The 48863-nt window shown below is 68.4% G+C and carries 47 protein-coding genes and 2 pseudogenes; 23 read left to right on the top strand and 26 right to left on the bottom strand.

Going from position 1 to position 48863, the window contains the following annotated elements:
- Window positions 1–723 precede the first annotated feature (723 nt).
- Complete coding sequence (locus tag ABZ345_RS44710; RefSeq protein WP_359861395.1) at window positions 724–1227, bottom strand: hypothetical protein; 504 nt, start codon at window positions 1225–1227, stop codon at window positions 724–726.
- Between the two features lie 216 nt (window positions 1228–1443).
- Here ABZ345_RS44710 and ABZ345_RS44705 point away from each other — a divergent pair, with 216 nt between their 5' ends.
- The 4 genes and pseudogenes from ABZ345_RS44705 to ABZ345_RS44690 all read left to right on the top strand — a co-directional run bounded on the left by ABZ345_RS44705 (window position 1444) and on the right by ABZ345_RS44690 (window position 5668).
- Window positions 1444–4257, top strand: coding sequence for a BTAD domain-containing putative transcriptional regulator (locus ABZ345_RS44705; RefSeq protein WP_359861393.1), 2814 nt, complete (start codon window positions 1444–1446; stop codon window positions 4255–4257).
- A 472-nt stretch (window positions 4258–4729) separates the two neighbouring features.
- Window positions 4730–4915: pseudogene (locus tag ABZ345_RS44700) on the top strand (cold-shock protein); the annotation flags it as partial.
- Window positions 4916–4957: 42 nt separating this feature from the next.
- Window positions 4958–5137 (top strand): annotated as a pseudogene (locus ABZ345_RS44695) (cold shock domain-containing protein); the annotation flags it as partial.
- Between the two features lie 9 nt (window positions 5138–5146).
- On the top strand, window positions 5147–5668 hold the full coding sequence (locus ABZ345_RS44690) for a cold shock domain-containing protein (protein ID WP_359861400.1): 522 nt from the start codon (window positions 5147–5149) through the stop codon (window positions 5666–5668).
- Window positions 5669–5683: 15 nt separating this feature from the next.
- On the opposite strand, the gene ABZ345_RS44685 is transcribed toward ABZ345_RS44690, so the two are convergent.
- From ABZ345_RS44685 to ABZ345_RS44665, 5 genes are all read right to left on the bottom strand, one after another.
- The gene (locus ABZ345_RS44685; RefSeq protein WP_359861391.1) at window positions 5684–5830 is read right to left on the bottom strand and encodes a hypothetical protein; all 147 of its coding nucleotides are present in this window, start codon (window positions 5828–5830) and stop codon (window positions 5684–5686) included.
- A 589-nt stretch (window positions 5831–6419) separates the two neighbouring features.
- Window positions 6420–7118 carry a hypothetical protein gene (locus ABZ345_RS44680; RefSeq protein WP_359861389.1) on the bottom strand — a complete coding sequence of 233 codons (699 nt, stop codon included), beginning with the start codon at window positions 7116–7118 and terminating at the stop codon, window positions 6420–6422.
- 882 nt (window positions 7119–8000) lie between these two features.
- Window positions 8001–8882 carry a ricin-type beta-trefoil lectin domain protein gene (locus tag ABZ345_RS44675; RefSeq protein ID WP_359861398.1) on the bottom strand — a complete coding sequence of 294 codons (882 nt, stop codon included), beginning with the start codon at window positions 8880–8882 and terminating at the stop codon, window positions 8001–8003.
- Between the two features lie 23 nt (window positions 8883–8905).
- Entirely contained in the window at window positions 8906–9634 is a 729-nt protein-coding gene (locus ABZ345_RS44670) for a sulfite exporter TauE/SafE family protein (RefSeq protein WP_359861387.1), read from the bottom strand.
- A 120-nt stretch (window positions 9635–9754) separates the two neighbouring features.
- Window positions 9755–10399: a class I SAM-dependent methyltransferase gene (locus tag ABZ345_RS44665; RefSeq protein WP_359861385.1), complete on the bottom strand. Its 645-nt coding sequence runs from the start codon at window positions 10397–10399 to the stop codon at window positions 9755–9757.
- Window positions 10400–10454: 55 nt separating this feature from the next.
- Here ABZ345_RS44665 and ABZ345_RS44660 point away from each other — a divergent pair, with 55 nt between their 5' ends.
- Entirely contained in the window at window positions 10455–11027 is a 573-nt protein-coding gene (locus ABZ345_RS44660; protein WP_359861383.1) for a TetR/AcrR family transcriptional regulator, read from the top strand.
- 33 nt (window positions 11028–11060) lie between these two features.
- Here the strand turns inward: ABZ345_RS44660 and ABZ345_RS44655 are convergent, their stop codons facing one another.
- On the bottom strand, window positions 11061–13856 hold the full coding sequence (locus ABZ345_RS44655) for a BTAD domain-containing putative transcriptional regulator (protein WP_359861382.1): 2796 nt from the start codon (window positions 13854–13856) through the stop codon (window positions 11061–11063).
- A gap of 183 nt (window positions 13857–14039) precedes the next feature.
- Between ABZ345_RS44655 and ABZ345_RS44650 the strand changes: the two genes are divergently transcribed.
- Together ABZ345_RS44650 and ABZ345_RS44645 are read left to right on the top strand one after the other, a co-directional pair.
- Window positions 14040–14402: a hypothetical protein gene (locus tag ABZ345_RS44650; RefSeq protein WP_359861380.1), complete on the top strand. Its 363-nt coding sequence runs from the start codon at window positions 14040–14042 to the stop codon at window positions 14400–14402.
- 82 nt (window positions 14403–14484) lie between these two features.
- Window positions 14485–15216 carry a helix-turn-helix domain-containing protein gene (locus ABZ345_RS44645; protein ID WP_359861378.1) on the top strand — a complete coding sequence of 244 codons (732 nt, stop codon included), beginning with the start codon at window positions 14485–14487 and terminating at the stop codon, window positions 15214–15216.
- Between the two features lie 77 nt (window positions 15217–15293).
- Here ABZ345_RS44645 and ABZ345_RS44640 read toward each other — a convergent pair whose 3' ends face one another.
- A complete protein-coding gene (locus ABZ345_RS44640) occupies window positions 15294–15836 on the bottom strand; it encodes a hypothetical protein (protein WP_359861377.1) in 543 nt (180 codons plus the stop codon).
- Complete coding sequence (locus ABZ345_RS44635) at window positions 15833–16825, bottom strand: LacI family DNA-binding transcriptional regulator (RefSeq protein WP_359861375.1); 993 nt, start codon at window positions 16823–16825, stop codon at window positions 15833–15835. Before ABZ345_RS44635 ends, ABZ345_RS44640 begins: the two co-directional genes overlap by 4 nt.
- A 133-nt stretch (window positions 16826–16958) precedes the next feature.
- Between ABZ345_RS44635 and ABZ345_RS44630 the strand changes: the two genes are divergently transcribed.
- The 7 genes from ABZ345_RS44630 to ABZ345_RS44600 are packed head-to-tail and all read left to right on the top strand — an operon-like array spanning window position 16959 to window position 25750.
- Window positions 16959–17996 carry an ABC transporter substrate-binding protein gene (locus tag ABZ345_RS44630; RefSeq protein ID WP_359861373.1) on the top strand — a complete coding sequence of 346 codons (1038 nt, stop codon included), beginning with the start codon at window positions 16959–16961 and terminating at the stop codon, window positions 17994–17996.
- Entirely contained in the window at window positions 17986–19500 is a 1515-nt protein-coding gene (locus ABZ345_RS44625) for a sugar ABC transporter ATP-binding protein (protein WP_359861372.1), read from the top strand. The genes ABZ345_RS44630 and ABZ345_RS44625 overlap by 11 nt, the downstream gene beginning before the upstream one ends.
- Entirely contained in the window at window positions 19469–20413 is a 945-nt protein-coding gene (locus tag ABZ345_RS44620) for an ABC transporter permease (protein WP_359861370.1), read from the top strand. Before ABZ345_RS44625 ends, ABZ345_RS44620 begins: the two co-directional genes overlap by 32 nt.
- On the top strand, window positions 20410–21360 hold the full coding sequence (locus ABZ345_RS44615) for an ABC transporter permease (RefSeq protein WP_359861368.1): 951 nt from the start codon (window positions 20410–20412) through the stop codon (window positions 21358–21360). Before ABZ345_RS44620 ends, ABZ345_RS44615 begins: the two co-directional genes overlap by 4 nt.
- Before the next feature lie 7 nt (window positions 21361–21367).
- Window positions 21368–24082, top strand: a complete 2715-nt coding sequence (locus tag ABZ345_RS44610) for an AbfB domain-containing protein (protein WP_359861366.1) — start codon at window positions 21368–21370, stop codon at window positions 24080–24082.
- An 8-nt stretch (window positions 24083–24090) separates the two neighbouring features.
- Window positions 24091–25164: a S1 family peptidase gene (locus ABZ345_RS44605; protein WP_359861364.1), complete on the top strand. Its 1074-nt coding sequence runs from the start codon at window positions 24091–24093 to the stop codon at window positions 25162–25164.
- A 40-nt stretch (window positions 25165–25204) separates the two neighbouring features.
- Window positions 25205–25750: an SRPBCC domain-containing protein gene (locus ABZ345_RS44600; protein ID WP_359861362.1), complete on the top strand. Its 546-nt coding sequence runs from the start codon at window positions 25205–25207 to the stop codon at window positions 25748–25750.
- Here ABZ345_RS44600 and ABZ345_RS44595 read toward each other — a convergent pair.
- The gene (locus tag ABZ345_RS44595) at window positions 25747–26778 is read right to left on the bottom strand and encodes an NAD(P)/FAD-dependent oxidoreductase (RefSeq protein WP_359861360.1); all 1032 of its coding nucleotides are present in this window, start codon (window positions 26776–26778) and stop codon (window positions 25747–25749) included. The genes ABZ345_RS44600 and ABZ345_RS44595 overlap by 4 nt on opposite strands.
- 168 nt (window positions 26779–26946) lie before the next feature.
- Between ABZ345_RS44595 and ABZ345_RS44590 the strand changes: the two genes are divergently transcribed.
- From ABZ345_RS44590 to ABZ345_RS44580, 3 genes are read left to right on the top strand one after another with little or no spacing between them, the layout of a single operon-like run.
- Entirely contained in the window at window positions 26947–27726 is a 780-nt protein-coding gene (locus ABZ345_RS44590) for a heparin lyase I family protein (RefSeq protein WP_359861359.1), read from the top strand.
- A gap of 40 nt (window positions 27727–27766) precedes the next feature.
- Complete coding sequence (locus ABZ345_RS44585) at window positions 27767–28132, top strand: hypothetical protein (RefSeq protein WP_359861357.1); 366 nt, start codon at window positions 27767–27769, stop codon at window positions 28130–28132.
- Window positions 28129–28563: a hypothetical protein gene (locus ABZ345_RS44580; protein ID WP_359861355.1), complete on the top strand. Its 435-nt coding sequence runs from the start codon at window positions 28129–28131 to the stop codon at window positions 28561–28563. The genes ABZ345_RS44585 and ABZ345_RS44580 overlap by 4 nt, the downstream gene beginning before the upstream one ends.
- Before the next feature lie 3 nt (window positions 28564–28566).
- Here ABZ345_RS44580 and ABZ345_RS44575 read toward each other — a convergent pair whose 3' ends face one another.
- Both ABZ345_RS44575 and ABZ345_RS44570 read right to left on the bottom strand, forming a co-directional pair.
- A complete protein-coding gene (locus ABZ345_RS44575) occupies window positions 28567–28983 on the bottom strand; it encodes a hypothetical protein (RefSeq protein ID WP_359861354.1) in 417 nt (138 codons plus the stop codon).
- A 54-nt stretch (window positions 28984–29037) separates the two neighbouring features.
- Complete coding sequence (locus tag ABZ345_RS44570) at window positions 29038–29424, bottom strand: RidA family protein (protein WP_359861352.1); 387 nt, start codon at window positions 29422–29424, stop codon at window positions 29038–29040.
- A 91-nt stretch (window positions 29425–29515) separates the two neighbouring features.
- Between ABZ345_RS44570 and ABZ345_RS44565 the strand changes: the two genes are divergently transcribed.
- The 3 genes from ABZ345_RS44565 to ABZ345_RS44555 all read left to right on the top strand — a co-directional run bounded on the left by ABZ345_RS44565 (window position 29516) and on the right by ABZ345_RS44555 (window position 33625).
- Window positions 29516–29887, top strand: a complete 372-nt coding sequence (locus tag ABZ345_RS44565; protein WP_359861350.1) for a helix-turn-helix domain-containing protein — start codon at window positions 29516–29518, stop codon at window positions 29885–29887.
- Window positions 29888–29968: 81 nt separating this feature from the next.
- Entirely contained in the window at window positions 29969–31261 is a 1293-nt protein-coding gene (locus ABZ345_RS44560) for an MFS transporter (RefSeq protein WP_359861348.1), read from the top strand.
- A gap of 30 nt (window positions 31262–31291) precedes the next feature.
- The gene (locus ABZ345_RS44555; RefSeq protein WP_359861346.1) at window positions 31292–33625 is read left to right on the top strand and encodes a LuxR C-terminal-related transcriptional regulator; all 2334 of its coding nucleotides are present in this window, start codon (window positions 31292–31294) and stop codon (window positions 33623–33625) included.
- A gap of 37 nt (window positions 33626–33662) precedes the next feature.
- On the opposite strand, the gene ABZ345_RS44550 is transcribed toward ABZ345_RS44555, so the two are convergent.
- Complete coding sequence (locus ABZ345_RS44550; protein WP_359861344.1) at window positions 33663–34880, bottom strand: MFS transporter; 1218 nt, start codon at window positions 34878–34880, stop codon at window positions 33663–33665.
- Window positions 34881–34979: 99 nt separating this feature from the next.
- Between ABZ345_RS44550 and ABZ345_RS44545 the strand changes: the two genes are divergently transcribed.
- Both ABZ345_RS44545 and ABZ345_RS44540 read left to right on the top strand, forming a co-directional pair.
- Complete coding sequence (locus ABZ345_RS44545) at window positions 34980–36065, top strand: helix-turn-helix domain-containing protein (protein ID WP_359861342.1); 1086 nt, start codon at window positions 34980–34982, stop codon at window positions 36063–36065.
- A 77-nt stretch (window positions 36066–36142) separates the two neighbouring features.
- The gene (locus ABZ345_RS44540) at window positions 36143–37081 is read left to right on the top strand and encodes an NmrA/HSCARG family protein (RefSeq protein ID WP_359861340.1); all 939 of its coding nucleotides are present in this window, start codon (window positions 36143–36145) and stop codon (window positions 37079–37081) included.
- A 20-nt stretch (window positions 37082–37101) separates the two neighbouring features.
- Here ABZ345_RS44540 and ABZ345_RS44535 read toward each other — a convergent pair whose 3' ends face one another.
- From ABZ345_RS44535 to ABZ345_RS44480, 12 genes are all read right to left on the bottom strand, one after another.
- Complete coding sequence (locus tag ABZ345_RS44535) at window positions 37102–37515, bottom strand: MarR family transcriptional regulator (RefSeq protein WP_359861338.1); 414 nt, start codon at window positions 37513–37515, stop codon at window positions 37102–37104.
- Between the two features lie 25 nt (window positions 37516–37540).
- Window positions 37541–38206 carry a DUF4328 domain-containing protein gene (locus ABZ345_RS44530; protein WP_359861336.1) on the bottom strand — a complete coding sequence of 222 codons (666 nt, stop codon included), beginning with the start codon at window positions 38204–38206 and terminating at the stop codon, window positions 37541–37543.
- 92 nt (window positions 38207–38298) lie between these two features.
- Window positions 38299–38634 carry a VOC family protein gene (locus tag ABZ345_RS44525; protein WP_359861334.1) on the bottom strand — a complete coding sequence of 112 codons (336 nt, stop codon included), beginning with the start codon at window positions 38632–38634 and terminating at the stop codon, window positions 38299–38301.
- A 65-nt stretch (window positions 38635–38699) separates the two neighbouring features.
- The gene (locus ABZ345_RS44520; protein ID WP_359861332.1) at window positions 38700–39479 is read right to left on the bottom strand and encodes a hypothetical protein; all 780 of its coding nucleotides are present in this window, start codon (window positions 39477–39479) and stop codon (window positions 38700–38702) included.
- The gene (locus tag ABZ345_RS44515; RefSeq protein WP_359861330.1) at window positions 39479–40672 is read right to left on the bottom strand and encodes a sigma-70 family RNA polymerase sigma factor; all 1194 of its coding nucleotides are present in this window, start codon (window positions 40670–40672) and stop codon (window positions 39479–39481) included. The genes ABZ345_RS44520 and ABZ345_RS44515 overlap by 1 nt, the downstream gene beginning before the upstream one ends.
- On the bottom strand, window positions 40669–41040 hold the full coding sequence (locus tag ABZ345_RS44510; protein WP_359861328.1) for a YciI family protein: 372 nt from the start codon (window positions 41038–41040) through the stop codon (window positions 40669–40671). The genes ABZ345_RS44515 and ABZ345_RS44510 overlap by 4 nt, the downstream gene beginning before the upstream one ends.
- 74 nt (window positions 41041–41114) lie before the next feature.
- A complete protein-coding gene (locus ABZ345_RS44505) occupies window positions 41115–42293 on the bottom strand; it encodes an ABC transporter permease (RefSeq protein ID WP_359861326.1) in 1179 nt (392 codons plus the stop codon).
- Entirely contained in the window at window positions 42290–42964 is a 675-nt protein-coding gene (locus ABZ345_RS44500) for an ABC transporter ATP-binding protein (RefSeq protein ID WP_359861324.1), read from the bottom strand. Before ABZ345_RS44500 ends, ABZ345_RS44505 begins: the two co-directional genes overlap by 4 nt.
- Entirely contained in the window at window positions 42961–43986 is a 1026-nt protein-coding gene (locus ABZ345_RS44495; protein WP_359861322.1) for a peptidoglycan-binding protein, read from the bottom strand. The genes ABZ345_RS44500 and ABZ345_RS44495 overlap by 4 nt, the downstream gene beginning before the upstream one ends.
- Window positions 43983–44510 (bottom strand): hypothetical protein, encoded by a 528-nt coding sequence (locus tag ABZ345_RS44490; protein WP_359861320.1) that lies wholly within the window; start codon window positions 44508–44510, stop codon window positions 43983–43985. The genes ABZ345_RS44495 and ABZ345_RS44490 overlap by 4 nt, the downstream gene beginning before the upstream one ends.
- A gap of 40 nt (window positions 44511–44550) precedes the next feature.
- Window positions 44551–46242, bottom strand: a complete 1692-nt coding sequence (locus ABZ345_RS44485; RefSeq protein ID WP_359861318.1) for a HAMP domain-containing sensor histidine kinase — start codon at window positions 46240–46242, stop codon at window positions 44551–44553.
- Window positions 46235–46918 carry a response regulator transcription factor gene (locus ABZ345_RS44480; protein WP_359861397.1) on the bottom strand — a complete coding sequence of 228 codons (684 nt, stop codon included), beginning with the start codon at window positions 46916–46918 and terminating at the stop codon, window positions 46235–46237. The genes ABZ345_RS44485 and ABZ345_RS44480 overlap by 8 nt, the downstream gene beginning before the upstream one ends.
- A 96-nt stretch (window positions 46919–47014) precedes the next feature.
- Between ABZ345_RS44480 and ABZ345_RS44475 the strand changes: the two genes are divergently transcribed.
- Window positions 47015–47878: a hypothetical protein gene (locus tag ABZ345_RS44475; protein ID WP_359861316.1), complete on the top strand. Its 864-nt coding sequence runs from the start codon at window positions 47015–47017 to the stop codon at window positions 47876–47878.
- On the opposite strand, the gene ABZ345_RS44470 is transcribed toward ABZ345_RS44475, so the two are convergent.
- Window positions 47841–48758: an LLM class flavin-dependent oxidoreductase gene (locus ABZ345_RS44470; RefSeq protein WP_359861314.1), complete on the bottom strand. Its 918-nt coding sequence runs from the start codon at window positions 48756–48758 to the stop codon at window positions 47841–47843. The two genes, ABZ345_RS44475 and ABZ345_RS44470, sit on opposite strands and share 38 nt — an antisense overlap.
- Window positions 48759–48863: the final 105 nt, after the last annotated feature.

Raw genomic sequence — 48863 nt, 5'->3', positions numbered from 1 at the left:
GTCGCGAGGGTGTCCACTTCATTCGTCACACAATGATCATGGACACCCTCGTCCCATGCCCGGATCTGGGCTACCCCTTGGAATCAACCATCTAGCGGCCCACGCGGGCGATCAAACGCAGCAGAATGCCGGCCAGACAAGAAACCAGTTACGCGCAGTCCGACTTCGTCCGCTCATCGGCAGAAGCGGAGGTGGCGCGCTCGGCGGCACGGGCGCACGTTGCAGACCTGGTCGATCAGAGCGATCGCGTAGCGGTTCAGATCAGTGCTCGGCTCAGTCTGTTCGGGCGAGCAGAAAAGGCCGACGCAGTAGAGCTTTGATGACCCATGGGTGCGCTCTGGTTGTCCATCGCGTTCGCTGTACTGGCGCCGCGATGACTGACCGATGTGCGTGAGCAGCGTACTGCGGAGCCAGTAGCGGAAGAGGTAGCCGGCTCGGTTGGGTCTGCACTCGGCCCGGCGCCCGCGGCCCGTTTCCGGGAGGGCAGCGGGCATCCTCGGCGCTCCGGAGAGTTTCGACCTGACAGCGCTCAGACGCGGCGCACCCAAGGGGGACAGGACAGGCCGGGCCGCGACTGCCAGCCACACCACGTCGTCCCGGCTGAGTTCTGGAACGTGTCGTCGATCAGTGTGGTTAGCGATCGCGTCCGGCACTACGGCCAGGTGGATTGATGACGACGGTTCGCCATCAATCCACCTCTGGTTCCGTCAGACGGGCCCTGCGTCAGGCGGGCAGCCCGAACCTGGCGTCCGTGCTCAAGGCCAGGCTGGGACAGGTGACGTACCTGGCTCCGACAGGAGGCCAGCCGAGTTTGGCGAACGCCTGCAGGCACCTGCCGTTGGGTGGATTGGCCACCAGCAACGCGACGGCGATGGAACCCAGCGTCGCGCAGTGCACCTTCAGCCAGCCCGGCGCGGAGGTTGCGCACAACGAGATCACCGCCGGAATGCCGCCGGCCAGGGCGGCGAGGTACCAGTTCTGGGTCTTCTCCTTCGAGAGGGTGTAGGTGAGCTCTTGCGGAGTCACGTCGTCGATGGTCACTGCGGTCAGTTGCAGCGATGTCCCCGTCGCGGACACCTCGGTGATCGACAGAGTGCCCGACGGGTGGAACTGCGCGTCACCGTTGACCGAGGCCGCCGCATGAGCGGACGAACTCACGCCGGTGATCAGGGCAACCGCGAGTGCGATGCCGACGGTCAGGCCCTGCCTTAAACGGAGTGATTTCACAGGTTCTCCTTTGTGTTCCTCTATCAGCTGCGAAATTTTCTTGCGCAGCTCCTGGTGCTGGAGTCAATGTCGTTTGATCACGTAGGGCGACCGGTCGAGATGATCTCCACCGGGTCGTCTTAATCGCCACGATGCTCGGCCGTTCGTGCGAATTACTGGTCAACTTTCTGTATGTCGCTGGTCAGCGCGCTATTCCTGGTCCTGGAGGGGGCAGGGATGTGGGTGAAGATCGCTTTACTGGGAGAGGTGACCGCACGGGTCGGCGAACGGCTGGTGGACCTCGGAACTCCGCGGCAACGGTGTGTGCTGGCCGCCTTGGCGGTGGACGCGGGCCGGCTGGTGCCAGCAGATCGGCTGATGAGCCGGGTCTGGGGTGTTGATGCGCCACGACGGGGGCGAGCGGCGTTGCACACCCATATCTCCCGGCTGCGCGGCGCGTTCTCCGGCGCGCTGGCGATCGTGCGCCGTTCCGACGGTTACACCCTGGAGATCGACCGGCCCGACCAGGCGGTCGATCTGCTCCGGTTCCGTGCCCTTCGTGGGAGAGTTCGAGGTGTGGCGGATGACCCGCACAAGGTTGCGCTGCTGACCGAGGCGCTGGCGTTGTGGCAGGGCCCGCCGTTGTGCGGCCTGAGCGGGGAATGGGTCAACAGCGAGCGCGATCGATGGCAGGAGGAGTACGAGGCGGCCGAGCGCGACCTGACCGACGCCAGGCTCGCCCTCGGCCTGGGTGAGGAACTGGTCCCGCCGCTGTCGGCGCGTGCCGTGCGGAACCCGTTGGACGAGCGTGTCGCTGGCCAGTACATGGTGGCCCTGCACCGCGCCGGGCGATCGGCGGACGCGCTGGACCATTACCGACAACTGCGGGGACGTCTGGTCGAGGAATTGGGCACCGATCCCGGTGAGGCTCTGCAGAACCTGCACCAGCAGATCCTGGTCGGCGACCCGCGGCTGATCTCCGCACACGCCGGGGTGGCGACCCAGGCGGTGGTGATCTCACGACAGCTGCCCGCCGCACCCGCCTCGTTCGTCGGGCGCCGAGAGGAGCTGGATCGGCTCGACGCGACCCTTTCTCTCAACTCCGCTGCGGACACTGCTCCCGCCGAGGTCGGGCCGCCTGGCAGAACGGTGCTGATCACCGCGATCGGTGGAGCCGGAGGGATCGGGAAGACCTGGCTCGCTCTGACGTGGGCACACCGTCACCTGGACCGGTTCCCGGACGGGCAGCTGTTCACCGACCTGCGCGGCTTCAGCCCCACAGAACAGGTGGTGACGCCCGACGCCGCGTTGTTCGGGTTCCTCACCGCGCTCGGTGTCGCCCCTCATCGCATCCCGGCCGACCCGGACGCCCAGGCGGCGCTTTACCGCAGCCTGGTGGCCGGAAAGCGGATGCTCGTGGTGTTGGACAACGCCGCTACCGCCGACCAGGTCGCGCCGCTGCTGCCAGGCAGCCCGACCTGCACCGTGCTGGTCACCGGCCGTGTCAAGCTCGCCTCGCTGATTGACCGGCACGGGGCACGTCATCTTCAACTGGACGTGCTGGACCGGGCCGAGGCACGAGCTCTGCTCGTCGCACGTTTGGGCATGGACCGCGTCGCCGCCGAACCCGACGCCGTTGACGAGCTGGTTGCGCTGTGCGGGGGTTACCCGTTGGCCCTGTCGATCACGGCCCGCAACGCCGCTTCCCACCCGGCCATCTCGTTGACCGAGATCGCGGCCGAGTTGCGAGAACTCGGCGTGGAGATGCTCGACCACGGCACGGACTCCAGCGCGAGTCTGCCAGCCGTGCTGTCTTGGTCTCTGCGCCGGCTCACCGACGAACAGCGCGCCGTGTTCGGACTGCTGGGCGTCGCTCCCGGACCCGACGTCGCCCTGCCCGCCGTGGCCGCACTCACCGGCCTGTCGCTGGCTGACTCGCGTCGTGCGCTATTGGCGCTCGAGGAGGCATCTCTGATCGGACGACGGGCGCACGGGCGGTACGCAATGCACGACCTGGTTCGCGCCTACGCGGCGACTACTGCTCGCGACCTGCCCGACAACATGCGGGAGACAGCCCTTAACCGAGTGTTGGATTTCTACCTGAACACCGCACACAACGCTGACCGCCTCATGGAACCCACTCGCCAGCTTCTGCCGCCCGACTCACCCGCGCCCGGCGTGCACCCGCACTCGCTGCCCGACGCCGCAGCCGCAACGGCATGGCTGGAGGTCGAGCACATTAATCTGCTGGCCGCCCAGCGTGTCGCGGTCTCCGTCCGACGCCACAACGTCGTCTGGCACCTCGCCTGGGCACTGAGCACCTTCTACTTCCGGCGGGCACATCGGCGAGACATGCTCGACATGTGGCGAGTCGCGGTGGACGCCGCTGCCTACCTGCCTGACCCGACCGCCCTCAGTCGTGCCCTCCGGAGCCTCGGCTTCGCCTGTGCTCGGCTGGACCTGTACGAGGAGGCCTCCCGGCACCTGAACCGCGCCCTTGACCTGGCAGTGCGCCACCACGACTCCGCCGAACAGGCAGACACCCACCTTGCGCTTGCATTCGTGTGGGAGCAGCAGGGAGACGACCCGCGAGCGCTGGACCACGCCCGCCACGCCCTCGACCTCCGCCGCGCCCTGGGCCAGCCGGTGCTGGAAGCCGTTGCGCTCAGCCAAGTCGGTTGGTACGCCGCGCGCACAAATGACTTCGACACAGCCCGTGATTACTGCCATGCCGCCCTCACCCTGCACCGGCGCCACGACAACCTGGACGGCGAAGCGGCCACCTTGGACAGCCTCGGGCTCATCGCTCACCGCGTCGGCGACTACCAGCAGGCCGTCGGCTACTACTACCAGGCCGTCGCGCTGTACCGAACACAGGGCAACGCCTACCACGTCGCGGACACCCTCGACAACGTAGGCCATCCTCACGCCGCACTCGGACAGTCAGATCGGGCGCGCGAGGCGTGGCGGGAGGCGCTGGAGCTGTACCGGGAGCAAGGACGCGACAACGATGCCGCGCGAATGCGACGGCAGCTCGACGATCTCGGATGACGTCTGCTAAGGACTGTCTCGGCGGTTCTACGTGCGGAGTTGCTCCCATTCTTTGCTCTTCCAAGGCTCATCGGCTCTGTCTCGTCTGAGGCCGGCGTGCACGCTCGGCGGCATGTGGAAGTGGGTCGGGCGCAGTGCGAGGCCCTCTGGCCGCGCCCACCGCTACAGGCCGCTTGAGCACCTCTGGCGTCGGGTGAGCTGGCTCCGCACGCCGTGACTTGCGGGGAGTCGGACCGTCACGACGAGGCCGCCGGACCGGCCGGGCCGGACGTCGAGGTCGCCGCCGCAATGTGTGCCTGCGCTGCCTGAACGTCTGCCCATTCGCAGCCGCAGCCGCGTGGGGTTGAGCCCGTCGCGCACGGGTAGCGGACGCGGCGGCACGCCGGTCACGGTAGCGGCGCACGGTGGCGCAGCGGGGATCCGGCGCCTGGGACACTGGACCTCCGACCACCCGCTAGACGAGGAGTGCACCGTGCAGCAGGGAACCGTCCGCTGGTACGACCTCGAGCGCGGCTTCGGCTTCCTCGCCCCCGACGACGGCAGCGCCGACATCTTCGTGCACGTCTCGCAGGTGCAGGGCGAGGGCGCGGCCCGGGCGCTGCGCGAGGGCCAGACGGTGGAGTTCGAGACCGGTGAGGGACCCCGCGGTCCGCAGGCGCTGCACGTCGCCGTCACCGGGGACGTCGCGCCCGACGCGGCCCTGGGTGTGCTCGCCACCGTCTCCTGGTACGAGCCGGCCAAGGGCTACGGGTTCGCCGCGCCGGACGGCGGGGGTGCGGAGGTGTTCGTGCACTCCTCCGCCATCGTCACCGGGGGCGTCCTCGCGGCCGGGCAGCGGGTGGCCTTCGTCGTCACCGCGGGGGAGAAGGGGCCGCAGGCCCAGCACCTGGTGCCGCTGAGCTTCGACGCCGGTGTCCGCCGAGCCCCTCTGGTCGCGCCCGGCGACGGCGCCGACGGCTCCGTCCTGTGGTTCGACGAGGAGAAGTCGTTCGGCTTCGTGGCCGCCGACGACGGGGCGGGTGACGTCTTCCTGCACGTGCGCGCCCTGGTCGACGACCTGTACCTGCCGGCCGAGGGCGACCGGGTCTCGTTCACCACGGTCACCGCGGACCAGGGTCGTCAGGCGCGCGAGGTGCGGTTCGTCGCGACCGGCGAGCCGGTGGAGGCCGCCGCGGCCCCCAGCCAGGCCCGTCCGGCCACCCGGCCCGCAGCCCGCGCGGGCGACGGCTCGGTGGCCCGTTACGACGCGGACCGGGGCTTCGGTTTCATCACTCCCGACGCGGGTGGGCCCGACCTCTTCGTGCATGTCTCGGTGGTCTCCGGCGAGCCTCTGGTGGCCGGCGAGCGGGTGCGCTTCCGCATCCGGCAGAGCGACCGGGGCCCGCAGGCCGACGCCGTCGAGCGCGCCTGACCGTCCGGGACGGTCCTACGACGCCTCGAAGCGGGCGACGTAGCGGCGCTGCCACGGCGCCTCGGCCGCCCGGTGGTCGTAGCGCGCCCGCACGCGCACGGAAGCAGCAGGCGTGTTCCGCCGTGCTGTAGAATCATCCGCTGCACCACGACGTTCGCTCATCGGTATGAACGTGAGTTCGGAGCAGGCAGATGCGGTCATGTCGTCTGCTCCCAGAAGTACTAAGTGCTCACCTGTGCCGTGATCGCCGTACGCGTCCGTTCAGGGCCGTTGACCTGCGGTTTAGGGCATTTGGGCGCAGTTCAGGTCGATCCGAGGACTCCTTCTGTGTGAACTATGGCACTGGGGTCGCGCTGACCTGCGGAAAAGGCTCCAGCAGGTCGGCGCGGTTCCGTTCGAAGCCGTTGAGGTCCGTTCTGGTCAATTCAGTGCGTAGCTCCGCTCCCAGTTTGCTCCCACTGCCTGCTCCCAAGCCGTTGAAGGTTGGAAGCCTTGGGGTGGCAGATCCGGCACTTAGTGTCCGGAGCCAGGACGATTGAAGGCACCGAAAAGTGAGGGCCGTCAGCCCCGCTTTGTCTCAGATGACGCGTAGGACACATTCGACTGCGGGACCGTGAGTGGTGGCGGAAATGGGAAGATCGAGTCGGACGTGGAGCCGAGCATTTCTGGCGAAGTTCGCCCCTTCTGTGCCTTGGCCGGCGTCCCTTGCAGGCTGTTGAACGGCCGGCCGCGGTCAAGGGTCTCTGCAGTCTCAGTGGTAATTCCGGGCCAGCGCCCTCATGGCGAAGATGATGCACAGCGCGATCGATCCGCCGACGCCGCCGACGACCCATGCCCGAATGGCGTCTGGTACCAGGATCAGCACGCCTCCAAGTGCCACGAGCACCAAGAAGAGTGCAAAGCCGAGGCTCAGCATCAGCCGGGAGGCCCTTCTGGTGCGTTCGTCGCTGGCCAGCACGTAGTGCGCGAGGTGGGTGAGCGTGGTGTTGCTCGTCCTGCGAGTGGACGCCAGCTTGCCCATGCGCAGGACGATGTCGTCGTTGGTGATTTCGGATCGCGGTGGCGTGGTTGCGGCGGGCAGCGGTTCGAGTGGTGATGAACTGACTGGGTCGTGGTGGCTGATCGCCACCGACGACTCGAGCACGGAGGTGTTCGGAGCCTGGTGCTGCTTGAGTTCGCGCAGGCGGTCCATGACGATGTCCGTGTGCATCGGCGAGAGGTTGCACGCCCTGAGAAATGCGATCACCTGGTCGGGTTTGCTCGGCAGGCCTGTGCGTTTGGGATCGACTAGCGCGTACGCCTGGCTGCGCGGGATGTTCGCCTTCACGGAGATCTGCCCGCAGCTCAGCCCAGCCTCTTTGCGGATGCGGTTGAGCACAGAGCGAAACTCGGTGGCCGAGTCCGCCCTGAGCATGGTCCGCTGCACGGTCAGGTATTTCTCTGCGGTCATCGCCGTTACCTGGTCGCCTCATTCATGATCGAATCGACAGGCGCTGGCGTCGATGCGCCGCCGATGGAGGCCAGCAGTGCAACGACCCGTCGAGCGCATCTCGGTGCCGACAACGCGGCTGTGAACAACCCGAGAGTTGTTGCGGACGTGATGACGGCCATCGGAACTGAATAGTTCTCGTAACGGGTTAAGTACCAGGCGGCGGCGAAGGCCATGCAGAGCGCCGGGACGTCGGCCCAAGCGAACCGGCCGCGCGATTGCTCGCGATGGTTGGGGGCGTACACGCGGAGCCCTTCTGTGAGACCGAGCAGTGCTGTTGCGCTGCAACAGCACTGACGGCTTCGTTGGTAGCGGTTGAGTCTTTGACTGAGGTGCCACTGAAGCGGCTGGAGACCGTTGGAACAGCGGCACCCGATCGGGTGATAGGCCGGATTTCACCACAGCGCGCGGGTGCTGACCAGATGCGCGATCACGCGGGTGTCCACCGGTGTCCACATGCACGAATGCCCCCGGATGGCGATGCGCCATCCGGGGCGCGACGTTCGTGGTGGAATCCGTCTCCAGCGGATTCCACCCAAACCCAGCGCTCAACCGCTACCAACAGCAGGGCCTGGGTGCTCCGGCCGATGTGTTCGGCCGCCGCAACGACCATCATAGGAGCGTCCCATGTGATCCAAGTCACATATAGATGCCTGATTGGAAAGTTGCCTTTGAGCTGCGCTATTCCATGAAGAATGTACTAGGTCGATGTGTATAGACGCGTCTCCGCGGCGAATGGACGCAAAGGCACCTGAAGGCCTCCATGGCCCACTGAATCGCTCGACTGGCGTCCATGGCACGTGGGCTGCTTGTCACCCGTGCTCTGGCCGGCTGCTCGGAGGTTCACGTCGTCACGATTGATGTTTGTTGCGCACACCGGATGCGCACATACGCAGCGGGCAGCTCGACGGTGTGCAACTCCGCCGACACGGCTCGAAGAGGGTCGTGCAAACCAGTCTCGCGGCCGCGCCCGACGATCCGGCGAAGCTGATCCGCGTGATGAAGCTGTTCGTGGACGGCGAGGCGAACCGGCCACTGGGAAGCGCCAGCCTTCGCCTGCTCACGTATGCGGCCGAGCCATGCGCGCTGCAGTGGTCCAAGGACGTGGTGTCCTTCCCCAACGTGATCGAGCTGACCGACGAGGAACGCGCGCGTCTCCTTGACGTCCGCATCGTCGACGGCGAAGTCGCGGGGCTGACGACCGAGGACGGCAGGCTGGCCGGCGTGCCGTTGCCCGGCCACCGACCACGGTGCGGTGGGCGCTGGCGCGGAGCCATGTTTCTTCCGCTGGAGCGAGGCTGTGCCGATCTCGTCGTCCTGGGCTTCTTCGGCACAGGAGCACCCAGGACGGACCTCACCACCGCGACGTTGCGCTGTCGACATCAGTGCGGAGACTGCTGGCAGGTTGTTGTGACCGACACGGGCTAGCTGACCTTGACCACCGTTGCATGTGGCTTCCCGGTCGCAGTCGGCGATCACGAGGTCGGTGCCGTTCGCGGTGTCGCCGAACAAGGCGTCCAGACAGCGGTTGGCCGACGCGTTCACGATGGTGCCGTCGTGCCGTGCGGTCCATTGTTGGGTGTCGTCACCGTTGCACGCCACGAAGATCACCGGTGTCAAGTTGTCGCCACCGTTGATGTCCAGGCACTTGTCGTGCACCCGCAACGTGCCGTCGCCGGGACTCGTCCACCGCTGACCGGCTGGACCTGAGCAGCACGAGGACACTGAAGCTGACAAAGCCCGTGTGGTCAGAATCCGATCAGGAACAGGACACCCGCGAGCAGCAGCCCGGCTTCGACGAGCACGACGAACACCCGGTCACTGATCCGGCCGACGACCTTCCTACCGATCCACGTGCCGACCAGGGTGGCGGGAGTGAGCGCGAGGCCATAGAGCACCACACGGCTGGTGAGCAGGTCTCCGACACCATAGGAGGCGATCTTGGTCAGGTGCAGGGTGAGCGCGCTGGCAGCTTCCGTGCCGATGTAGGCGGCACGGGTCAGCCCGGCAGCGAGGAAGAACGGCGCGGTCAGCGGACCGACCGACCCCAGCAACGCCGACCCGAGACCCGACGCCGCGCCCACCACGGCGAAAACCGGTTCCGTCGGCGGACGGCGCTGGGTGCGGGGGACACGTCGCCACACGACCACGCCGATCAGGAACGCCCCGAGCATGACCTTCAACGGAGCCAAGGGCGCCCGCGCCAGCAGCAGACCTCCCACGGCCGCGCACGGGATCGCGCCCAGTGCGAACCAGCCGATCACCGGCCAGCGCAGCTCACCGCGGTTCAACCACACGCGGGAACCGTTGCTGGACAGCTGAGTCAGCGTCAGCATCGGCACCGCCGCACGCAGCCCGAACAGCGCGGTGAACACCGGCAACAGCAGGACCCCACCGCCGAACCCGGCCACCGCGGACAGCACCGCCAGCCCGAACGCCGCCACCGACGCCAGCAGCACCTCCACCATCAGACCCATCACCCCTCGGAGAGCGGTGGCGTGCGGTTCAGGAAGTCCGGCACAAGATCGACGGGAAACGCCGGGTAGGCCATCAGCAAGCCCACCCGCACCCCGCGCGGCAAGTCGCGATCTCCCGGCTCAGGCCGTGACGGCTCGGCAGCTGATCTCCATGCCGTCCTCGACCGGGAAGTCGACCGTCACGTACCCGTTTGCCGGTTCGCGGACGTAGGCGAGGTAGTCGGCCATGGCGGGGAACGTGTTGTCGTCGGCGACCACCAGGGCCCCAGGCGTCAGCCGTGGTTCGAGTAGCCGGAGCACTGGGAGGCATAGGTCCTTCCACCCGTCCAGGAGCACGAGTCCGATCGGGCCGTCGATGTCCTGCAAGGTCTCCAGCGCGTCACCCTCGAGGAGAGTGACGTGGTCGCCGACACCGGCTTCGTCGAGGTTGGCCCGAGCGTGGCCGATCTTGGTCCTGCTCATCTCGGTGCCGTAGACGTGGCCCGTGCCGTTGTCCGCGACGGCGGCGGCCAGGTAGATCGTGGAGATGCCGAACGAGGTGCCGAACTCCACGACCGTCTCCGGCCTGCCGGCGCGGACCAGCGAGTAGAGCAAGTCGCCACCCCTCGGCGAAATCGGCAGGTAGAGATCCTGCAGCAGGTCCGCCCGTTCCTGGGCGGAGGCCGACGGTGAGACGGGCATGCGTGTGCTCTCGTCGAGTTCGGCGGCGGCGAACATGCGTGCAAGTGCTGTGCGGACGCCCGCGCTGTGCAACGTAGTGGTCACTCGAGCTAGAGTAGACGCAACGTTGCGTCTTGCCTAGCTGCTCGGGAGATCGTCGATGCATCACGGAAACCGGCACGGACGCAGTGAAGAGGCGCGCCGAGCCGTGCTGCAGGCCGCCGACGGGCTGCTCGTCGAACGCGGGTTCGCCGGCGTGACCGTGGAAGGCATCGCCACTCGCGCGGGCGTGGCCAAGCAGACCGTGTACCGCTGGTGGAAGTCCAAAGTGGACATCCTGATGGACGCCTTCGCGGAGGACATGGAGCAGCACCTGACGCCGCCCGACCACGGCGACCTCGCGCTAGACCTGCGCGCCCACCTCGCCCACCTCGCCCAGTTCCTGACCGAGAACGACTCCGGCGTGGTGTTCCGCGCGCTTGTCGGCGAGGCGCAACACGATCCCGTTCTGGCGGCCCGGCTGCGCGCCGGCTACCTGGGGCAGCAGCGCGTGCGAGACCTGCTGCCGCTGCGAAGGGCGATCGACCGCGGAGAGCTTTCGGTCGATACAGACCTCGATCTCGCCGTGGACGAACTCGTCGGCCCCGTTTACTACCGCGTGCTGATCACCGGCGGCCCCGTGTCCCGAACGTTCACCGACGAACTGGTGGACCGCTTCCTCGAACGACTCTGACCGGTCGGCCGACGCCGGTCCGCGGATACCGGACTAGGCCGTTGGATCGACGTCCGGCTGCGACGACCTCCGCAGCTCCTCCGCCTCGGCCCGGCGGTGCGCGGCGCCCCGGTGGTCGCCGAGATCGTCCAGCACGACGGCGAGCGACGTGAGGGCTCTGACGGTGCCGACGGCGTCGTGGAGTTCGTTGTGCAGGGCGAGTGACGACTCGAGCGAGTCACGGGCGCGGCCGGTCACGCCGGCCTCGTGCTCGGCCTCGCCGAGTTCGAAGAGGGTGTGCGCCTCCCGGTAGGGGTTGGTGCTGTCGCGCGCCACCCGCACCGCTCGGCGGAAGTGCGTCAGCGCTTCCGCGTGTCGCCCGGCGGTGGAGTGGGCCTCACCGATGACGGCCAGGGGCACGACGGTCAGGTATTCGGTGCCGTTCTCCTCGCAGAGCCGGATGCTTCGCCGTGAACACGCGATCGCCTGCGCCGATTCCTTCCGCGCCAGGTGCAGCCGCGCCAGGTTGTCGAGCGAGATGCATTCGCCCTCCTGATCACCGAGGGCTTGTTGCAGCCGCAGGGACTCGTTCAGCAGTCGAGCGGCTTCGGTGTGGCGCCAGCGGTTGTTGTGCATGACCGCGAGGTTGTTCAGTGACCGGCTGACGCCCAGGTCGTCGCCGAGGTTGCGGAAGATGCCGATGCTGCGGCCGAGCTGGATCTCCGCCTTGCCGGTCTCGTCGCGGAGCCCGGCCAGCGTGCCCAGTTCCAGCAACGCGGTCGCCTCGACGTGGCGGTCGCCTCGTTCGGTACCCGCGCTGAGAACGGCCTCGCCCAGCGACTGCCAGTCCTGCCAGTGGCCTTTGCGGTGCAGGTATCCCCGCAGGTGGCCGAGCAGTGCCGCCAGTTCGCGCGGATCGGTGCCGGGACGGCCCGCGGTCGCGCGAACCAGCGCGGTCACGTTGGCCCGTTCGCCTTCCCACCAGTGCGACGCCTCCGCGGCGGTGCGAAACGAGAGGCTGTGCCGATTGCGCGGCGCTTCGGTGCGCCGCGTGGGTCTCCACAACGATTCCCCTTGGTAGGCGGCCCACCGGTAGAAGTCCAGTGCTCTGGCGCGCAGGGCGTCCAGCACCGTCGGCCGCTCGTGGCGGCTCGCCTCGAGCTGTGCGGCCAGCTGCAGCACGGCGGTGAACCGGTAACCGTCCGGCGCGGCCGGTTCGAGCAGGTGCTGGTCGGTCAGCAGTTCGAGCGCTCGTTCGGCCACGTCGAAAGGAACTTCGAGCACGGCCGCCGCCGTGTGCGGGTGCACCACGGCACCGGGCAACGAACCCAGCAGCCGGAACGCTCGGTGGGCGTCGCCCGGCACGAGCGCGCGTTCACCGTCCACTGTGTACTGCATTGTCGTCGAGACCCGCTGTGCGACGCCGTTCAGGAACGCCGCGACCGGCCAGTCCGGCCTGCTCGCCAACCACGACCCGATGTCCAGGAGCACGCGGGGGAGTCCCCCGCACAACCCGACGATCCGTGCGGCGACCTCCGGGTCGGAGGCCAGGCGGCTGCGGCCTGCCAGGCGTCCCAGCAGATCAGCCGACGTGTCCGCGTCGAGCGGGGCGAGTCGGACCACGCGAGCGCCTGTGAGGGTACAGATTCGCGCACGGCTGGTGATCAGCACCGCGCAACCGCCGTCTCCCGGCAGTGCCGGCGCCACCTGCGTGACGTCGTGCACGTCGTCGAACACCAACAGGACCCGGCGGCCGCTGAGCATCGTGCGCACCATTGCTGCGCGTTGGTCATCGTCCTCGGGCAGCCGATCCTCCCGGACGCCGAGGTCGGTCAGCACCCGGTGGAGCACCTCGCCCGGTGTCCGCCGCGGTCCGAGAACGAGGTAGAGCTGGCCGTCGGGAAAGCGGTCGATCACCCGCCGCGCCGCGTGCACCGCCAATGCCGTCTTCCCGACACCGGCCGGCCCGGAGATCACTCCGACCCGCCCGGCCCGCGGGTCGGTCAGGAGGTCGGTCAGCATCGCGAGCTCGCCGTCGCGTCCGGCCAGACCGGGGACGTCCGCGGGCAGCTGGTGCGGCTCCGGCGCGACACCGGTCGAGAGAACGGGCACGTCGTCGTCCAGGATCCGCTGATGCAGCTCCCGCAGTGCAGCGCCGGGCTCCACTCCCAGCTCGTCGACGATGATTCGCCTGCCGCGGTGAAAAGCCGCGACCGCCTCGGCTTTGCGGCCAGCGCCGAAGAGAGCCAGCACGTGCATCCTGTGCAACGGCTCCCGCAACGGATGCGCCTCGACCAGCGCGGCGAGCTCCAGCACGCACTCGGCGTACCGGCCCCTGGCCAGATTCACCTCGATCCGTTCCTCCACCACCGCCTGCCTGCGCTCCGCCAGGTCCAGGCGGGCCTGCTCGGCGCACGGCCCGGGGACTCCGTCGAGTGCGGTCCCGCGCCACCAGCTCAGCGCGGTCTCGAAGAAAACCGCGCTCCCGTCCAGACTTCCGCCATCCCGCGCTTGACGTGCTCTCACAGCATCCGCTTCGAACAGCTGGAGATCCGTCACGTACGAACCGTCGCGCAGCCGGTATCCAGCGCCCGGCACGGACTCGATTACCTCGTCCGGTTCCAGCGCACGGCGAAGCCCCACGACGTAGGTGGCCACCAGGTTGGCGGCGCTGGTGGGAGCGTGCTCACCCCACACTCCCGCGATGATCTCGTCACGGGACACGGCGCGGCCTGCTCCGAGCAGCAGCACGCCCAGGACCGCCCGCTGCTTGGCGGCACCGAGTGACAGCTCACCGCCGTCCCGCTCGGCCCGCAGCGGACCGAGCAGCCCGAAGTGGATCTGTGCCATGCGGACATGCCTACCAGGGGGACATTCAGCCCGGTTGAAACTCGTCTGAATCAGTTCTCCACACCTTCCGGGCAGCATTCGAGTCGTCTGCCGGACGCGTCGGAACACCCCTGCTCGCAACGCGTCCAGCGGATCACAGCGGGCCGCCGAACGACCGATCAGCCCTGAATTGGAGTACAGGTCATGCCGAAGATCCCTGCACGTCACGTCTTTGCCGCGGGCGCGTCCGCGTTGTTCCTCTCCCTGGTCGCAGTGGCAACGGCGCACGCCGAGCCCACTCCGCCGGAACCGCCGAAGCCCGTCGAGCTGACCCTGCACTTCCAGGGAGCCGCCGACGACGAGACCCGCAGCGGAGCCGAGGCGGAGGCCAAGGCCGTGGCGGCGCAGCACGAGAAGCAGTTCACCGACGCCACCAAAGCCACCTGCGTGGACAAGTCGACCGAGGTGAAGTCGAACAAGGTCGCGGACGACCGGTACGTCGCGTTCGCGGTCACCACCTCGGTGTGCACGATTCCGCCGCCCATGCCGGCGTCGTCGCAGAGCTGACGTCGTCCCGCCCTGCCACGGTTTCCGGCCGTGGCAGGGCTTCTCGTCACGATCACCGGTGACCAGCCCGGCTAGGAGCGCAGTGTCCACACCAGATCTGCAGAGTCTGGGCGTCAGCGAACCCGAACAGCGCGTGTACGAGGTCCTGCTGGGCCGGTCCGAGCTCACCTTCGCGGAGCTGGCGTACCTGATGCCGCTGGGGCGCAGCGAACTCCGCGTGGTCCTCAGATCTCTGGAGGAGAAGGGATTGCTGGTGAAGGTCACCAGCAGACCGGTTCGCCGCTCCGCCGTTCCGCCCGCACTCGCGGTGGAAGTGCTCGCCCGCCGTCACCGCGAGCAGGTTGAACACGCGCGGCTGGTGACAATGCTGCTGGCGCCGCAGATCCGGCCGTCGGCAACGGAGTCGTCCGCCCCGCTCGCGTCCGGCTGGCAGACCACCGAGCGGTCCTTCCGTCGGCTCGAGCACTCCGCCGCGGAGGAGTTGCTGATCCTGGATCGGCTGCCTGACCTCACCGATCGTGGCGGCAGCGGGCCACTGGAGTCGCGGGCCTCTCGCGTGCGCCGCCGGACCATCTACGACAGCGACGGCTCGTCCATCGCGCGCCAGGTCGAGAAGCGGCGCGCAGCGACCTCTGGCGCGGAGGCACGGGTGCTGACCGGTGTACCGATGAGGCTCGTCATCGCCGATCGACGAGTCGCTCTCGTCCAGCACGGTCCACACGACGGCCACGTGGTGCCGCAACGGTCGGAGGCCCTGGTCACCGCGTTGGCCGTGATGTTCGACATGCTCTGGGAACGGGCGATGCCGCTGTGACCCCCGCACGTATTTCACAGGGAGATGTGGACGCCTGACGCGGTCAGACAGCGAATGTGCGAGGGGCCTCCTGTCACCTACCGCTGTGGCAGGTCTGCGATCTCCATCGCCCACCGGTAGACCTCACCCAGGTCTTCCAAAGCGGGCAGCAGCGCGCGGTCGACCAGGGTGCCGTTCAACGCGTTGAGCAGGTCGTAGAGGCCGAGGTCGCACCACTCCCACAGCCCGCTGTCGAAGTTGTAGGCCCGCATCAGCGGTGCGAGCCGCGCCCGGATGGAGTCGATCTCGGGCTGCGGCAGCCCGGCCGCCCGCAACCGGGCATCGGTGGCGGCCTCGTGCTCAGCTCCGAACTCCGTGTCCAGAAACGGTTCGAACAGGTTGCCCCAGACGTCCAGGCGCCGAACCAGCGGAATGGAATGGCGCTCGCAGAACTGGACCAGCGCGGCCTTGTGGTCCCACGACGCGAACAACGTCTCACCGGAGCGAGTCCGGATCTCGAGCGGCCCGGCCTCGACGTAGGCGTCGCGGATGTCGGAAGCGCGAAGTACTCCATGCGGATAGACGCTCGCCCACGGGAAAGCATAGGTCGTGAAGGCGATGTGGTCCGGGCCGAACTTCACCGAGCCACCGTGCTTTCCCTGACTTGCAACGAGAACGGCGTCTGCACGTCGTCCATGGCGAGATCGGGCGAGTCGGCCCGTTGCCGCAGCAGGTCGACGGCCGCCCGCGCGATCGCGGCCTTGTCAGGGGCGACCGAAGTCAGGGACGGCGAGCTGTAGGCGCTCTCGTCGTTGTTGTCGAACCCCACGATGGCCAGGTCGCGAGGCACGCGCACGAAACGCTCGGCGGCAGTGCGCATCGCGCCGACGGCCAGCAGGTCGTTGAAGCAGAAGACGGCGTCGGGCGGGTTTCGCATGTCCAACAAGGCTTTCATCGCGGCGGCACCGTCCGCGCGGTGGTAGTTCAGCGCGGGCACTACCAGCGAGGAGTCGAAAGGCAACCCGGCTTCGGCAAGTGCTGCCCGATAGCCCTCCAGACGCAGTGCCGCCGTACTGCGCTGCGGATGCGCGCCGATCGCGGCGATCCGCTTACGCCCCAGCGAGATCAGGTGGCGGACCGCGAAAGTCGAGGCGGCGACGTTGTCGATGCCGACGCGGGACAGGGGGACGTCCACGGCGTGCTCGCCCAGCATGACGGCGGGGATCGAGAGCTGGAAGTCGTCTACGTGCAACGCCTCCGGGCTCAGGATCGCGGCGTCCACCAGGTGCGGGCCCAGCGAGGCCATCGCCAGGCGCTCGCCGGTCAGGGTGCCGAAGGTCTGTTCGATGAGCACGTTCCACTCGTGCTCCTGGGCGGCGGCGATCACGAGGCCGGCCAGTTCGGCGAAGTACGGGATCGAGAGCTCGGGCAGGACCAGCGCGATGAAGCCCGTTCGGCCGCGGCGCAGGTTGCGGGCGCCCAGGTTGGGGCGGTAGCCGGTGGCCTCCAGGGCGGCCTCGACGCGCGCGCGGTTGTCGGGTTTGACGAACGAGTAGCCGTTGACCACGTTCGACACGGTCTTCACCGAGACGCCCGCCAGCCGGGCGACGTCCTTGAGCGTGGCCAACACTGCCTCCCTGCGGAAAGGACCGAGATTCGTCCCGGGAAAAGTACCGGGAAGTCTCGGCCTTTACATCGTTGGAACAACGATGCAAATCTAGCGGTGAGAGCGCGACCACGCACAGCCCGTGTAGGAGCCAACGATGTCTCGCATCCTGCTCATCGCCGTTGCCGCCCTGATCGTCACCGGCTGCACCAGCAGAGAGAGCCCGCAGACCACGACCAGTGGCGGACCCGCCGCCAGTGCCGCGCCGCAGCAGAGTGCGGGGCCCGGCTGCTCGCGCAGCAAAACGGGGTACCCGCAGGTCGACGTCAAGGGCGCCACGGTCGGGTTCAGCCAGTCGGAGAAGGAGGCGAACCCGTTCCGCACCGCCGAGACGCAGTCGATCAAGGACGAGGCCGCCAAGAAGGGTGTCGACCTGCTCTTCACCAACGCGCAGAGCGACCTCAACAAGCAGATCAGCGACATCAAGTCGTTGCTCGACCGCGGAGCGAAGCTGCTGATCGTGGCGCCGCTCAACTCCGACGGGCTGCAGCCCGCGTTCGACGCCGCCAAGGCCAAGCAGGTCCCGGTGATCACCATCGACCGCAAGGTGACCTCGCAGCCCTGCACGGACTACCTGACGTTCATCGGCAGTGACTTCGTCGAGCAGGGAAAACGCGCGGCGAAGCAGATGATCAAGGCGACCGGTGGCAGTGGCAAGGTCGCGATCCTGCTGGGCGCGTCGGGCAACAACGTCACGGTCGACCGCACCAAGGGCTTCAAGGACGGGATCGCCGGCAGCGGTCTCCAGGTCGTGGCCGAGCAGACCGGCGAGTTCGACAGGTCCAAGGGCCAGGTCGTGATGGAGCAGCTCATCCAGAGCAACCCCGACATCACCGCCGTCTACGCCGAGAACGACGAGATGGGCGTCGGCGCTGTCACCGCTCTCAAAGCCGCGGGCAAGACGCCCGGCAAGGACATCAAGATCGTGTCGATCGACGGCACGCAGAACGCCGTGAAGCTCGTCGCCGACGGCAGCTACACCGCGGTGGTCGAGTCCAACCCGCGGTTCGGGCCGCTCGCGTTCGAGACGCTGGAGAAGTTCGCCAAGGGCGACGAGATCCCGCAGAACATCGTGATCTCCGACGACGAGTACGACAGCACGAACGCGGCGCAGAAGCTCGGCAATGCCTACTGACACGTCTCCTGGTCTGGTGATCGAGATCGCCGGCGTCACGAAGACCTTCGCCGGCGTGCGCGCCCTGCACGACGTGGACTTCACGCTCAAGAGAGGCGAGATCCACGCGCTGGTCGGCGAGAACGGCGCCGGCAAGTCGACGCTGATCAAGGTGCTGACCGGCATCCACAGCCCGGACGGCGGCCGGGTCACCAGGAACGGCCGGATCTCGACGATCTACCAGGAGGTCAACCTCGTCCCGCTGATGAGCGTGGCCGCCAACCTGTTCCTGGGCAGGGAGCCGCGCAACCGCCTCGGCCTCATCGACCGCGCCCGCCGCGACACCGAAGCGAAGGAACTCCTCCAGAGCTACGGGATCACGGCGGACGTGCGCAGTCCACTCGGGACACTCGCGGTCGGCGAGCAGCAGATGGTCGCGCTGGCCAGGGCGGTCGAGGCGGACGCGGACGTCGTGATCATGGACGAGCCCACGTCGTCACTGGAGCCGCGCGAGGTCGAGACACTGCTCGAAGTGGTCCGCAGGCTGCACGAGTCGGGGATCGCGATCATCTACGTCAGCCACCGGCTGGACGAGCTCTACCGGATCTGCGACACCGTCACGGTCCTCAGGGACGGGGTGAGCGTTCACAGTGGTCCCCTCGCAGAACTTCCGCGCATCGAGCTGATCTCGCTGATGCTCGGCAGGTCGGTCAACGAGATCCAGAAGCACGGCACGACGGCGTTCGGCGAAGGTCACCACGCCGACACCCGGCCTGTGCTCGAGGCACTGGACTTGACCAGCAAGCCGCGCATCAACAACATCGACGTCTCGATCCGGCCCGGCGAGGTGGTCGGCCTGGCTGGCCTGCTCGGATCGGGACGCACCGAGACCGCGAAAGCGATCATCGGCGCCCTCCCGCTCGATCGCGGCACGGTGCTCGTCGCGGGCAAACCCGTGCCACGCAACGTCAAAGCGGCCACCAGGGCGGGCATCAGCATGCTCGCCGAGGATCGCAAGACCGAGGGGATCATCCCGAACCTCTCGGTGCGCGAGAACATCGTGTTGGCCGCCCTGCCGAGGCTGAGCCGGTTCGGCGTGATCAGCCGGGCCAGACAGGACCGGATCGTCGACGCGTTCGTCAAACGTTTGCGCATCAAGGTTTCCAGCCCGGAGCAGAAGGTCGCCGAACTGTCCGGCGGCAACCAGCAGAAGGTGCTGCTGGCCAGATGGCTGTGCACCGAACCCAAGATCCTCCTGCTCGACGAACCCACGCGCGGCATCGACGTCGGCGCCAAGGCGGAGGTCCAGGCGCTGATCGACGAGCTCGCGAAGGAAGGACTGGCGGTGCTGCTGATCAGCTCCGAGCTGGACGAGCTGCTCGACGGCGCGGACCGGCTCATCGTGCTGCGGGACGGGGAGGTCGCGGGGGAGCTGGAGGGAGCCCAGCTCACCCGCGAGCACGTGCTCACGGCGATCGCGGCGGAGGTGATGGATGACGCTGACAGCCACCAGAACAGCCACTAGAACACGCTGGCTCCAGGACAACGGTGTCTACGTCGCCGTCGTCGCGCTGCTGCTGTTCAACGCCCTGTTCACGGCCAACTTCCTGACCGCGGGCAACTTCCGCACCCAGCTCGTCCAGGCCGCGCCCGTGTTGATCGTCGCCCTCGGCATGGCGCTGGTGATCGGCACCGAGGGCGTGGACCTGAGCGTCGGCGCGGTCATGGCGCTGGCCGCCGCGATCATTCCGCTCTACCTCGGCGCCGGGCCGCTCACCGCGATCCTGATGGCGCTCACAATCGGCCTGGCAGCAGGAGCTTTCAACGGCTTCCTCGTCGCCAAGGTCGGCATTCAGCCCATCGTGGCCACACTCGCGCTGCTGGTGGGAGGGCGAGGCCTGGCGCTGGTCATCGCGGACGGCCAGCTGGTGCAGCTGCACGACCCGGCGTTCCTGGCACTCGGCACTGACGACCTGCTGGGAATTCCCATCAGCGTGCTGATCGCAGGCGTGCTGGCGCTAACAGTCGCGGCCGTGACCAACCGGACGACGTTCGGACGTCAGCTCGTCGCGGTCGGCGGCAACCGCAAGGCGGCCACCCTGGCCGGTCTGCCGGTCGACCGGGTGCTGATCGGCGTCTACACCATCTGCGGTGTGCTCGCGGCAGTCTCCGGTGTCCTGGCCACGTCCAGGCTCGCCGCCAGCGACCCCGCGGACATGGGCCTGCTCATGGAACTGTCCGCGATCACCGCGGTGGTCGTCGGCGGAACCCCGCTCACCGGCGGCAAGGTGCGCGTTCTCGGCACGGTCATGGGAGTCGTCCTGATGCAGCTCGTCAGGGCCACGCTGATCAAGCACAACCTGCCGGACTCCCTCGCGCAGATGATCCAGGCCGCGATCATCGTCGCCGCCGTGTACGTCGCACGGGAGCGCCGATGACCACCCTGACCAAGGCGACGAGAACCAAGGTCCTGCAACGCCAGGGCGCCGCCGTAGCGCTGATCGTGATGGTGGCGGTGTCGTGGCTGGTGTTCCCGCGCTTCGGCAGCCTCGACAACCTGCGCGACCTCGCCCTGCAGGGCTCGTTCCTCGCGGTGATCGCGCTCGGCATGACGTTCGTGATCATCACCGGTGGCATCGACCTGTCCGTCGGCTCGCTCTACGCCCTCGGCGGCGTGCTGGCGGCCTGGGGCTCGCAGTACGGGTTTCTGGCAGCGCTGACACTGCCGTTGCTCGTCTGCGGTGCGATCGGGCTGATCAACGGCCTGCTGATCGCCCGCACGAACATGGCACCGTTCATCGTCACGCTGGCGTCTCTGCTGTTCGCCCGCGGACTTCTGCTCGCCATCACCGACGAGGGCGCCACCACGTACCAGATCCCGCCGGACAGCGCGTTCGTCGAACTCGGCCGCGGCACGGTGTTCGGCTTCGGCTATCCGATCTTCATCGCGGCCGCGCTGGCGGTCGTGGGCGGTCTGGTCCTGAACCGGACCACGTTCGGCCAGAACGTGTTCGCCACCGGCGGCGCCGAGCAGTCCGCCGTCCTGCTGGGTGTTCCCGTCGCCAGGACCAAGATCCTCGTCTACACGACGAGCGGCACGCTGGCGGGCCTCGCCGGCGCCCTGACCGCCGCTTATCTGCAGTCCGGCGTCACGGTCATCGGCGTCGGCACCGAACTGGACGCCATCGCGGTCGTGGTCATCGGCGGCACCCTGCTGACCGGCGGCATGGGCACGGTCCTCGGCACCGTGATCGGCGTCGGCCTGATCAAGGTCATCCAGAACGTCATCAACCAGATCGGCACGCTCGACAGCAACTACCAGTCAGTGGTGAGCGGGGTGTTCCTGCTCATCGTCGTTGTCCTGCAACGAGTACTGCGGAGATAGGAGCATCATGACCAGACGCGTCCTGAGCGTGTTGGTCGGAATCCTGATCACAGCCACCACAGTCGTACCGACAGCGCACGCCGTGGAGTGGGTGCGGAAAACCCCTCCTCTCACGACACCCTGGACAGACCAGGTGTCGCCTGCCAACGCCCTGCCCGAATACCCGCGCCCGCAGCTCGTCCGCACCGAGTGGCAGAACCTCAACGGTGTCTGGGAGTTCGCCGGAGCGCCGAACCTGACCAGTCCGCCCTTCGGCAGGCCGCTGGCCGAAGGTGTCCTCGTGCCGTACCCGATCGAGTCCGCGTTGTCGGGCATCAAACGGCACGAGGACAACATGTTCTACCGCCGCACCTTCTCCGTTCCGTCCACCTGGAACGGCCGGAACGTCAAGCTCAACTTCGGTGCCGTCACCTGGGAGACGAGGGTCTGGGTCAACGGCAGACAGGTCGGCACGCACACCGGCGGTTACGACGCGTTCTCGTTCGACATCACGCCAGCGCTCACCGCGGGCGCGAACGAGATCATCGTGGGCGTCAGCAGCCCGATCGACGGCAGCCGTTACCCGATCGGCAAGCAGCGCAGGAACCCGAGCGGAATCTTCTACACCGCGGCGTCCGGCATCTGGCAGACCGTGTGGCTGGAACCGGTGCGCGGCGCCAACATCACGCGCCTCGACACCACCCCGAACGTGCCGGCGGGCGCGCTGGACCTGATCGTGCAGGGCACCGCGGGGCAGTCGGTCACCGCCGAGGTGCTCAGCGGCGGGCAGGTGGTCGGCAGGCAGACCGGCACGACCGGCACCTCGCTGCGAGTTCCGGTGCCCAACGCCCGGCTGTGGTCGCCCGACGACCCGTTCCTGTACGACCTCAAGGTGACGCTGGCCGGCGGCGACGTCGTGACCGGCTACTTCGGCATGCGCTCGCTCGGCAAGGCGGTGGTCGGCGGCGTCATGCGGCCGTTGCTCAACGGGAAGTTCGTCTTCCAGCAGGGCACTCTCGACCAGGGCTACTGGCCGGACGGCATCTACACCGCGCCGACCGACGAGGCCCTGCGCTGGGACCTCGAACGCCAGAAAGCCCTGGGGTTCAACATGGTCCGCAAGCACATCAAGATCGAACCGGCGCGCTGGTTCTACCACGCGGACCGGCTCGGCCTGATGGTGTGGCAGGACATGCCCGCCGTGGACGCCGTCGACGAGGTCCCGAACTCCCACGCCAACTACGAATCCGAGCTGCGCAGGATCATCGACCAGCTCAAGGGCATCACGTCGATCGTGCAGTGGGTGCCGTTCAACGAGGGCTGGGGCGAGTACGACGCCGGCCGGATCGTGAACCTGGTGCGCGGCATCGACAACACGAGGCTGATCAACCACAACTCGGGCTCCAACTGCTGCGTCTCGGATCCCGATCCGGGCAACGGTGACGTGATCGACGATCACGCGTACCAGATCACGACGGGCAACCGGCTGCCCGACACCAACAGGGTCGCGATGCTGGGCGAGTTCGGCGGTCTGGGACGACGGGTCACCGGACACGAGTACGAGCCCGGCAAGGGATTCGCTTATGGCGCTTTGTATCCGGACGAGCAGTCGCTGACCAAGCGGTACGAGGAGATCGTCAAGCAGGTCGCACGGCTGGTGCACACGCGCGGGCTCTCCGCGTCCGTCTACACCGAACCGTACGACGTGGAGAACGAGGTCAACGGTTTCTACACCTACGACCGCCGCGTGCTGAAGATGACCGAGTCCCGTGTGCGCGCCATCAACCAGAAGGTCCTGGCGGTCGCAAAAGGCACGACCATCGGACCCGACGACCTGGTGTCGTTGCGCGTCACCACGACCGGCTACACCGACCGCTACCTGCGCCACCAGGACGGCCTGGCCCGCACCGACGTGATCGGCACGGACATCGCCCGGCTGGACGCCACCTTCCGCGTGCGTCCCGGACTCGCCGACGCGGCCTGCTACTCGTTCGAGTCGCGGAACTTCCCCGGCGAGTTCCTGAGGCACAGCAACGGAAGAATCCGCAAGGACCGCAATGACGGCACGATCGCCGCTGATGCCACGTTCTGTGCCAGGGAAGGCTCGGGCGGCACCGCGCTGGAGTCGTACAACGTCCGAGGCAGCTTCATCAGGCACTTCAACGAGAACGTGTACCTGGCGCGCAGCGGTGGCCCGAACCCTTGGGACACCCCGGCGAGTTTCGCTGCGGACACCACGTGGGCGATCGGCATCGCGTTGTGGCGCAGCGGTGCGGACCTGCCGCTGGACCAGGCGAGGTCGTTCCGGGTCACCACACCGGGCTTCACGGACCGCTACCTGCGTCACCGCGACGGCTTGGCGCGCACCGACGTCGTGACGAGCGCGAGCGATGCGCTGCTGAAGGCGGACTCGACGTTCGTGATCAGGCGCGGACTCGCCGACCCGACCTGCTACTCGCTCGAGTCCCGCAACTTCCCCGGCAACTACCTGCGGCACGCGGACTTCCGCGTCCGCCTCAACGCGAACGACAACACCGACCTCTTCCGCCGCGACGCCACGTTCTGCGCCCAGCCGGGCGACGGTGGGGTGCGGCTGGAGTCGGTGAACGAGCTCGGCACCAACATCCGCCACTACCAGGAGGAGGTCTGGGTCGCCTCGAACGGCGGCGCGCACACGTACGACACCCCTGCCTCGTACAACCAGGACGTGAGCTGGGCCGTGAGCTCGCCCTGGGCACCGTAGGAGAGAACATGCTGCTACGCATAGTTTCCGTGTCCGCGATCGTGTTGAGCACGATCACAGTCCCTGTAGCGGCGGCTTCCGCTGAGGTCGTCGACGCCATGAGCCGCGACTTCGGGATCAGCGCCGCGCAGGCGTTGACCAGGATCCGCGACGAGAAGGTGGCGCTGAAGATCGCGCCGACCGCCCAGGAAGCCGCCGCCGACGCGTACGGCGGCAGCTGGTTCGCCGACGGCAAGCTCCAGGTCGCGGTGACGGATCCAGCGAAGATCGACGCGGTGAAAGCCGCTGGAGCACAACCAGTTCTCCGCACGAAGACCTTCGCCTCGCTGAACGCCGTGAAGAACGGCATCGACAGACTGTCGAAGGCAGGGTCGGTGTCGAAGGACGTCGCCGGGTGGCGGGTCGACGTCCAGCGCGGCGCCGTGGTGGTCGACGCCCTGCCAGGGGCCGATCTCTCAGGTCTGCCCAAGGATGTCGTCGTCAACACCGAAGGTGTGCAGAAGCCGCAGACGTTCGCGGCCGGCACCGTCGGCGGCGACCCGTTCTACACCGGCAACGTCCGGTGCTCGATCGGGTTCTCCGTGCAGGGCGGGTACGTGACCGCCGGGCACTGCAACGTCGGCGCCTGGAACGTCTACGGCTGGGACCGGTCGTGGCAGGGTGAGTTCGTCGGCTCTTCGTTCCCCACCAACGACTACGGCTGGGTCCGCACCGGCGGCGGCTGGTGGAACGTGGCGGTCGTGCTCGGCTGGGGCCAGGTGAGCGACGCTCTGGTGCGCGGTTCGTGGGAGGCCCCGCCCGGCACCTCGGTGTGCCGATCGGGCTCGACCTCGCACTGGCACTGCGGAGTCGTCCAGGGCCGCAACGAGACCGTGAACTACCAGCAGGGCGCGGTCTACGAGATGGTCGGCACGAGCGTGTGCGCGGAGCCGGGCGACTCGGGTGGTTCGTTCATCACCGGTGACCAGGCGCAGGGCGTGACGTCCGGCGGCTACGGCAACTGCTCGAGCGGCGGCCGCACGTGGTTCCAGCCCGTCAACGAGATTCTGCGTGTTTACGGGCTGCGGCTGCTGACCGCCTGATCGGCCGATGTCCACCGGGACGCGAACGCGTATTTTCTTCATGTCTGCGTCCCGGTGGATCTTCTTCGAGGTGGTCGACGTGCTGGCAGCCGGTCTGGTGTTCGCGATGCTGGTGAGCGGCTCTCCGCTGGACCCGAGAGAACCCGGCGCGCACTCGGTGGTCTACCGGGTCGACACCGTCATCTCGGCGCCGCAGGAACGCATCTACGGGCTGCTCACCGACTTCGCGGGCTACGCGAGCTGGAACCCGTGGGTGACCAAGGCCGTGGGCGGCACCTCGCCGGGCGACGAGGTGAAGGTCGACGTCCTCCTCGGCTCGACCAAGATGGCCGCGAAGCACACCGTGCTCAACGGTGTACCTGGTCGGCGTTTCTGCTGGAAGGACGCCGGGTGGAACGCCTGGTTCGTCTACGGCCAGCGGTGCCGGACGCTCACGACGCAGCCGGACGGGACCGTGCTCGTCTCCAACGAACTGTTGATCGACGGCATCCTGTCCGGGGGTGCGGACCACTTCATGGGCAAGGCGATGCGGGACGGCATGCAGGCCGAGAACGCCGCCCTGAAGCGGGTCGCGGAGTCGTTCTAGGAGAACAGGATCCGCTTGGCCACGGCCTTGCCGACCGGCGTGCGCAGCCCTGTGAACGCCAGCTCGGCCAGGCTCGGCTCGCGGACCAGCGACAGGCCGCGCCGCATCGCTGAACGGATGCGGTAGCGGCGGCGCATCGCGGCAGCGTCGTAGTGCTCCAGGACGTACTTGTTGCCGCTGCGCAGGTAGTCGAACGTGACCGAGGCGGCGAGCTCGGACATCCGCATGCACGGGTCGAGCCCGCCGGCGGTGAGCGGCGAGACCGCTCCCGCCGCGTCGCCGACCAGAAGCCCCGCTGGCGACACGATCCTGCGCAGCAGCCCGCCGACCGGGATCGGCCCGCCACGCCGCTTGACCGGCCCGGCGGGTTCGGGCGTGGGGAAGCTGTCGCGGAACCGTTGCAGCAGCTGGGGGAGCGGCGCGGAGAACCGGTTGGCACGTCCTGCCAGACCGACGTGCGCGTGCTCGCCGTCGTCGATGACCCAGGCGATGTAACCGGGCGCGAGCCGTGGGTCGACGACGCAGTGGAACGTCGGAGTCGAGCCGGATCTGATCGGGTAGACCTCCTCGATGCCGGTGATCAGCTGCCGGTTGACGTCGAGGCCGAGCTGCCTGGCGACCGTCGAGCGGGCGCCGTCCGCGCCGATCGTGAACCGGGCCCTCGTCGCCTTCACCGGATAGCTCGCGTTGAGGCTGACCCGCGCACCGGCCCGTTCGGCGTCCTCGACGGCCTGGGCGTAGATGCCCGCCATGTCGCCCACCCGGAACTCGTCGCGAGCGCTCACGAGCTCGACCGGCTCATGCAGCGACGGCGGGTAGAGCAGCACACGCCGCACCGCAGGACCGAGGTGCGGCACCTCGTAGTCGGTGAGCGTGCGCCGGACGAAGATCCCGGTCGTGCGGATGCCGGTGCCCAGGCTCGTCCGGCGTTCGCACACGGCCACGTCGAGGCCTGCCTCCGCGAGCAACCGGGCGGTGTTGAGCCCGGCCAGCCCGGCGCCCACGACGAGAACATCCACGGTGTCCATGCCTGACCGTAGAACCGGTTGACCGGGCGGTTCCCGTTTCCCGGCAACACCTTCACCGGATCTGCACGGTTCCTCCACAGATGCGAGCCCTTGACACATCGGAGGTCTGTCGCAGATCGTGGTCAGTACCGCCGCCTCGAACCGCCGCCCTGGTTCGAGGAGGAACTGATGGAGCTGTTCAACCGCCGCACGGCGATGCGAGGAGCGCTCGCCATCGCGGCGACGCCGTTCGTGGCCGGGGTCGCGTCCGCGGACGTGGGCGCGATGGCGTTCGTGCAGAAGTGGGCTCCGAACCCCGGGTCGGTCGGGCTGAAGGCGTTCGTGGGCATCGAGGACGACCGCTCGAACTCGCATCCGTCGGCCACGCACATCTTCGCCGAGAGCGACCAGTACCGGTTCGTGATGCACAAGTCCGATCGGGACGGTTCGGACCGGCAGCGCCAGGAGGTCCGCGCTATCCAGACCGGCAGCACCCGCCACGACATGAAGAAGGGCGAGACCTGGCGCTACACCTACCAGATGTACATCCCCAGCTCGTTGAAGGGGACCACGAGCTTCACGCACATCTTCCAGGTCAAGCACACCGGCGTCGCCTCACCGGTGGTCACCATGTCGTTGTTCCGCTCGGGTTCGAACGAGACGGTCGAGATGCGGCTCTTCGGTGCGGGACAGGCGAAGCTCGGCAGCACGCCGCTCGCCCCGCTGCGCAACAAGTGGATCGACGTCGAGATCGAGATCAAGGTCGCCGACGGGTCAGGCTCGGTGCGCTTCTCGTTGAAGGACGGCGGAACCACGGTCGTCAACGCGTCGCGGTCCAACTTCGACACTTGGCTCGGTGGTGACCAGGCCCATCCGAAGTGGGGCATCTACCGGTCGCTCGGTGACGCCGGGCAACTGCAGGACACCTATCTGTTGCTGCGGAACATGAAGGCGTACCGAAACGAATGAGGTGTTCCCTGGAGGGCGTCCGGAGGTGAGAATTACTCGCGTGGGGGATCTACGCGGACGCACGTTCGAGAGCAGGGCCGGTGTCACCGCCTTCCTGGCAGGTGTGTGGCTGATCGCCGCGCCACCGGTCCTGCACTTCAGCGCGTCACAGCACGCTTTCCGGCCCTACTGGTGGTCGATGGGCCTGGCCGTCGTGGTGATGCTGCTCGGCATGGTGCGGGCGATGGCCCCGTTGGACGTGCCGCTGGCGCAACCGGTCACGATCGCTCTGGCGCTGTGGCTGGTCATCGTGGCGTTGAGTGCGGGAGACGGCGGGATTTGGGCCGTTTGGCTCAACCAGCTCGTTGTCAGCGCTCTCATCGCGCTGTCCGCGGGGCTCGCGCTGCTGATCAACGCGCGCCGATGAGCAGGTGGCACGAGCCGTCGGACAACTGCCTGATCTGCCACGGCGAACAGGAACTCGTCATCGGCGTCCGGGAACGCGGGCCGTACGAGCGGATGCACGACTACACGCGCGTGTTGTTCTGCGCTGCCTGCGACATCGGCGAGCTTCGGTCGTTCAGCTACGACGACTTCGTGGTGTTCGGCGAGGAAGACGAAATCATGGTGTGGTCGGGGATTCTCGTCACCGCGGACGTCGACCGGCTGCGTGCCGTGTTCGCGTGCCCGGCCCCGCTCGACCACGACTGCAAGTGCGCGCAACACATCCGGGCCTACGACACGAACGTGAGGGCCGGCAAGACGTTGCTGGCCGAGTACGGGCCCGCCCGGCACAGTCCGGACGGGCGCGCCACCGTGACGGTCAGGGTGACCGACGGCCTTGCCGAGTTCTGCTGACGCTCAGCAGCGCTCGCTCGTTTTGGCGAACAGGAAGTAGCTGCTGCCGTCGACCTCGCCGTGCGCACGCGTGCAGTCGTCGATCGTGTCCGCGGGACCGCCCCACAGCTCCCGCTGCCCCCGCGCGCCCGTCTTGTAGCCGTGCGAGTTGTTGTCGCGGGTCAGGATGTGGGTGCGGAGGGTGAAGTCCCTGCCGTGGCTCGCGATCCACTGGTCCCACACGTAGATGTAGGAGAAGTTCTTGCCGCAGCCCTTGAACTGCTTCACCGACGCCACTTTTGTGTCGAAGTTCATCACATAGGCCGTCGAACCGATCTGCGTGACGCTGTTGCAGTACTGGTTGGACTCGGCGTGGGCGGTGCCGCTCAGCAACGTCGACGCGGCGGCGGCGACGGCTGCCGCGGCCAGGATCTTGCGCATGGTGCTCCTCTCGTTCGAGAGGAGCCTCCGCCGCGCCGGTTAGCCACCGGTAAATCAGACGACCGCGATGGCCTCGACCTCGACCAGGTGCTCCGGGACGTCCAGCGTGGCCACACCGATGAGCGTGGCGGGCGGTTTCACGTTCTCGCCTGTGCGGGTCATCGCGTTCTCGATGCCCTTGAGCAGCTCGGGCATCTTGTCCGGCGTCCAGCCCACGGCGTAGACCCGGACGTGCACGAGGTCCTTGAAGGAGGCGTTGGCGGCCTTGAGCGCGGTGTGCACGTTCACATAGGCGTTCTCGACCTGCTTGGCGAAGTCCGGGTCCCCGCTCCAGTCGACCTGTCCGGCCAAGTAGACGGTCTTCGTCCCGGTCGCGACGGCCACGTGGTGGTAGACGTCGATCTCCGGCAAGCCTTCGGGGTTGATCAGGGTGACAGCCACTTGCTTTCCTCTCTTGTGGTTACTCGGTAACCGTAGGAGAGTGAGCGCTGAACTGGAAGAACGCACTTTTTCGTGAGTGGGGAACCAAAAGGTGAGCAAGCAGCTCAGCGGCGACATCGCCCGTGCGGATTCGTTGGCGCGCGAGATCTTCTCGGACATCGCGAACAAGTGGGCGTTGCTGATCATCGAAACGATCGGCGACTCCACGAAGCGCTTCACCGAGCTGAAGGTCGAGGTCGACGGCATCAGTCACAAGATGCTGACGCAGAACCTGCGGCTGCTGGAGCGCAACGGGCTGGTCGTGCGGGTCCTGCACCCCACCGTGCCGCCTCGGGTCGACTACACGCTCACCGAGCCGGGGCAGGCGCTGCGGGTCGCGGTCGACGCGATGTGCAGTTGGACCACCCGGTATCTGGAGGAGATCGAGGAGGCCCGCAGCCGGTTTGGTCACTCAGCTTCATAGTCACCGATTGGTGGTTGTGCAGGGGCGCGTGGAGGCGGCCAACTGGTCCACCTGCACCGTGATCTCGGGGAGGAGCACGCCGTGTCGTATTCACCCGCCGGCCTCGATCGGCGTGGTTATCGACGGGTCGTGGGCGCCGCCACCATCGGAACCTTCGTCGAGGTCTACGACCTTCTCGTCTACGGCTACTTCGCCAGCATCCTGGCCGAGCAGTTCTTTCCTCGCCAGGACGCGACCGCGGCGTTGTTGTCCACGTTCGCGATCCTGGCTCTCGGCTCCATCGTCCGTCCGCTCGGCGCGATTCTGTTCGGGCACGTCGGGGACCGGTTCGGGAGGCGGACGGCACTGGTCGGATCGGTGCTGCTGATGAGCGGCAGCACGATGGCTTTCGGTCTGTTGCCGACGTACGCGTCGGTCGGAATTCTGGCTCCGGCCCTGCTGCTGGTGTGCCGGGTGCTGCAGGGTTTGTCCGCGAGCGGCGAGCTCACCGGAGCGAACGTCCTGGTGCTGGAACACGCTCCGAGCGATCGCCGGGGCCGTGCGGTGGCGATCGTGAACGTGGCGGGCAACCTGGGAGCCTTCACCGCGGCGGCTGTGGGGTTCGTTCTGGCCAGGGTGCTGTCGCCGGAGCAGTTGGCCGCGTGGGGGTGGCGGCTGGCGTTCGTCATCGCGTCGCTGATCGGGCTCGTCGGGCTGTACATGCGCACCCGCGTGCTGGAGAGCCCTGCATTCGTTGCGCTGGGGGACAAGCCCAGGCGCGAGAGAGCACCGATCCTGCGGGCGTTGCGCGTCGCGAAGCGTCGGCTGCTCGTGGTCACCGTCTGGACGGCGGCTGCGTCTCTCGGCGGTTACATGCTGGTCGGTTTCCTGCCCAGCTATCTCATCCGTGCCGGGCGGTTGTCGCCTGCCGACGCGTTCGCGGCCAACGGCCTGTCGGTCCTGGTTCTGGGACTGTCCACGCTGCTCGGTGGATACCTCGTCGACCGGTATCCGGTGCGCCGGGTCGCGATCGGTGTCCTCGTGGGCACCGCGATCGCGGCGGTGCCCGCGTTCCTGTTGATCGTGCGGTCGGGCACGTTCGCCGGAGCCGTGGCGGGGCAGAGTCTCCTGGCCGTGTTCCTGGGGGCCAGCGGGATGCTCGGTGCGGTCCTGAGCATGGTCCTGTTCCCTGTGCCCATTCGCTTCACGGGGACTGCTCTGGCCAGCAACCTCGCCGTGGCGCTGATCGGCAGCACTGCCCCGTACGTGTCGGCGTCGCTGATCGCGGCCACCGGAAGCCCGCTGTCACCCGCGATCTACGTTCTGGTCGTGACGGCCGGCGCGTTGCTGGCGGTGGTTCTCGGGCTGCCGGCGCGGCAGGAAGAGCCGACCTGAGGTCGCTGCCGCAGGAGGTAAGTTCCAGCCGTGGACCGGGTCAAAATCGGCAAGCTGCCCGCCGAGCTGACCAGCTTCGTCGGCCGGCGGCGCGAGGTGGGAGACGTCAAACGGCTGTTGACCCAGGGCCGGTTGGTGACGTTGACGGGGGTCGGCGGGACCGGCAAGACCCGGTTGGCGCAGCGGGTCGCGACGGAGCTGCGTCGAGCGTTTCCGCACGGTGTGTGGTTCGTCGATCTGCCTCACCGCAACGGGACGGACCAGCCCGCCACCGAGGCTCACGACCCGGATGTCCTGGCATGCCTGGTGGGTGCCGCGCTGGGGCTGCCGATGCAGTCGGCTCTGCCACCGCTGCGGCTGCTCGCGGACCAGCTGGCCGCCCGGCACATGCTGCTCGTCCTGGACAACTGCGAGCAGTTGATACCGGCCTGTGCCACCTTGGTCGACACCTTGCTCCGAACGTGTCCCGAACAGCGGATCCTGGCCACCAGCAGGGAACTTCTCGGCATCGCCGGCGAGCTGACCTACGCCGTCCCGCCGTTGCCCACCCCTGAGTCGCAGACCTCCCCTGACCTGAAAGAGCTCAGCCGCAACGAATCGGTGGCTCTGTTCGTCACGCGGGCCGAGGTCGCCGAGACGGGTTTCCAGCTCACCGAACAGAACCGTGCCGCGGTGGCCGACATCTGCCGGCAGCTCGACGGGCTGCCACTGGCCATCGAACTGGCCGCCGCGCGCATCCGCGTGCTGACGCCACTGCAGATCGTGGATCGGCTCGGCGACCGGTTCGCACTGCTCAGCAGCAGCGAGCGCGCCGCACCACACAGGCAACAGACGCTTCGGGCCTGCGTGGGCTGGTCCTTCGATCTGTGTTCTCCGTCCGAGCGATCGTTGTGGGCGCGGCTTTCGGTGTTCGACGGAGGCTTCCAGCTCGCCGCGGTCGAAGGCATCTGCGCTGACGACACGCTGCCCGAAGCCGGCATCCTCGACCTGGTCACCGGTCTGGTGCACAAGTCGATCTTGACCTTCGACAACCGGGGAGCCTTCGCGCGCTACCGGATGCTGGAGACCATCCGCCAGTACGGCCAGGAGGAACTGGGCCGTCGCGGTGAGGCGGCATCCCTGCGGCGCCGCCACGCCGACTGGTACACGAGCCGCGCCGACGAGGCCGAGCGCGACTGGTTCGGGCCGGACCAGGACAGGTGGTGCCAGTGGTTGTGGGCCGAGCACGGCAACCTCCGGGTCGCGTTCGACTTCTGTCTGAGCGTCCCGGACGGCCGAGAGCGAGCGTTGCACCTGGCCGGCACTCTGTGGTTCTACTGGCTGGTTTTCGGCTTGGTGTCGGAAGGGCGCACCTGGCTGCGGCGGGCACTCGAAGCCAACGCCGAACGCACCAGGGACCGCGCAGTAGCGCAGTGGATCGACGGTCATCTGGCATTCGTGCAAGGTGATCTGGACACGGCCGACGCGCAGCTCGAAGCAGCGCGTGATCTTGCTCGTGAGCTCGGCGACGAACTGACCCAGGCCCGTGCCGTCAAACGACTCGGTGCCGTTGCGATGTTCCGCGGTGACCACGAACTGGCCAACGCGCTGTTGACCGACGCGCTCGCGCGGTTCGAGGCACTCGGCGAGCAGGGTGCCAGCGTCGCGCACGCCCGGATCGGTCTCGCGATGAACAGCTACCTTCAAGGCGACTTCGCCGCCGCCGTCCAGCAGGACCAGCAGGTTCTGGCGATCTGCCGCCCGCGAGGCGACCGGTACCTGCTGGCACACGGACTGAACAACCTGGCACGGGTCGAGTTCGCCCTGGGGAAACTGGAATCGGCCTCTGCGCACGCCCATGAAGCCCTGAAACTGGGGCGCAGCCTGCCGGACGCGATGACGTTGATGTTCTCCCTCGATCTGCTGACCGAGATCACGGCAGCCGCGGGTGACTACGAACGGGCCGCCACGCTCATCGGGGCGGCACGCAACCGGTGGCAGGTGCTCTCGTCGGTGCGCCATTGGACCGTCCTGGCCGAACCGCACCGGGAGTGGGTGGACCGAACCCGCCAAGCGCTCGGTGACGCCGCTTTCGCAGCCGCCGTCCGGCGCGGCTCTGACTTCGCGATCGACGACGTGATCTCCTACGCGCTCGGCGAATACGTCGAACCGTCACCAGACCCGGACACGATCACGCCGGACGTGAGGTTGACCCGGCGTGAAAGTCAGATCGCCGAGCTCGTCGCCCAGGGCATGTCGAACAGGCAGATCGCGGCCCAGCTCGTGATCAGCCAGCGCACGGCGGAGGGGCACATCGAGCGGATCATGCAGAAACTCGGGTGCAACTCGCGCACGCAGATCGTCCGCTGGTTCCACGATCGATAGCTCACCCGTCGGCGGTCAGAGGAAGGTGGCAAGACCGTCAGTCGTTCGGCCAAGACTGGTCGGAGAGCCGGTCCTGGTCCTTCTCAGTGGCCACGGCGGAGGCGGAGAGGAGCGTCGCCGCGCTGAGGCTGCCCCACAGGGCGGCCGGGCCGTAGGAGGCGAGAGCGGTGATGACCGCCGGGGAGACCGCGAGGCCGAAGCCTGTGGAGAGCTGGAAGCGGGCGAGAGCGCGTCCCAGGACGTGAGCCGGCGCGCGGGCGGTGACGAGCGCGGTGGAGCTGCCCGCGTAGATGATCTCGCCGAGGGTACCGATCACCGACACCGCGGCGATGACCGGGACGGCCCAGCCGTGTCCCAGCGAGGTGGCCGCGAGGAAGCCGAGGTAGGACGCGGCGAGCACCACGCCGCCGAGGGCGAGTGCGGTTCGCCGGGAGAAGCGGGACAGCAGGACGGTGACCGGTACCTGCAGGGTGACCACCAGCACCGTGTTCGCCACGAAGATGGCCGCCGACCACACAGGGGACGCGTGGAGCTGGGTCACCAGGACCAGAGGCAGCGCGATCTCGGGGACGTTGAGGCAGAAGACGTAGACCACGTTGGCGGCGAGCAGCGTGCGCATCCGAGGTGCGGGCCCGTCGATCCTGGCCGCGGTGGCTGTCGGACGTGCGCGGAGGTGGACTGACCACGCCAATGCTGCCGCGGCGAGGTAGGCGAGCCCGGTGACGGCTGCCAGCGCCTGCAACGCGGTGGTGCCGCCTGCCAGGCACGCGGTGGCGAGCAGCGCACCCACACCAAGGCCGGCGTTGCGCAGGGCACGGCCTCCCGCGAGAGCAGCGTCGCGTTCCCGCCCGTGTGCGACCGTGGCCACGAGAGCAGCGTGGGCGGCCGGCCAGGCCTGGTTGCCGATGCCGAGGAACAGCGCTGCCGCCGCGAACGACCAGACCTGGCCCGCAGGTGTGACGAGCAGCAGCGCGACACCCAGAACCCGCACCAGCATCGACGCCGCGACGACCGTGCTGCGCGCGCCCAGGTCCAGCCAACGGCCGACCGCGGGCATGCACACCAGACCCGCGACGATCCCGGCCGTCATGGCGATGCCGGTGGCCGACGCGGAGAGCTGCAGCACCATCACCCCGTACAGCAGCAGAAACGGTCGCAACAGACCGGTGCCGAGCGCGTCCACCGCCAGCGCGACGGCATAGCGGGGGCCTCCGGAAGCCCGGACGAGGGCGCGCGGCTGGATCTTGGTTGCCATGGCGTCAACGATGCGTGGGCCAGCGGGGCAGACCGCATTGGTTGACGAACACCGTCAACCGACGCGGCCGCCAGCCATCCGACCAGCGAGAATGAGCGGATGACGTTGAGGATCGACATCAGCGGCCTACCGGCCGGGCGACTGCGGTTCGCCGTCTCCCCGCTGGCGGAGCTGACCGCGATGCTGCACGTCCTGGCCGAACCCGCCCATCACCCGCAGCTCGCCGGCTGGGCGGCGGACGTCTGGGCCGGGCTGGCGCCGGAGCTCGCCGAGCGGCTCAGGGAGGCGGAGTTCCTCTGGCGTTCCTCACGAGCGGACTTCCTCGTCCCCGCCCGTCCCCGGCCGACCCTCGCCGAGGAGCTGGACGACGTGGACCAGATCGACGACGAGACCTACGTGACCGCCGCGCTCATCACCACCTGCGGCAGCAACCGCGTGCACTTCGCCGCGCCGTCCCCGCTCGCCGACGCCACCGCACGCGAGCGGGCCCTGGACCTCGCCCAGGCCCGCGGCGGACTCCAGGAGGCCTTCGCGGAACGGCTGCTCGCAGACCCCGCGGCCGTGCGGGCGCGCGTGCGTCACACGCTCGAGCAGTGCGCCGAAGCCTTCTTCGACGCCGCCTGGACGAGCGTCGCCGCGCACCTCGCCACCGACCTGCGCCTGAAGAACAACCTGCTGAAGCGCCAAGGCATCGAGGCAGCACTGGCGTCGATCTCCAGCGCCGTCACCCTGACGCCGGACGGCACCTGCATCATCGTGGACAAGCTGCAGGACAATGCGACCACCGCGCACAGCACCGGAGTCACCTTCCTCCCGAGCGTCTTCGGCCGCCCGCACCTGGTGGCGGTCCACGCGCCGGGGTGGCAGCCGGTCGTGCAGTACCCCGTCGCCGAGCCGGGGCCGTCGGAGCCGGTATCGCTGGAAACGGTCACGGCACGGCTGGAGGCGCTCGCACACCCGGTACGGCTACGGCTGCTGCGCACCCTCGCCCGAGGCCCGCACACCACCGGGGAACTGGCCCACGCCTGGGAACTCTCGCCCCCGGAAGTCTCCCGCCACCTCGCCGTCCTGCGCCGAGCGGGCCTGCTCACTGCACAGCGACAGGGCCGCTACGTCCGTTACACCGTCAACCTGCCCGATCTGACGGCGCTGGGATCCGACCTGCTGACGGCCGTACTGCGGTAGCCATGATCGTAGCGCTGGACGTTGGCGATTGGTCACTCAGCTTGATAGTCACTAGTTGGTGACTATATGGTGGTGGCATGACCGAGAAGAAGATCGTGGCTGTGGTGGGCGCTACCGGCGTGCAGGGCGGAGCGGTGGCGCGGGCGTTGCTGGCCGACGGGGAGTTCGCGGTGCGCGCGCTCACCCGCTCGGTCGACTCGGCGGGCGCGAAGGAGCTCGCGGAGCTGGGGGCCGAGGTCGTGGCGGCGGACCTGTACGACGTGGACAGCCTGCGCAGGGCGTTCGACGGCGCGTACGGGGCCTACCTGGTCACGCCGTTCTTCACGCACCTGTCGGCGGCCAAGGAGATGGAGGAGGTCGGCAACCTCGTCGAGGCCGCCATGGGGCTGCGGCACGTGGTGTGGTCGACGCTGGAGGACACTCGCGAGGTGATCTCGCTGGACGACGACCGGATGCCGACGCTGGACGAGAAGTACAAGGTGCCGCACTTCGACGTGAAGGGCGGCGAGGCGGACGCTCTGTTCGAGCAGGCCGGGTTGCCGACTACGTACGTGCGGATGTCGTTCTACTGGAACAACATGCTGCGTGACCTGGCGCCGCGCCGTGGCGAGGACGGCGTGCTGCGGCTGTCGTTGCCGATGGGGGACAGCAAGATCTCCGGGATCGCCGGTGAGGACATCGGCAAGGCCGTCACCAGTGTGTTCAAGCGGCCGTCGGAGACCATCGGGCACACGATCGGGCTCGGTGCCGAGCACCTGACCGGCGACGAGGTGGCGCGGGCGTTCAGCGAGGTGCTCGGCGAGACCGTCAAGTACGAGCCCTTGTCGCACAACGACTTCCGCGCGCTCGGGTTCCCGGCCGCGGTGGAGCTCGGCAACATGTTCCAGTACTACGCGGAGTTCCCCGAGCACATCCTGAGCCGCCGGGACACGGCGCTGACCCGCGAGATCGTGCCGACCTGGTTGACGCTCAAGGACTTCCTCGCCGCGCACCGCGAGGAGATCGCAGTCGGATAGTGATCACGGTCGGGTGGTGATCACGGCTGGGTGGTGATCTCCGCGAACACTTCCTTGAACGCGGCGAACCGCTCGGCGCCGACCTGGCGGGCGAACCTGGCCTCGATGTCGGAGATGATCCGCTTGGCCTGGACCATCTGGTCGCGGCCCAGTTCCGTGGGCACGACCAGTTTCGCCCGCCGGTCGGCGGGGTCGGGCTGCCGGGTGACGTAGCCGAGCCGTTCCAGCTCGTCGATCAGGGTTCCGACGACCTGCTTGTGCTGGCCGGAGCGTTCGGACAGCTCGCTCGCGCGGGTGCCCTCGGCGGCGATGTAGGCCATGATCGCGCCGTGGCGCGGGCGCAGGTGCTCGTGGCCTGCCTCGGCGAGGCGGGTGAAGAGCTCCTTCTGGAAGCCCGTGAGCAGGTGCGCGGAGAGCACGCCGACGTCCGACATGCCGAGCATGGTAGCCCGTCGGGTGTCAGTCCGAAGAGGACTGAACGGGCAGCGGTGAGCTCTGGAAATCGGAGATGCGCTTCACCACCTGCACGACCAGGACGGCGGCCACGACACCCGCGATCGCGGACAGGGTGGAGAAGATCGCCGTGGTGAGGAACGAGTCGGTCGTCAGCATGCCGTTGCGGTAGGAATGCAGGTATGCGCGGTCCATGATCCACATCAGGACGAACGCGATCCACCACTGCGTGACCAGCTTGTGCTGCACCCGTTGCTGCAGCGGCACGCCCTGCTGCTGCGGGTCGCTGGCCCGCCAGACGTCGTCGACGACCTGCTTGGGGTACCAGAGGTTCACGAACGGAACGAACCAGCCCAGCCACACCCACGTCCTGCTGCGACGGTGTTCGGCAGCGGGTGTCAGGCGTTCGGCGTTGACGCGCGCGTTGTACAACCACACGACGAATACGACGCCCGCCGCTAGTGTCAACAGGAACGCCGGCGTGCCGACCACGACGTTGACCTTATCTGCGGTGTCGAGATCGCTCGCGGTGGCGGTGCCGTCGCGGTAGCCGCGGATGGCGGTGTAGTTGAACCAGTCGGCCGCGGCCTCGCCCACGTTGCCGAGGGCGGTGAGCCCGGCGAGGACGGAAGCCGCGATGCCGAGGCTGCGCACCGGTCTGAACTTCTCCATGTTTTCCCCCAGTCGATCCAGGTTGCGACAGCTAGACGCGGCCGGTGGGGGAATTGTTGAGTGGCCCGCCGTGTGACGGGCCACTCAGGCGCTCAGGCCTTCGGCTCGTACAGGCTGAACGGCGTGCCCTGGTCGTCCCAGCAGTGGGCGATGCGGCCGACGTCGGGCACGGCCTGGACGTCGTCGCTCTTGCCGCCGAGCTCGGCGACCTTGCGCACGGACGAGTCGATGTCGGTGGTGTGGAAGTAGATGCGCGGCTGGGTGAGCTGCGCGTCCTTGGCGGCGATCGCGCCCCGCGCGCCGTTGGTGATGAAGTGGTAGTCCTCGCCCATCGGGCTCGTCTCCCAGCCGAACACGCCGGCGAAGAACGCCCGAGCCCGCGCCGTGTCGTCGGCGGGCAGCTCGAACCAGTTGACCTGTCCGGACATCTCGATCGCTCCTTCGGTTGTCGTGCCTGTGAGCGAAGGACGAGCGAGCGTCGCGGAACTCGACATCAGCCTCCGAGAATTTTCAGGCCGGTGTCGTAGTGCTCGAGTGCGGCGCCAACGGCGGCGGCGACGGTCACCTCGAAGATCTCGTCCTCGGTGTGGTGCTGCTTGAGGCGGGTGATGTCATCGTCGGCAATGCGGTACGAGGCCGTGCGAACTGTTGCGGCGTAAGAGCCCCACGCGTCACCGGCAGCGGCGGCCTGGCGCAGTTCCGGCGGCGTGTGGGCCGGGGCTTCCAGCACGGCGTGGCGGAGATCGCCCGTGCCCTTTCCGGTGAGGAAGCCCGGGAAGCGGTAGCCGAACCTGTGCAGCGAACGGGTTCCGGACTCCAGCTGGCCCGGCAGCAGCCGGAAGCCGAACGCGTTGGCGAGCCGGTTCACGACCTGCCAGATCAGGCTGACCTTCAACGCGTCCACCGCGGCGTCGCGCTGGAGGTCCGGTGGCCTCAGGTCGTCCAGGAACGCCAGCGCGGCGACGAGTTCCGGTCGCAGTGGTGACGGATCGCCTGCTATCTGGACGAGCTCGGCGTGCGTGACGGCGCAGTACGGGCACCGCAGGCGTTCGGCGGTGGTCTTCGCCATGTACTCGCGTTCGCCCGCCGTCCAGAACGACGGCCCGCGCATCGCCTTCGCGCTCAGGTCGAGGAACACCGCGCCGAAGAAATCGGGGCGGTACAACAGGGTCTTGGGCACGTCCGACATCGGGACGCGGGAGACCAGCTCGGTGAAGCCGAAGAACATCCGGGCGGGCAGGCGGTGGCCGCGGTCGAGCACGGTGAGTCGCATCAGGAGTCCTCCAGGGAGCGCAGACGCCCGGCGAGGAACCTCCGGTCGGCCGGGCTGACCGCCAGCTCGTGCGCGAGCCGGTACGCGACAACGGCCTCGTCGCGGCGGTCCAGGCGGCGCAGCAGGTCGGCGCGGGCGGAGTGCAGCAGGTGGTACTCGTTCAACCCGATGATCGCGTCGATCAGCTTGAGCCCCGCCTCGGGGCCGTCGGCCATCGCGACGGCGACCGCGTGGTTGAGCTCGATCACCGGGGTCGGCGCCACCGCGAGAAGTTCGGCGTAGAGGGCGGTGACGCGCGTCCAGTCGACCGGGTCCTGCACGTGCAGGGCGGCGATCACGGCGTGCAGCACGTAGGGGCCGGCCGTGCCGAACCGCAGCGCGCGGTCGAGCAGCGTCATGCCCTCGGCGATCTCCTCGACGTCCCAGAGCGTGCGGTCCTGGTCGTCGAGCAGCACCACGTCGCCTTCCGATGTCATGCGGGCGGCGCTGCGGGAGTCGTGCAGCAGCATCAACGCCACGAGCCCGTGCGCTTCCGGTTCGTCGGGCATCAGGGCGGCGACCAGCTTGCCGAGTCGCAGAGCTTCGTGGCGCAGGTCGGCGTTCGCGGTGGTGTAGCCCTGGGTGAAGATCAGGTAGAGCACCGCGAGCACGCCCTGCAGGCGTTCGGGCAACAGGTGGTCGGCGGGCACCTCGAAGGTGATGCCGGCGTCGCGGATCTTGCGCTTGGCCCGGACCAGGCGCTGGGCGAGCGCGGGTTCGGCGACGAGGAACGTCCGCGCGATCTGTGCGGCCGTGAACCCTGCCACCGCTTGAAGTGTCAGCGCCAGCCTCGCTTCTTCGTTGAGCGCGGGGTGGCAGCAGGTGAAGATCAGGCTGAGCCGTTCGTCGCCGAGGTCGACGAGCTGTTTCTCGCTCATCGTGGCGGGCTGCGGTGGTGCCGGCAGCTTCGTGCGGGCCATCTGGGCGTGCCGGAGCCGGTCGAGCGCGTGGTTGCGGGCGACCGTGAGCAGCCAGGCGAACGGGTCGTCCGGCACCTGTGACCGCGGCCATTTCCGCAACGCCTGCGAGCACGCCTCCTGCAGCGCGTCCTCGGCCAGCTCGAAGTCGCCGAGTGCCCGCACGAGCGCCGCGAGCATCCGGGTCCGGTGCTCGCTGTACACCCGTTCGACCGCGGCCGACGCGAGGTCGCTCATGCCACCCCGTGGTTCAGGCCGGGGATGTGGTCGACCGGGCGCACCTCGATCGTCGCCCCGAACTGCGCCTGCGGCACCATCTCCGCCAGCTCGAGCGCCTCGTCGAGGTCACGGCAGTTGAGCAGGTAGTACCCGCCCAGGTGCTCGTGGGTCTCGGCGAACGGCCCGTCCGTCAGCACCGCCTCGCCCTCTTTGACCCGCACGGACGTGGCGGTGCTGACGGGTTTGAGCGGGTCGCCGGCCACGAACACACCCCGGTTGCGGCACTCGTCCGCGAACGCGTTGACCCTGCTCAGGATCTCCTCGAACCGCGGGTCGCCAGGCGCGGGCCGGTTCTCGCAGTTGTAGATCAAGAACATGTAGTGCATCGATGTCCTCCAGTCGTCCTGGCCTGAGGACGAACGAACCCTCTGGATCTCGACATTCGAGCACGACGTGTTTCTCACGGCGCGGCGAGCGCCTCCGTGGGGGTGAGCCTGGACGCCCTGACCGCCGGGTAGACGCCCGCCGTGACGCCGGTGAGGACTGCCGCCAGGAGTCCCGCCCCGATCATTTCGAGGGGGATCACCGCAGGCCAGGCGTGTGCGGCGGCGTACCCGGCGGTGCCGATCAGGCCCAGGGTCACGCCCGCGATGCCGCCGAGCAGGCACAGCACCACCGACTCGGTGAGGAACTGGGTGCGGATCTGGCCGCGGTGGGCGCCGAGAGCTCGTCGCAGGCCGATCTCGCGTTTGCGTTCCAGTACGGAGATCACCATCGTGTTCGCGACTCCGATGCCGCCGACGAGCAGCGCCACTCCCGCGAGGCCGAGCATGAGGGCGGAGAAGGTGTTCTCGGTGAGGCGCTTGGCCGTGAGGGCGTCGGAAGGGCGGCTGACCCTGACCTGAGACGGGTTCTGCGGGTAGATGGTCGGGGGCAGGACCGCTCTGACGTCGTCGATCGCCGGCTCGTCTGCCCGGAGGTAGAGAACGGTCGGGCGCTCGTCGAAGCCGAGGTTCTCGGCGGCGTTCCAGCCGATGAGCGCGGACCGTTCGATCTCCGGGGCGAGCGGGAGCGGGTCGAGGATGCCGATCACGGTGAACCACGTGTCGTTGACGCGCACCTGGGAGTCGGGGTTCGTGATGCCCAGGCGGGTCGCGGCGATGTGGCCGAGGACGACGGTGGGGAACTTCTCGGTGGCCTGGTTGAGGAACGTGCCGGTGTGGACCCGGCCGTTGAGGGTGTCGAGGAGGTTGAGCTTGGTCGCCAGCACGGTCAGGCCGGACGTCTCCGAGTCCGGGATGCGGTCGGAGCGGCGGACCACGGCGTGGGTGTTGGCGACGGCGCTGACCTGGTCGGTGGGGCCTATGCGGTCGACCATCGCGATCGAGTCCGGTGGCAGGGACGCGGCTTCGTTGCCGGTGCCGGTCGCGGCCTCTGCCCTGAGCAGGTTGGTGCCCAGGGCGTTGAACTCCTCCATGAGCGCGGCTCGGCTGGAGGCGGGGATACCGGTGACGATGACGAGGGTGGCGATGCCGATGGAGATGCCGAGGGCGGAGAGGACGGCTCGCAGAGGGCGGGTGCGCAGAGGGGAGAGGCCGAGGAGGAGAAGATCGAGAGGACTCAGGCGAGTCGGATTCACACCGTCACCTCTGCCTGGATGCGGCCGTCCCTGATCTCCACCTGGCGCGGCAGCCTCGCCGCCACCTCCCGGTCGTGCGTGATCACCGCGAGGGTCGTTCCCTCCCGGTTCAGGTCCAGCAACAGGTCCAGCACCGCCCGGCCGGTTGCCGTGTCCAGGGCGCCGGTCGGTTCGTCGGCCAGCATCAACGCGGGACGGTTCACCACGGCACGTGCGATCGCCACCCGTTGCCGTTCACCGCCCGAGAGCTCGTGCGGCCGATGCTTCAAGCGATGCCCCAAACCCACTCGCTCCAACGCTTCCGCGGCCATCGCGGCACGCCACTTGCGAGGCGTTCCCGCGTAGAGCAGGCCGGTGGCGACGTTGTCCAGTGCGGTCAGGCCGTCTGCCAGGTGGAACTGCTGGAACACGAAACCGATGCGCCTGCCGCGCAACGCAGACAGTTGCCGGTCGGTCAGCTTCGAGATGTCGTGGCCGTCCAGCATCACCGTGCCGGTGGACGGGCGGTCGAGCGTGCCGAGGAGGTTCAGCAGCGTCGACTTGCCCGAGCCGGACGGGCCCACGATCGCCACGGCCTCGCCCGCGTGCAGCGTCAGCGAGACGCCGTCGAGGGCGCGGACGCCGCCCGTGTACTCCTTGACGGCGTCCAGAACTTCGAGGACCGGCGTCATGACGTCGTCACCACCTGCATGCCCTCGGCGACGCCACCACCGCTGATCTCGACCAGGCCTCCGGCGAACAGGCCGGTCTTCACGGCCACGAGCTGACCGGACGCCGACTGGACCGCGTAACCGCCCTCGCGCAACGCCAGCAGAGCGGTGACCGGAACGGCCAGGACTCCTTGTCGGGCGGTGCTGGTGAGGCGGACGCGGACCGGGCCGGAGTCGAACGATCCGACCTCGGTGTCCAGCCCGATGTCGACGGCGATCACTGGGGTTTCCTCGCCGTTGCCGTTCTTCTCGGCTTTGGCCTCGGTGCTGACGGACCGCACGGTTCCAGCGGTTTCGGTCCCGTTGGGCAGCACGACGGTCACCTTCACGTCCTTTTTGAACACTTCGGCCTGGCGTGCGGCGACCGAGGCGGCGACCGCTTTGCCGGTGGCGGTCACGGTCATGAGCGGGCCCTCGCCGGACGCGGAGAGCTTCGCGGTCACCGACTCGAGACGCACTTTTCCGGACAGCACCACGACATCGCCCGGTTCGATCACGCCGCTCTGCTCGACCTTCTCGGCCTTCTGCCAGCGCTTCACGGCGTCGATCGTGGCGGGCGTCCACTCGTCCGCGACGCCGCCGAGCTGGTAGCCGAGCGCGGCGAGGTTGTCCTTCACGATCTTCACGTCCGGGCCTTTCAGATCGGCGGTGTCGAGCTTGCGCCACAACGGGGTGTCGCCGAAGAACAGCCACACCGGCCTGTTGTCCACTTTGTACAGAGCCTCGCCGCGGTCGACGGCGGCACCCGGCGCGGGCAGCGACGTCAAGGTTCCCGGGCGGCGGCCCGTCACCTGCTGGGAGGCGCCGAAGCCCAAGGTGGCCTTGAACTCGCGGATGTCGGTCAGGTCGGTCTTCACCACGGCGACGGTCCTGGGTGCCGGCGGCGGGGAGGGCTGGGCCGGCGCCTCACGAGTCCAGGTGAGCGCTACCGCGCCGCCTGCCAGGGCCAGAGCGACAACTCCGGCGATGAGCCAGCGCTTCACTTGCGTCCTCCGCCGAAAACCTCCTGCTCGCACTCCTTCTCGATCTTGCGGCGCTCTTCCTCCGGCAGCGTCTGCTCGCCGTTGTAGGTCCAGCTGCCGGGCTCGGTCTCGATGACCTTCATGCCGCGGCTGTTGATGCATTGGACGTTCTTGTGCCAGTTGTCCTTGAACGTCGGGTTGCTCGAGTCCATCTCCCACGGCGGCAGCGGCCACTTCTTCGCGCACGCCTTCCACGCCTCGTCGCTGTACTGCCGGCGGCCGGCCGGAGCCGATCCGGTGCCCGTCGCGTTCGGGTCCTTCTCGGCGAGGCACGCGGTGTGCGCGTCGTAGTACCGCCTCTTCTCCTCCTCGGTCATGTCCATGCGCAGACGCGGCTGTTCACCGTCCGACGGCGCGGCGGCGGACGACGACGTGGCGACCGCGCCCGAGGTCTCGAGCGAGGCGACGTTCGACGGTGGGGGAGCGGCCTGGCTGCACGCGGAGAGCAGCAGCACGGCGGCGCCGATCAACAACCTGGGATTCATGGCGGCGATGCTGCCCAGCGGTTGTGAGGAAGATGTGCGCTCAGCGTGCTGGATTCTTCTGGCTCGGCAGCGTGATCGTGAACGTGGTGCCGCGCCCGACCTCGCTGTCCACCGCGATCGTGCCGTTGTGAGCGCTCACCAGGGCGTGCACGATCGCCAGTCCGAGCCCGCTGCCGCCGGTGTCGCGGGTGCGGGAGCGGTCCGCGCGCCAGAACCTGTCGAACACGTGCGGCAGATCTTCGGCCGAGATGCCGGAACCCGTGTCGCTCACGGTGATCCTCCGACCGTCCGTCCACAGGCGAACCGTGTCACCGGAAGGCGTGTAGCGCAGGGCGTTCGTGACGAGGTTGGTGAGGATCTGCCGCAGCCGCACGGGATCCGCGTCCACCACACCGCCACCCTCGGCCACCAGGCCTGGATGCGCGGTGACGAGCTGGTCGAACAGGTCGCGCAGGTCGACCTGCGAGGGGTGCAGCCGGAGCTCGCCCGCGTCGGCCAGTGCGAGGTCCTGGAGGTCGTCGATGAGGTGCTGCAACACCAGCGCCTCGTCGAGCAGCGCGGTCAGCGTCGTGCGGTCCAGTTCGACCACGCCGTCGCGCGCACCCTCCAGCCAGCTGCGGATCGTGCCCAGCGGGTTGCGCAGCTCGTGGGAGATGTCGCTGGTCATGGCCTTGCGCTGGGCGTCGGTGCGGGCCCGGTGCGCCACCATGTCGTTGAACGCGCGGGCGAGCTGGCCGATCTCGCTGCGGGAGGAGATGTCGACCTGGGCGTCGGCGCCGTGCTGCATGCGTTCGGCGGCGGCTGTGAGCGTGCGCAACGGCCTGGTCATCCGCAATGCCACGACCACGCTCACGCTGACGGTCAGCACCAGCACGATCGCCGCGACCAGCACGATCCTGCCCACGTCGAACTTCACCACCGTCGCCTGCGTGGTCTTGCCGGCGGCGTCGGTGACGAACAACAGTGCCGCTGGTGCCACATAAGGCTGCAGTTGGGCGCGGCGTGCGCTGGCCAGGCACTCGGCGTTGGAGGCGAAGGGTTGCCACGACCCGTTGAGCTTGATCTGCTCGTCGGGCAGGCCTCGCTGGCGCAGGCAGTCGTTGACGCGGAGGTTGAGGTCGTTGAACGCCGCTGACTCGCCCAATGTGAGCGTGCTGAGCCGTTGCTCCGCCTCGATGCAGGCCTCCGTCGCGGGCTGGGGCGCAGTTCTGTCCACGTTCACGATCGGGCGGCCCCAGGACGTCGTCTTCATCTCCTCGACGGCGGCCGGTCCGACGCAGCGCAGCGTGTAGAGCTGCCAGTCCTCCGCGAGACTGCCCTTCTCCCGGTCGGTCAGCCCGAACGGGCCGGTGATCCGCGCGTCGATCCGGTCTGGTGGCGCGTCCTGGGCCTGAGCCAGGTCCAGCTCCAACGGGTTGATCACCGCGGACGGCACGGCGGGCAGCTGGCCCGGGTCGAGGTTCGTGCCGGTGTCGGCGATGACCTTGCGGTCGGGCGTGGTGAGGATCAGGCGGCGGTTGCCGGGCGGCAGCGTCACGCCGTCCCAGCCGCGGTGCTCGACGGCGAACGTGATCAGCGTGCGGTAGGTGGCCGCGTCACCGGCCAGCGCGGCGCCGAGCTCCTGCTTGATCGACGTGGACGTGCTCTGCGCGGCCAGCCAGGCCGTGGCGGTGATCGAGCAGATCGCGACGAGCACGGACGCGGCCAGCAGCCGCGCCAGGACGCTATGCACCGGACCCGTCCACCAGCTTGTAGCCGACGCCGTGCACGGTCAGCAGATACGCGGGCTTGCGCGGCTGGACCTCGATCTTCTTGCGCAGGTTCATCACGTGCGCGTCGATCGTGCGTTCGGTGATGTAGCCGTCGAGCCCGTGCACGGCGCTGAGCAGCTGCCCGCGGCTGAACACCCGGCCGGGGCTCGCCGCCATCGTGTGCAGGATCCGGAACTCCGACGCGGTGCACTCGACGTGCTCGCCGCGCACGCTCACCTCGTGCCGGTCGGGGTCGATCGCCAGGTCGCCGAGCGCGATGCCGGAGTTGGCGCTCGTGCGGTGGACGCGCCTCAACAACGTCCGCACGCGCGCCATCAGCTCACGCGGGCTGTAGGGCTTGGTAACGTAGTCGTCGGCGCCCAGATCGAGGCCGTGCAGCAGATCGTCCTCAGTGGACTTCGCGGTGAGCATGAGGACCGGGATGTCGGACTCGTTGCGCAGCACCCGCACGACGTCGAGACCGTCCACCCTGGGCATCATGACGTCGAGGATCAGCAGGTCGGGCGGGTTGCGGCGGACCTCGTCGAGCGCGGCCCCGCCGTCGTGGACGATCCGCACCTGGTAGCCCTCCTGGCGCAGGTATCGCCCGAGCATGTCGGCCTGCATCACGTTGTCCTCGGCCACCAGCACGCACATGCCCATGCGTCGCAACATAGTCATTCACGTGGCCGCCGCACGGTGTGAGGACGCCTTCCGCACAAGATCCTCACAACTGGCTGCCACGGTCGCGGCATGCGAATACTCAGCGTGGTTGCCCTGCTGCTGCTCGGAGTGCCGGCCGTGGCGGCGGCTTCTCCGGACACCGACGTGGTTGTGCACGATCTCAGCACCGACGGCGTCGCGGCCTACTGGACGCCCGAGCGGATCGCGGCGATGCCGACCGGACCGTCCACACCTGGTGTTCCGCCCGTGGACGGACCTGACGGCGCGCCCGGACCTGCCAGCAGGACCATCGGGCGGTTGTTCTTCGTCGACCGCGACGGCGCGGACTCGAGCTGCACCGCAACCCTGGTGGTGAGCGCTAACAGGCGCACAGCCGTCACCGGCGGGCATTGCGTCCACACGGCGAACCTCATCGGCCAGGACCCCCGGTGGCACTCCAAGCTGCTGTTCGTGCCGGGATTCCGGGACGGCGCGCGGCCGTTCGGCGAGTTCGTGGTGCGCAGGGCGGTGGTGAACCAGATGTGGATCACCGACGACCAGCAGTCCGAGTACGACCAGGCGTTCCTGGTGCTGGACAAGCCGTCGCACGCGAGCGAGAACATCGCCTTCAGCCGGCCGGGTGATCGTCCGGCGCACGAGTACGGGTACCCGCGTGCCGCCGGTCAACCTGGGCATCAGGGCAGGCCGGAGTTCACGGGTCAGCGGCTCGCGCAGTGCTGGGGCGCGCCCGTCCTCCACCCTGACGGCGAGAACCTGTGGGGCGTGCCGTGCGACATGGGCGGCGGTTCCAGCGGCGGCCCGAGGATCAGCGGAAACGCCGTCGTGGGCGTGAACACCCAGAGCTTCCGGGTGAACGACGTCAGGCACCTGGGCGGGCCTCAGTTCAGCTGGAAGATCACGGCTCCGCTGTTCCAGAAGGCGCAGACGAGCTGAGGTCGTCCGCGATGGCGGCGATCAGCTCGTAGCTGCGGCGGCGGTCCGCGTGGTGGTAGATCGGCGAGGTGATCATCAGCTCCTCGGTGCCCATTTCGTCGAGCACCGCCCGGAGCCTGCGTGTGATCGTCTCCGGCCCGCCGACCAGCACGCGGCCGTCGTCGGGGCCGGGGTGCGCGTCCTCGGGGCTGGGCAACAGGATCCGGTTGCCCTCCCGGCGGCTGCGCACCTTCGCCCGGATCGGCCCGGCCAGCCACTCGGCCCGCGCGTCGTCCTCGGCGGCGATCACCGAGACGCTGACCAGGTCCGCCCTGCACGTCTCGTCCGGGCTGAGATGCCGCGCGAACGCGAACGGGACACCCAGCTCCGCCGCCAGTTCGGCCGTGCCGGGCGAAGAGCCGAGCAGCCACAGCTCCGGTACGTTGCCGCCCTGCACCGGCACCGCGACGGTGTCCGCCGGGTCGAGCAACGCCTGCAGCTCCTCCAGTTGCTCTCGGTACGGCCGGTCCGTGCGGCGCAGGGTGGAGACCACGTGCGGCGCACCACCGGGTGCACGTCCGACGCCGAGGTCGATGCGGCCGGGGTGCAGCGCCGCGAGCGTGCCGAACTGCTCGGCCACCACGAGTGGCGGGTGGTTCGGCAGCAGCACGCCGCCGGAACCGACGCGCAGGCGCGATGTGAGCGTGGCCAGGTGCCCGACGAGCACGGCCGGAGCGGAGCTGGCGACCCCGCGCATGCCGTGGTGCTCCGGCACCCAGTACCGGTGAAACCCCAGCTCTTCCGCCAGCTCCGCGAGATCGGCCGTGTTGCGCAGCGCCTCACGGGGTGTCGAGCCCTGGACGATCGGCGACGTGTCCAGCACCGACAGTCGAATCCCCATGCCCGCCACACTAAAGGTTGTCCCGTAACGCTGTCTCGGCGTGATCGAATGATCTTGGTGTGGATCAGGTGATCAGTGCGGAGCGGCCGGAGTGGGTGCCGGTGT

The organism is Lentzea sp. NPDC005914 (genome assembly GCF_040629405.1).
Lineage (GTDB): Bacteria > Actinomycetota > Actinomycetes > Mycobacteriales > Pseudonocardiaceae > Lentzea.
Note: the sequence above shows the minus strand (reverse complement) of the source record. Positions and strands in the feature narration are given on the sequence as shown.

Coding starts and splice junctions, on each gene's coding strand:
- ABZ345_RS44705 (WP_359861393.1), top strand. CDS start 1,444: ATGTGGGTGAAGATCGCTTTACTGGGAGAGGTGACCGCACGGGTCGGC.
- ABZ345_RS44685 (WP_359861391.1), bottom strand. CDS start 5,830: ATGAGCGAACGTCGTGGTGCAGCGGATGATTCTACAGCACGGCGGAAC.
- ABZ345_RS44680 (WP_359861389.1), bottom strand. CDS start 7,118: ATGACCGCAGAGAAATACCTGACCGTGCAGCGGACCATGCTCAGGGCG.
- ABZ345_RS44670 (WP_359861387.1), bottom strand. CDS start 9,634: ATGGGTCTGATGGTGGAGGTGCTGCTGGCGTCGGTGGCGGCGTTCGGG.
- ABZ345_RS44660 (WP_359861383.1), top strand. CDS start 10,455: ATGCATCACGGAAACCGGCACGGACGCAGTGAAGAGGCGCGCCGAGCC.
- ABZ345_RS44655 (WP_359861382.1), bottom strand. CDS start 13,856: ATGGCACAGATCCACTTCGGGCTGCTCGGTCCGCTGCGGGCCGAGCGG.
- ABZ345_RS44650 (WP_359861380.1), top strand. CDS start 14,040: ATGCCGAAGATCCCTGCACGTCACGTCTTTGCCGCGGGCGCGTCCGCG.
- ABZ345_RS44630 (WP_359861373.1), top strand. CDS start 16,959: ATGTCTCGCATCCTGCTCATCGCCGTTGCCGCCCTGATCGTCACCGGC.
- ABZ345_RS44625 (WP_359861372.1), top strand. CDS start 17,986: ATGCCTACTGACACGTCTCCTGGTCTGGTGATCGAGATCGCCGGCGTC.
- ABZ345_RS44620 (WP_359861370.1), top strand. CDS start 19,469: ATGACGCTGACAGCCACCAGAACAGCCACTAGAACACGCTGGCTCCAG.
- ABZ345_RS44615 (WP_359861368.1), top strand. CDS start 20,410: ATGACCACCCTGACCAAGGCGACGAGAACCAAGGTCCTGCAACGCCAG.
- ABZ345_RS44610 (WP_359861366.1), top strand. CDS start 21,368: ATGACCAGACGCGTCCTGAGCGTGTTGGTCGGAATCCTGATCACAGCC.
- ABZ345_RS44605 (WP_359861364.1), top strand. CDS start 24,091: ATGCTGCTACGCATAGTTTCCGTGTCCGCGATCGTGTTGAGCACGATC.
- ABZ345_RS44600 (WP_359861362.1), top strand. CDS start 25,205: ATGTCTGCGTCCCGGTGGATCTTCTTCGAGGTGGTCGACGTGCTGGCA.
- ABZ345_RS44595 (WP_359861360.1), bottom strand. CDS start 26,778: ATGGACACCGTGGATGTTCTCGTCGTGGGCGCCGGGCTGGCCGGGCTC.
- ABZ345_RS44590 (WP_359861359.1), top strand. CDS start 26,947: ATGGAGCTGTTCAACCGCCGCACGGCGATGCGAGGAGCGCTCGCCATC.
- ABZ345_RS44580 (WP_359861355.1), top strand. CDS start 28,129: ATGAGCAGGTGGCACGAGCCGTCGGACAACTGCCTGATCTGCCACGGC.
- ABZ345_RS44575 (WP_359861354.1), bottom strand. CDS start 28,983: ATGCGCAAGATCCTGGCCGCGGCAGCCGTCGCCGCCGCCGCGTCGACG.
- ABZ345_RS44550 (WP_359861344.1), bottom strand. CDS start 34,880: ATGGCAACCAAGATCCAGCCGCGCGCCCTCGTCCGGGCTTCCGGAGGC.
- ABZ345_RS44545 (WP_359861342.1), top strand. CDS start 34,980: ATGACGTTGAGGATCGACATCAGCGGCCTACCGGCCGGGCGACTGCGG.
- ABZ345_RS44540 (WP_359861340.1), top strand. CDS start 36,143: ATGACCGAGAAGAAGATCGTGGCTGTGGTGGGCGCTACCGGCGTGCAG.
- ABZ345_RS44535 (WP_359861338.1), bottom strand. CDS start 37,515: ATGTCGGACGTCGGCGTGCTCTCCGCGCACCTGCTCACGGGCTTCCAG.
- ABZ345_RS44530 (WP_359861336.1), bottom strand. CDS start 38,206: ATGGAGAAGTTCAGACCGGTGCGCAGCCTCGGCATCGCGGCTTCCGTC.
- ABZ345_RS44525 (WP_359861334.1), bottom strand. CDS start 38,634: ATGTCCGGACAGGTCAACTGGTTCGAGCTGCCCGCCGACGACACGGCG.
- ABZ345_RS44520 (WP_359861332.1), bottom strand. CDS start 39,479: ATGCGACTCACCGTGCTCGACCGCGGCCACCGCCTGCCCGCCCGGATG.
- ABZ345_RS44515 (WP_359861330.1), bottom strand. CDS start 40,672: ATGAGCGACCTCGCGTCGGCCGCGGTCGAACGGGTGTACAGCGAGCAC.
- ABZ345_RS44510 (WP_359861328.1), bottom strand. CDS start 41,040: ATGCACTACATGTTCTTGATCTACAACTGCGAGAACCGGCCCGCGCCT.
- ABZ345_RS44500 (WP_359861324.1), bottom strand. CDS start 42,964: ATGACGCCGGTCCTCGAAGTTCTGGACGCCGTCAAGGAGTACACGGGC.
- ABZ345_RS44490 (WP_359861320.1), bottom strand. CDS start 44,510: ATGAATCCCAGGTTGTTGATCGGCGCCGCCGTGCTGCTGCTCTCCGCG.
- ABZ345_RS44480 (WP_359861397.1), bottom strand. CDS start 46,918: ATGTGCGTGCTGGTGGCCGAGGACAACGTGATGCAGGCCGACATGCTC.
- ABZ345_RS44475 (WP_359861316.1), top strand. CDS start 47,015: ATGCGAATACTCAGCGTGGTTGCCCTGCTGCTGCTCGGAGTGCCGGCC.
- ABZ345_RS44470 (WP_359861314.1), bottom strand. CDS start 48,758: ATGGGGATTCGACTGTCGGTGCTGGACACGTCGCCGATCGTCCAGGGC.